The following is a 57,671-nucleotide window of genomic DNA, read 5'->3' on the forward strand; positions in this document are numbered from 1 at the left end:
CAGGGCTGGAACTGTCGATCTTTCTTTGGAAACCCGATACGACGCCGTATGATTTAGAGAATAACATCACGCCTGGAGATGATCTGCAGGAACCGGGTATCCTGGATTTTGGCGAGCCCGAACTGTTTGCTTTACTTGATGCTGCCCGGAAAAATCACCCGGAGCTGGTGATCTATAATTTTAAACTGGATGTGCTGGGTGTTGAGAAAAAACTGAAATTCCAGGAGTTGCTACCAACAGTGAACTTCCGTTACAACCAACTGGGTAAGGGGTATGATGTTTTAAAAACTGTAACCGGGCCCATGTTTGAAAATAATTTTCAGTATGGATTATCAATCGGTATCCCTTTGCGGTTATCCCAGGGCCGGGGGGAATATAAAAAAGCGAAACTTAAGATAACCGAGACCAAATTGCAGCAAAGTCAAAAAATGTTGCAGGTGGAAAATAAAATAAAAAGTTATTTCAATGAACTGGTTGCCTTAAAAATCCAGCTGCAATTACAGGAAAGGGCCTGGAAAAATTACCTGCTACTCCAGCGGGGAGAGGAGACCAGGTTTCAGGCTGGAGAGAGTTCTTTATTCCTTATTAATACAAGGGAGAATAAAACATTGGAAGCACTGCAGAAACTGATGGAATTGAAGGCAAAGTACTACAAAACCGCAATTTTCCTGCAATGGGCTGCCGGTGTATTGACTTAATAAATATTAATAACAATTAAAATTTTAGAAAATGAAATGCCCCAATTGTGAAGAATTTTTAGTCATGACCGAAAGACAGGGAATTGAAATTGACTATTGTCCTAAATGCCGTGGTGTATGGTTAGACAGAGGTGAGCTTGATAAGATAATTGAGAAGTCAGTTTCAGCTGAATCATCATCTAATAGTAATTATCCAATTTCCGGGAAAGGTAAACAGGATGACTATTATAACCGTGATGACTGGTCATCTGACCGAAATAAAGAGTATAAGAAAAATTACAATAAAAGTAAAGGTAGTTTTTTGAGCGATCTTTTTGATTGAGGAGGATATACGGTAGTGTCCTATTTTGAATGAAAGTCATCCTGAGCCTGCCTGCCGGCAGGCAGGCTCAGGATGACAGATCACAAAATATTCAAAATAGGGCACTACCGGATATACAATATGACCAGCTTTATTTGGCTTACCAGTTTTATCATTACTCAAAAAAGTTATGTTGTCTGATAATTATTTAATTGACGAGTCTAATTTTGTAATCATGCCAGCGATAAGAGTCCGGATTTGTTTTTTTCTTATTTTGACTTGTGGAGGATATTCTGGTTTTGGTCAGTATACTGGCCTTGGCAGCTGGAATATAGTCAACCTCAAATACGGTATTGACAAAAGCTGGAGTGTATTTGGCGAAGCGCAGTTAAGGTCTTTAACATTTTATAATACTTTCCATTATTATGAATATAAAGCCGGTGTTAATTACAAGGTCCTTCCGAATGTCAAGCTGTCTTTAGGCTTCGGAAAGTATATTACTTATAAGGAGGGAGGAAACTTTAAACTGCCAAAAAATAACGATGAATTCAGATTATGGCCCCAGCTTGTTTTAAGTCAATCTATTGGCAAATTTAAAATTGAACAACGTTACCGGGCTGAACTGAGATTTACCAGTAATGGATACCGAAATCGGTACAGGTACAGGCTTGGAGCCAGTCTTCCGTTTGGAAATGAAAAAAATGGATATTCCCCTTTTCTGTTAAGTGCCAGTAATGAACTGTTCATTACCAATAAAGATCCTTATTTCGAAAGGAACAGGTTGATGCTATCGCTTAATTACAAACTTTCACCGCAGGTTTCATTTCAACTGGGATACATACATCAATTCGACAATAGAATAAATGATGAAACCGGCAGGGATTTTTTACTGACAGGAATATTCATCGAATTGACCCGAAAAACAAAGCATAAGGAAACCAGCGATTTTGAACTAAAAGACAATTAGAGAAAGCGAAGAATGCAATTATGAAAACATGGAGGATACTGAAGCACATGGCGGTTAGGATAATTGCAGCACTTATTTGTACATGTCCCCGTCATTTAACAATTTAAAATTTATGATTCATGAACAACATATGGTCCTGGATATTATTTAACGCCTTTGTATTGCTGATGCTTGCCATAGACCTGGGCCTTTTTCACCGGCAGTCGAAAAAAGTAACTTTTAAAGAAGCCATCACATGGTCGGTAATTTGGATCACACTTGCCATGATTTTTAATGTGTGGATCTATTTCAGCATGGGAGAAAGACCGGCGCTGGAATTCCTTACCGGTTACCTGGTGGAAAAATCACTCAGTGTAGATAATATTTTTGTGTTCGTGCTGCTTTTCTCCTTCTTCAAAGTACCGGACATATATCGTCACCGGGTTCTGTTCTGGGGTGTTATTGGCGCATTGATCATGCGGGCTATTTTCATTGCTGTGGGTGCTTTACTTATTGCCAAATTTCATTGGATCGTTTATTTATTCGGTATTTTCCTGGTTTATACAGGTTATATGATGTTTAAAAAATCGGCTGCAGATATGCACCCGGAGGATAACCTCCTGGTACGCTGGTTCATTAAAAGAGGTAAAGTAACGAGTGAATATCATGGCAAAAAATTCTTTGTTACCCTTGAAGGAAAGCAACTGGCTACTCCTTTATTCCTTTGTTTATTGTCTATTGAGTTTACCGACCTGATATTTGCAGTTGATTCCATTCCTGCCATCTTTGCCATCACCAACGATCCATTCATTGTATATACTTCCAATGTATTTGCCATTCTCGGATTGCGGTCATTATATTTTGCCTTAGAAGGAATTATTAGCCGATACCCATATCTCCGGTACGGGTTAGCCATCATCTTGATTTTTATCGGTTTTAAAATGCTGTTGGTGGATATTTATAAGATACCGGTAATTGCCTCGCTTGGATTTATAGCGCTTGTACTTATCATATCGGTGCTTTGGAAAAAGAAGTGATGAGCCGGTACAGAAACCAACGGCCTGCTGAACAAACAGCGGGTAATTATTAAATAAGATCACAATCCCATCGCCTTATAGATGGCTTCCTGGATATTGGTGCGTACATTCATCGTGAGCAGTTTCCTGTTTTCACCACCTGCCGGGTTTACCCGGTTGCTTAAAAAAACAAAGACAAGGTTATAGGTCGGGTCGGCCCAAACACAGGTGCCGGTGAAACCTGTATGGCCAAATGTAAGCGGCGATGCGGTGTAACAGGGATAAGGGTCGGGACGGATGTGGTTATCTTTTTCGGGTTTATCAAAACCATAACCCCGCCTGCTGATGCTGCTTTGATATGCCGTGAAGCGTTCAACAGTTTCTTTCTGTAAATATCTTTTGCCATTCAGGGTTCCGCCATTCAGCAGCATCTGCATGATGGCAGCCATGTCGTATGCATTACTGAAGAGCCCGGCATGGCCGGCCACACCTCCAAACATGGCGGCACCGGGGTCGTGCACCGTACCACGGAGTAACTGCAAACGGAAATATTTTTCCTGCTCGGTGGGAGCGATCCTGTTTAAACTGAATTGTTCTCCTGCCCTGAAACCGGAAGTGGTTAAACCCATCGGTCTGTAAAAGGTCCTCCTTACATATTCATCAAGCGGCAGGCCGCTGATGGCTTCCACTACCTTGCCTAAAAAAATAAAATCATTATCGCTGTATATGTACCTGTTGGCTTTGCCCAGCGGGCTTTGCAGTATGCGTTTGTAAATGGTATCCCGCCAGTCGGTACGCATAAAAAAATCTTTTGCCACCGGTATGCTGAACGAATCGCTTTGTTTGGCAGAATAGTATTTGGGGAGCGGAATGCCGGTTGAATTGATCGTTTCTTTGTAAAAAGGGATATAGGCAACCAGCCCTGCCTGGTGAAGTAAAATATTTTCTATGGTTAAATGTTCTTTATTGGTCCCTTTTACCCAGGACAGGTAATCACCGAGTTTTTTTTTCAGCTCAAGTTTGCCTTCGTCATATAATTTCATGACTGAAATGGTAGTAGCGCAGATCTTTGTAACCGAAGCCATGTCGTAAATGGATTCCCGGGTAACCGGTTCAGCATTGTCGTAGGAAAAACTGCCGTAGCTTTTATAATAAGCGATCTTACCGTCTTTTGCCACCAGTACTACCGCTCCGGGTGCCGCTCCTTTTGCTATGGCCTCTTCGGCAATGGCATCAATGAAACCCAGCTTATTGGCATCCAGCGATAGTTTGGCCGGATCAACAGGAGATAAGGCCGCGTAGGTGATACCGGTTCCGAATTTGAATTTATCACAAACAGTGACCGGGAGTTTCCCTTTGGCAGCGATCTTTCCCTGCAGCAGGTCGATGGCTGCATTGTGAATGATGCTGTCGTCTTCATAACAGGCAACCAGGCTCTTTGCATCGCACCAGTTCCTGATGGCATAGGGGTTCCCGAATACAAACGTGATGGATTTTGTCTTTTTCTGTAACAGGGTTACGAGGTCAACTGCATTTTTGCTGATGCCGAAATTGTTAGCCGGAGTGCGGTTGTATGCATGGATGCCGATGATCACTTTCTTGTAATCCTTCCTGACCTGTGCCACGGTCTCATTGATGGTGGATCCATCCTGTTTATAATCGAAATAAATAACATCGGCGTTATAATCGGAACGCATGCGGCCGGCAAATGCATTGTCGCTGTTCATGCCCACACTTACATATACTACTTCTTTGGCAACGGTCTTTTCTTTTGCAGGCATTGGGAAAAAAGCTGCGTCTGTTTTCCCGAGAACGGTCAATGCATTCTCCGCGATCAGTTTGCGCATGAAAGGCACATGGCTGTTCAGGTCATTGGTTAAATTCTCCGTGTTGATGGGCTGCAGTTTAGAAAGTCCGTACTGGTACTTTGCCATCAATACTTTTTTGCAGTGCATTTCAATATCGGCCCAGCTCAGTTTGCCGCTGTCTATCGCTGCTTTGATCTTTGTGATGGACATCGGTACATCACCCGGTAAACAAAGCATGTCATTCCCGGCGATCAGTGATTCAACAGAAGCCTCGCCATTGGGGAAGAATTTCTTCACCCCCTGCATCTCCAGTGCATCTGTGAATGTAAGGCCCTGGTAACCCAGTTCATTCCGCATCAGGCCGGTAATATTATTTTTTGAAAGGGAGGTGGCCCTGTTTGCCGTAGTGTCAATAGAAGGAATGTATAAATGGGCGATCATCACACTACCGATGCCTGCCTTAAATACCTGCCGGAAGGGATACAGTTCCAGCGATTCCAGTTGTGCCATAGATTTATTGATCACCGGCAGGTCGTAATGCGAATCCACGGCCACATCCCCATGGCCCGGAAAATGTTTGGCGCATGCCATCACACCGTTGTCCTGCATGCCCTTCATGTACTGGATGGCAAAGCTTGCCACTTTATATTTATCTTCTCCAAAGCTGCGGTCGTTTATCACCGGGTTATCCGGGTTGTTGTTCACATCCACTACGGGTGCGTAGTTAACCTGTATGCCAACCCTTTTGCACTGTGCCGCAACGATCCTGCCGTACTGGTAAGCGATGTTCGAATCCTGTACAGCACCCAGCATCATTTGCCTGGGCAGGGGGAGTACACTGTCTATCATACGCATGCCAACCCCCCATTCGGCATCAATGCACATGAGTATGGGGGTTTTTGCCATGGCCTGCAGGCTGTTGATTATATTGGCCTGTTTTACCGGGCTTCCCTGGAAAAGGCAGATGCCGCCGATATTGTACTTCTTTATCAGTTCGGCCACGGCGCTGTCGAAAAATGTGACCGTCTTTGTCCGCATATCGATCGTCGATAGCCGGACCACCATCAGCTGGGCGATCTGTTCATCGGGACTGAGGGTCTTGAAAACACTGTCTGCCCACCGGGAAGCGGAATTTTGCTGTGCAAATGACTGAAGGGCTACAGGCAACGATAAAATCAGCAGGATCTTCCGCATGTTGGTTAAAAATTTTATACTGGAAAGGATGTGTTATTTTTGACGTCCTAAATTACCGAATTTGCCTGATATCATTCAATTATTGCCCGATAACATTGCCAACCAGATCGCTGCCGGAGAAGTGATCCAGCGGCCGGCCAGTGCGGTGAAGGAATTGCTGGAAAATGCGGTGGATGCCGGGGCGGATGAAATAAAGCTCATCGTGAATGATGCCGGCAAATCCCTGATACAGGTCATTGACAATGGACGGGGCATGAGTGAGACAGATGCACGGATGGCTTTTGAGCGGCATGCCACTTCCAAGATAAAGAATATTGAAGACCTGTTCCGGATCCGGACCATGGGCTTCCGCGGTGAGGCGCTGGCAAGTATTGCGGCGGTAGGGCAGGTGGAATTAAAAACGAAAAGAGCAGGGGATGAAACGGGTGTTTATATTGAAATAGAGAACAGCCATGTGGTCAAACAGGAACCCATTGCAGCACCCACCGGAACCAGCATTGCCATGAAGAACCTTTTCTTCAATGTACCCGCAAGGCGGAATTTTTTAAAAAGCAATGCAGCCGAGCTCCGGCACATCCTGGATGAGTTCATACGGGTGGCCATGTCCTTCCCGGAGATATTCTTCTCTCTATCCAGCAATGGCCAGCAGGTATTTCACCTGGAAAAGGGCAGCATGAAGCAGCGCATTGTGCAGATCCTGGGAAACAGTTATGCTGCCAAACTGGTACCGGTACAGGAACAAACGGATTACATGAACATTTATGGTTTTGTGGGAAAACCGGAAACAGCAAAGAAGACAAGGGGAGACCAGTATTTTTTTGTGAATAACCGGTTCATCAAAAGCGCTTACCTGAATCATGCAGTGATGAATGCGTTTGACGGGATGATCGCAAAGGACAGCTTCCCCATGTACACGTTGTTCATCGACCTGGATCCTTCCCAGGTGGATATCAATGTGCATCCCACCAAGCAGGAGATAAAATTCGAGGATGAAAAGATCGTATATGCTTTTGTGCAGAGTGCGGTAAAACATGCGCTGGCACAGTTCAGCATAACACCCACGCTGGATTTTGAACTGGATCCTTCCATTCAAAGCCTGGATGCGGTAACGAAGCCGTTCACAGAAGAAAAAAAATCATCCGCTTCTGCCTCCTCGCTCTATAAAACATTTACCCAGAAACATCAATCTCATTTTATAGAGAGTAAGAGTGAACTCAAGCACTGGAAGGAGATCCAGAGCGGAGCCGAAGGATATGAGCCGGGAAAAAAGCTGACCGATGATCGTTGGCCGTTGACCGGGGGAGAGACTGCTGGAACGCAGCAGCTACACCCGGTCAATGATCAACGCCCAACGACTGACAACCTTCTTCAACTGCATAACAGTTTTATTGTTGTTCAAACCGGCAGGGGTTATTATCTCGTTCACCAGCAAAATGCCCATGAGCGGATATTGTATGAACGCTTTGGTGCTGCCATCGGCGGAAAGCCCATTGCCACCCAGCAAAGTTTATTCCCTGCAACCATGGAACTAGCTGCCGCTGATGCGGTTTTGCTGAATGAACTGCTGCCTGACCTCAGCCATTTGGGTTATTTACTGGAACCCTTTGGCAACAATACTTTTGTGATACAGGGAACCCCTGCCGATGTGGACCAGGGAAATGAAAAAACGGCCATTGAAAGGATGCTGGAGCAATACAAGCACTTCAGCAGCGATCTTAAATTCAGCAAAAGGGAAAAATTACTGCGCTCACTCGCTTTGCAGCAATCCATTAAACCAGGTACTGCGTTAACCGAAAAAGAAATGAAGGCATTGGTGGAAGACCTGTTCAGCTGCAGCATACCCAACAGTACAGCCAATGGCAAACCAACGTACCTGGAGTTTAAGAAAGATGAACTGGAGAAGATATTTGGGAGGTAGAATGAAGATCAAACAGGCTTACCGGAGCTCTTCTTTAATCCGTATCAATAACAACCATGCTGGCTAAGGATCTTTTCTCTTCGTCCAGGATATACATCAGTTTTTTCAACATTTCCCTGTATTGTATTGTTTTTCCGTGCTGCGTCTCAATATTGATATACCGCCTGTTTTTTTCGCCATAATGCACACTGAGCGAACCATCTTTAAAAACGTTCACATTATCCTGTAAAATGCTGTTATAACCCAGGGCAGCCATTTTATTATAGATGATCTGGTCTGTTGTCAGTGCAATGTCATCTATGTCCTGCCATTCGTCTGCATATACCAGGCTGGCATCAGTTTGTCTCTTGCCTCCCGGGAGGTAGGTCTTAACAGAAAAATCACCATCGGTATTATTGTGGAGTGCGATCAGGCAGGAGATACTGTCTGGTATCAGTTGCAGGAGTTGTGCGGCAAATTTTTCCACTTCGGTCACTGCAAGCGGATTTATCTTTCCCTTCGCTTTCAGGGTAAGCATAATGCCGGAACGGGAAAATATCCGGTTGGGGTCGAAGGTATATACCACCCCTTTGAACGGGAAACTGATGTTTCGCTGGGCATTGTTCTCGATCTTTATCAGTAACCCGCCCCTTTCTTCCAAAACGGCCCGTGCCGCTTTCACGGCAGTCATTTCATCGTCATGTAAATTGATGCAGCAGGTATTTATGAATTCACCATACTGTGCCACTTTAATTGAAATGATCCTGTCCCCGAGTTTATGCGTAATTGTTTTTTCAGATGGAGTAAAGGCCTTCGGGTCTGCTCCAACGGGAGCTTTTTCCAGGTTGCTTACTCCGAGTGCTGTGGTTGTCAGAGAAAAAAACAAGTACAGGCCGTGCATCAGCGGTTACATTTACAACAAATATATCCTTATCTTTTTTACTGTTTTCAGGATACTAACAGGTGTTGATAAAATGGATATGATCAGCCGGGATCATATTCCGCAGCGATACCGGCGGGTTGCCGGCTGATCTCCTGATCAAAAAAAGCCTGCAACATCTCTGTTACAGGCTTTTGCTTTTAATAACCCCAGGTATTACAATTTTTGAAACCTTGCATAACAGACATGGTTTCCATAAATCAGTTTGATGGTGTATAAGCCGGCTGGCAGGTTGTTAACAGTAAAAGTCACCAGGTTAAGTCCCGAAACCCCCTGCTGATGTTTTTCCCTCACCAGCACGTTCTGGCTGTTGTACATGTACGCATGGATCATTTCCGGTTGCGATAAGGTCACATTCACATTCACTACGGAGGATGCCGGGTTCGGGAATGCCTGTAGCAGGCAGGCGTTGGACACCTGGGTAATATGGATTATCCTGCAGAACTCTTTCACACAACCGCCCAGTGTAACCGCCCGTAAGCATACATTATAATAACCGGTATCCTGGAACAGGTAAGTGGGGTTATTCTGGTGCAGTACCACATTTGGTGTGCCGGCAGGGCTGTTCAACCGCCTGATGGTCCAGGTTTGATCAAGGATCGGGTAGTTTGAATTGGCGTAGAAATGTATCTTGTTCGGTATCTGCGGATCGGGCTGGTAATTATAAGTCACATGCACACTGTCGCAGTTGATCTGCTGTGTTACCTGGATCGTTTTACAGGTGGTGGATGCACAGTTTGGTCCACGCCATACAGTCAGGCAGGCAGTGTATGTGCCGGGCTGCGCATACTGGTGGGTAGCGATCATGCTTTGACTGCCGGTTCCGTCACCAAATGTCCAGGTGTATTGCGCAGAACTGTTTTGATAAGCGGGTATGAATGTGAAGGTCTGGCTGTTGGCAGTTGACCGTACAAAATTAAAATTGCTCTGGTTGTTGCATGGCGGCGGTGGATTGGGAATAAGTATGCTGTCGCATTTTTCCTTTACACAGTTTGGTCCGAATGTTATCTTGAGGCAAACACGGTAGCGGCCCGGTTGTGCATATTCATGAACTGCATTCCATGTGGTGGCCGATGTGCCATCACCGAATGTCCACACAGCAGTGGCTGCAGCCGTAGGTGAAACGGTAAGATTAGTGAAATAAACCTTCCGCGGATTGGTTTGATCCGGTTGCCAGCTGAAATTAACGGGTACATTGCATGGCGGGGGATTTACCACTACCTGTTTACAGAACTCAGCCACACAGGAAGCAGGAGTTGTGTTGACATTTCTTTTTACCCGTATGCAAACGGTATAGTTACCGGCCTGTGCATAGTTATGAGTCGGGTTGGCTACATTGGGGTCGCTCTGCAATCCGCTAACGGAAGTGCCGTCACCAAATGTCCACCTTACTGAATCGGATGGCAGAATGGGATTGGTCAGGTTGGTGAACTTGATGCGTAACGGATGATTGGGATCGGGTTGTGAACTGAAATAAGCCTGCAGGTTACAAAGCGGGGGATGTACCACTACCTGTTTGCAGAATTCAGCTACACAGGGGTTTGGTGTTGTGTTCAGGTTTTTCTTCACCCGGATACAAACCGTATATGTTCCTGCCTGTGCATAAATATGTGTTGGATTTGCCACATTCGGGTCGCTTTGCAATCCGCTTATGGAAGTGCCATCGCCAAATGTCCACCTTACCGAATCGGATGGATGGATGGGTACGCTCATGTTGGTGAACTTGATGCGCAACGGATGTAACGGATCGGGTTGTGAAACGAAATAAGCCTGCAGGTTACAACCGGTGGTTACCACAATGGTCTTGCAGATCTCGCTTACACAAGGAGTAGTTCCTGTGGTATTATTTCTTTTCACCCGCAGGCAAACGGTGTAAACGCCGGGTTGATTATACGTATGAACCGGGTTGGCTACTGTTGGATCGCCCTGGATACCATTCACGGAAGATCCGTCGCCAAATGTCCAGCGTACAGAATCAGTGGGTGATACCGGGGTGGTTGTGTTATGGAACTCGAATCGTAACGGATTGGTTGGTGTAACATTCCAGTTGAAATTGGCCTGCAGGTTACAGGGCGATGTTACCACAATGGTCTTGCAGATCTCACTCACACATGGATTGGGGGTGGAGTTCACGATCCGCTTTACCCGCAGGCAAACGGTATAGGTGCCCGGCTGTGCGTAAATATGAACGGGGTTGGCTGCTGCGGGATTGCCCATGATCCCATTTACGGAACTGCCGTCCCCAAATGTCCAGCGTACCGAATCAGAAGGTAATACCGGGGCGCTTGTGTTATGGAACTCTATCCGTAAAGGATTGGTTGCCGTTGCGGTCCAGGTATAATTTGCCTGCAGGTTGCAGGGAGGCGCTATGATCACATTCTTTGTAAAGGATTGTGTACACTGCGGAACGCCATTGGGGTTATATAAAACAACGGTATGAACAACTGCATAGGTACCCGGGTTTGCATAACTGTGCGTGGGAGATATCGTATTATCAACCGGACTACCATCACCAAAATTCCAGTGATGGGCCACGGTTGGGGCGCCTACCGCCATTGCCGGGTTGAACTTAACGGTATTTGCATTAAGGTATTGAACGGCAAATTCGGCATTGCATGCAGTGCCTTGTGCCTGGGTCTTTAAACTGAATGCTGAAATGACCAGCAGCAGGAGGGTAAAAATTCTTTTCATAACAATCATTTTAGTTGAAGGGTAAAGAGTTTTTCGGTCGTAAAAGGTAGATACGATGGGGTGGGGATCTGTTGCCTGAACCGTAAAAATATTAATATTTTTCCCGGATTCCTACTAAAAACTGCTCTACGGCTTTCCGTACCGGGGTGGCGCCGGTACTGTAATTATTGGCTAAAACAGAGAAGATGAGGAGCTTTCCTTTTTTGGTGATCATATAACCGCTTAAGGCGCAGTTGTTACTGAGTGTACCGGTCTTTGCGTAGATGAAACCGCTTTCTTTTTTGTAATATGAAGACAAGGTTCCGGTGCCGCCGGTGGGTAAAATATTTTTCACCCTGTCCCAGCCAAATTCATTCCTCATTTTGTGGAGGATATAAACAAAGGATTGCGGGGTAAATAAATTGTAACGGCTCAGCCCGCTGCCATCCACCCACCTGGGCTTTTGCGGAACGTCTTTTAAGTCCAGCTTTAATAAGGTATCAATGATGGCTTCATCACTCATGTAACCAAGCCGTTCGTTGCTTGCCATCAACAAGGTTTGTTCCGCAAAAAAATTATCACTGCGGTACATCATGGGTTTAAAGAGTGAGTCGGAGGGTTGGGAGTGGATTATTAATTTTCCAGGCTTATCATATATCCACCAATCTAAGCCAAGTTTGATTTTTAATGTATCTTCCAGCAATGACTGAATATCTGCAGAAGTTGGTCTTATTGGCACATCTTTGTTTTTCTGATTGCCTTTAACAAAAACAAAATGGTTATCCTCGAATCCTTTAATTAGTTCAAAGCCTGTTTTCAATTTTTCCATCACTGTAATTTGTTTCTGATAGAATGTAGGATAAACATGTATACTGTCCTGGTTAATCCATTTTACAGTAACGATATTTCCGTAAACAGGAAAACTGCTTCTTTGAGCCATGTAACTTTCTTTATAATCATTCCATGCCCATCCATTCCCTAAAAAATCTTTGTATAAAAAAGCTTCCGATAGATAAATATTTTTTTGCGTTTTTAAAAAATCTAATACTGGCTGATTTCTAAATTCGCTGAGTAAAAAAGTAGGATCCCCCGAAGGCTCAACTATAGTTGAATCTCCTTTCATCTGATACTTCAATCCCGCCAAACTATCTCCCAGGTACTTCATCCCTGCGTACAGCGTAAACAATTTGGTATTACTGGCCGGGATGAAATTCTTTGTCGCATTGTGATTATACCAATATTTACCAGTTTCCGGTTCGAAAATGCTGATGCCGATATGGCCGGTGCGGATGGCAGTATCTTTTAATAAAAGGGTATTGGCCTGCCTGGAGACCTGTTTGGATACGGAGCAGGATGCCAGTATGAATATCGAACAAGGAACAAGGAATAACGAATGTTGAAGTTTCATTCTTAATTCTTCATTTTTGATTTTTAATTCCGTTCCTGGGCCCGGAGCCAGCGTTCCGGTATCTCGTTATGACTGGCATGTAAATAATCGTTGTAGCTGCAGGCAATGAATTTTTTATCGGGCAGCTGCATCCACCAGCGGCCGGTCTTCTTGCTTTGTAAGAAAACAGACTCCACTTCGGTGAACCGGGTATGGAATTCGTTGAAACTGTGGCGGTCATCCATGGCGGCTTCGTGCTTGTTCCTGCTTTTGCCATCAATAAAGTACCAGAGCATCTGGGCGATCTGCTTGGCGCTCAGGTCATGCATATCCAACTGGGGCAGGTAACCGTAAATACCAAAACTGCTCAGGCTGTTACTCATGCCGGCATACCGGGCCAATGTGCAGGCCTCTTCGCCGGAGAACCCGTTCGGGCTCTGGCGACTGGCAGGCGAATCGCTGTATTTTATGGCGCTGATGTCGAAACTAAGCAGGTGGGTGTTCCGGAGAACCGGCTCCATCTCTTCCATATTATCTTTTGCAACGCCTACCCGGTGGCAGTCGAACCGCAGCTTGTCCATGGTTTCCAGCATGCGTGGGTGAACATAGTAACTCTGAAAGCCGATATGATTATAATGTTTTACCAGGTTGGGTTCGCTGGTAAGCAGTTCCAGTAAAAAGTTCTCACTCCGCAGGGGGCTTTCGCCTTTGAGGTCGATGGTTGCATCAATGCAGGTGGCTTCAATCACCTGCTGCAGTTCTTTGTAGGCAAAGTACTGGGCCAGGGTAATGTCGTGGGAGCCGCCCAGCAGCAATACCGTTTTCTTCATGCGTAATAATTCGGCCAATACCGTTTTAATGGCGGCATAGCTGTCGTTGAGGGTAGCGCCGGTCTTGATATTCCCGATGTCGGCGATCTGGATATCGGTATGCCAGTAATGCAGGTGGTATAACTGCCTGCGTATCCGGTTGGCCGCATTGCTGTCGCCCTCATTGATCCCGCTGCCCCTTGTTTCGCCCACGCCCACCAGCACAATATCGGCTTTGCTGATATCCGGGATACCTGTTTCATACGCATCGATGTGTTTTGCCAGTTGTCCGTCGTTGTAACCGCCGTCCCCGTTCAGCTGGTGAAGGTCTATGGGCATTAAAAAGTCATGCAGGTCGTACATTCAAAAAATTTGGACAAACCTAATTTAATAATTTCAGATTGTGTATTTATCAGCATAAAATATGATAAAAGTCGTGAATTTTCAAAAGGGTAAAATGTTAACTTCGCCCTACAATAAAAGAAAACAATGAAACAGGAAGTTTTAAGCGATGTAGTGATAAAATTTGCAGGCGACAGCGGCGATGGTATGCAGCTTACCGGAAGCCAGTTCACCAATAATACAGCCATGTTGGGCATTGACCTGGCCACCTTCCCGGATTTTCCGGCAGAGATACGGGCCCCGATAGGGACACTGCCCGGTGTGAGCGGTTACCAGCTTCGTTTTTCATCCGACCGTGTGTTTACCCCCGGTGATGCATGTGATGTGCTGGTGGCTATGAATGCAGCGGCTTTAAAGACGAACCTGAAAGGATTGAAGCCCGGCGGAAAGATCATTGCCAATGTAGATGGTTTTGATGCAAAGAACCTGAGGCTGGCCAGTTATCCCGAAGGAGTGAATCCCCTGGAAGACGATAGCCTCGGAAATTATGAAGTGATACGGATGGACGTTACCAAGATGACCCGGGAGGCATTGAAAGATATCACCATGGGGGTTAAGGAAAAAGACCGGGCCAAGAATATGTTTGTACTGGGCTTTTTGTACTGGATGTATAACCGGGACATGGACAGCACCATCAGTTTCATAAAAGAAAAATTCGGAAAAAAACCGGAGATATTTGAAAGTAATGTAAAGGCTTTGCAGGCCGGGTATAATTACGGCGATACCACCGAAACATTTACCACCCGGTATAAAGTAGAGAAGGCAAAGATGGACCCCGGTACCTACCGTTCCATCATGGGTAACCAGGCTGTGGCTTATGGATTGATCGCGGCTTCGCAAAAAAGCGGGCTGCAGTTATTCCTGGGAAGCTACCCGATCACGCCGGCAAGCGATATCCTTCATGAGCTCAGCCGGTATAAGAATTTTGCTGTAAAAACATTCCAGGCAGAAGACGAGATCGCGGCCATCACATCGGCCATTGGTGCCAGTTATGGCGGAAGCCTTGGGGTGACAACCAGCAGCGGTCCCGGTATAGCATTGAAAGGGGAGGCATTGGGTTTGGCGGTGATGCTGGAGATCCCGTTGGTTGTAGTCAACATCCAGCGTGGAGGCCCGTCAACCGGTTTGCCGACCAAAACAGAACAGAGCGACCTGATGCAGGCATATTATGGCAGGAATGGGGAATGCCCCATGCCGGTGATCTCTGCATCAACACCCAGTGATTGCTTCAACGCCGTGTATGAAGCCGTACGGATCTCTGTGCAGCACATGACGCCGGTTATGTTCTTAAGCGATGGATATATTGCCAATGGTGCAGAGCCCTGGAAATTTCCTTCTGCGGCAGACCTGCCGGAAATAAAAGTAGAATATGCTTCGCAAAACGGGAATATGGATGCGGATGGGAAATTCCAGCCTTATAAAAGAGATGAAAAATTGGTCCGCCCATGGGCAATACCCGGAACAGCAGGACTGGAGCACCGGGTAGGCGGACTGGAAAAGCAGGATGTGACCGGTAATATCAGCTATGATCCGGATAATCACCAACACATGGTGAAGACCAGGCAGGCAAAGGTTGATATGATCGCTGATCATATCCCTGAACAAAAATTAGACAGCGGCCCTGAAAAAGGAAAAGTGCTGGTGCTTGGATGGGGCAGTACCTACGGCGCCATCAAAAGCGCCTGTGCCGAATTGCAAAAAGCCGGGCATGCAGTATCACATGTACACCTCCGTTATATCAGGCCTTTCCCGAAAAACCTCGGCGATATCCTGAAAAATTTTGATACCGTTCTTGTTCCGGAAATCAATAACGGCCAGTTGGTTAAGATCATCCGGGATGTATATTTTGTAGATGCAAAGCCGTATAATAAAATCATGGGCATTCCCATCACAAAAGGAGAGTTGGTGGATGAAATAAAACGGTTGTTGTAAATACACCCGTTGAACTTCTTTCGATCCCGGTCATTGACCGGGATTTTTTATTGGAGAAAATGGCATTGATATTGCAGTAAAGGATCTGCTTACCTATTTGTATTGCCTATGAAAAAATATCTTGTGCCGGTCAGTCTGTTTGCACTTGCTGCTTTCATTTCTTCCTGTGAAAAACAGGATTCCCTCACGCCGGTAATGCCCGATGATCCCATGTCGTACTTCGTGAACTTTACTGAAGATACGGTACCAGTAAAGCTTTCTGTAACATCTGCAAGGGAGGAACGTATAGGGAATATTTTTGCCACAGCCATAGAAGGAAAGTTGCCCGACAGTGTTTTGCAAAGGAACAGTTTGATAATACGGGTTACCGGGGACAGTGCAGGAACGTATACTAAAACAGCGATTCTTGCCAGCTATACAGATTCTGCAGGCATTGCTTATTCAAATAATACTGCCGATACGATCAATAAAGTAACCATCACCAGGATCGAAAAGAAAAAGAACGGAAGCGTTGAAGGTAGTTTTACGATACGGGTAAGTAATTCTACCAGGATAAAAACGCTGGTGCTCAGAGATGGAAAATTTTCTACCCTCTTTACTGAATAAAAAACCAATTGGCAGATAATTTGCTGGATCACCCGTACCCGATTACTCTTGATGCCGGCAGATCATTATAGAAAGCAATAAACCGGCTTCTGTATTTTTTACAGTTACTTAAACCGTACTCTTATATGAATGAAACACCAACGCTGCGTAAAGGCTTCAGCAAAAAAAGTATATCAGCCGTTTCAAATGATTTACAGGCTCCCCCGGTAGATGGATTGCAGGAATATGCAGGCGTATGGGGTGCCCCGCAGGTCATTCATCTTCTGAAAAGAACTTTATTTGGTGCTAAGCTGCAGGATGTGCAGTATTTTAAAGGAAGAACCATGCAGCAGGCGGTTAATGAATTGCTGCAGCCCACCGCCGCTCCTTCCACCTATCCATTGAATAATTACAGCGTTAACGGGTATACGGATCCCAGCGGGGTACCGCCCTGGCAAACCTGGATCAACAGTGGGATCACCCTGGCAGATAAAGAGCTCAATGAAAAAAGGATCGATTCCCTGAAGACCTGGTGGCTTGGCCAGGCATTGAACCCATCCCGTTCCATTCATGAAAAGATGGCGATATTCTGGCACAATCATTTTGCCATAGATACTTCGGTAGGTACTGATGTGATCAAAGCAAGATTCTGGTACGACCATTACCGAACGCTTCGCCAACATGCATTGGGGAATTTCAAAAACCTGGTAAAAGCAATTACCCTTGACCCGGCGATGCTTTTTTTTCTAAACGGGGCATCCAATGTCAAAGGATCGCCCAATGAAAATTATGGAAGGGAGTTGCAGGAACTTTATACAGCCGGCAAAGGCCCTGGTTCTGCATATTCAGAAGATGATGTGAAAGCAGCAGCGCTGGTGCTTACAGGACATACGGTTCACCCGGTCACCTTCACTTATTTTTTTGATGCAGGAAAACATGATGCAACCAATAAGGAATTCTCTTCTTTTTACGGCAACCGGGTGATCACCGGGTATAATGGGCCTGCCGGCGCTTCGGAAGTGGATGCATTGCTGGATATGATCTTTTCGCAGGAAGAAATATCCAAACACATCTGCCGGAAGATCTACAGGCATTTTATCTACTATAAAATTGATAATGATATTGAACAAACGATCATCACTCCCCTGGCCCAGGTATTCCGGAATAACAACTTTGATATTCAACCGGTGCTGGCAACGCTTTTCAAAAGCAAACACTTTTATGATATGGGGTATTCATCCGCCTGTATCATTAAGAGCCCGCTGGATTTTGTGATCGGCCTGTGCAACGAGTTTAAGGTCGTGATGCCAGCCGGTAGCGATAGTGCAGCCACGTATGCGGTTTGGGAAAGCATCCGTTATGAGGCGGGAGAAATGCAACAGGAATTAGGTGCTATACCCGAAGTGGCCGGCTGGTATGCCTATTACCAGGAGCCGGCTTTTCACGAACTGTGGGTGAATACAGCTACCTATACGAGGCGTGCCGTTTTTACCGACCGGATGATCGCAGATGGGATCACCCATACCAATCAGACCATCCAGGTCGATCCGATCGCATTTGCAGACCAGTTTGCCAACCCGGGTAATCCCAACCTGCTGATAAATGACTCCCTGGAAATACTGTTGCGTTATCCTTTATCCGAAAGTGCAAAAGAATTTATCAAGCGTTCCATTTTACTGAGTGGCCAGGTGCAGGATTATTACTGGACAAATGCCTGGGATGCCTATAAAGCAAATCCTTCGGATATGATCACAAAGGCCATTGTATCCGCCAGGTTGCAGGCGCTCTACAAATACATTATGAACCTCCCGGAATATCATTTGTGTTAAACCATTAATACCATCCTATGCAAAGGCGATCATTTTTTAAACAAACCATACAGGGAGCGGTGCTGCCTTCTATCATGGGCGGGTTATCTGTAAAAGCCTTCGGTAACTCAGCCTTTTTACAATCGCTTTCCGGTGCAGATAATGACCATGTGCTGGTGCTTATTCAACTGGCCGGCGGCAATGACGGGTTGAATACCATTATTCCATTGGAATTTTACAGTGATTACAACCGCATACGGTCAAACATTGCCATTCCGGAAAACAGGGTATTGCCCCTGAACAATAATCTTAAATCCGGGTTGCATCCGTCTTTGGCTGGTATGCAGCAGATGTATAATGAAGAAAAACTCTGTGCCATCCAGGCAGTAGGTTATCCATCCCCCAATGGTTCTCACTTCCGGTCAATGGATATCTGGTTAACCGGTTCAGACGCTGAACAGTATTTGTCAACCGGTTGGGCAGGCAGGTATTTAAATCATCAGTATCCCAACTATCCTGTTGGTTTTCCCAATGATACCATGCCCGATCCGCTGGCACTGCAAATTGGTTCTGTTTTATCACCGGTGTTTTTAAGTCCTACCGGTTTTGATGCATTGGCCATTGATGAGAGCCTTAACTTTTACAACCTGATCGATGCCATCCAGGACCCGGCGCCCAACACACCAAGCGGGGTGGAGCTGACGTATTTACGAACCATCGCAAAACAAACCAATAAATATGCAGAGGTGATAAAAGCGGCTGCAGCAAAAGTTACACAGCAATCGCCTTATCCTGCAGACAATTACCTGGCTGCACAATTAAAAGGGGTGGCGAAACTGGTAGCGGGCGGATTGAAAACAAAGATATACATGGTGGGCATGGGTGGTTTTGATACACATGCAGGACAGGTGAATGGCGGCAACCCCCTTACCGGCAATCACAGTGGTTTATTAAAGCAGGTCTCAGAAGCCATTACTGCTTTTACACAGGACCTTAAATTTTTAGGTGTTTCCCAAAGGGTTTTAGGAATGACCTTCTCGGAATTCGGAAGGCGCATGCAGTCGAACGGAAGCCTGGGTACCGACCACGGGGCGGCCCAACCGGTTTTTTTATTTGGCGATGCGGTGAAGCAGGGGATACTCGGTAAAAACCCGGCCATCCCGGCCAGCAGTGAAGCCATTGACAATGTTCCCATGCAATATGATTTCCGTTCGGTTTATTCAACCATATTAAGAGACTGGTTTTGCCTGCCGGCACAGGATGTTGACAGTGTATTGCTGAAAAATTATCAATACCTGCCGGTGATAAAATCCACTGCATGTAATATGGATATGCAGGAACTGAATAACCTCGGTGATAACCTGATCATTAATTATCCGAACCCCTTTGTTTCTTCTACCACCATTACATTCAAAACAAAAGGGGGGCACAACCTTTTACAGGTTTTTGATGCTACGGGAAGAAGGATCGCCACCCTGACGGATAAGGTTTATGCAGAAGGTACTTATTCGGTTACGTTCAACAGCGGTGCACTGGCAAGCGGGGTTTATTATGCAAGATTGCAAAATGGTTCCCTGCAGCAGGTGAGGCCCATGCTTAAAGTAAGGGGGTAAGTAAATTTTTAGATTGACGGAAGTTCTCAAAGATCAAACCCAAGAACCAGATGAAATGTTTTATTCAAATACTGAGTTTTATTTTACTTTCTGTAACTGCTGAAAGGGCGGCTGCACAAACAGCCTATACTGTTTCTCACAGTTCCACCTGTGTGGGTTCGCCGGTGATCTTTAATTCAAATGTTTTTGAAACAGCCCAGTTCCCGGACCAGGTACGCTGGAATTTCGGGGACCCTGCCAGCGGACCTTTGAATACGGCCAATGGAATTCAGCAACCAACACATATTTACACAACACCCGGTTCTTATATCATTACCTTGTTTGTAGATGACCCCGGTGCAGGGATCATTAATTTGAGCGATACGATTGTTTTTGTTTTGCCCGTTACCCATAATTTTGGACCCGATGTCTATTTATGTGGAGATACAGGTACCTATATACTGAATGCGCCTGTTGTACCCGGAGCCTTGTATGAATGGAATGATGATACGACAACCCTTGGCCCCCTCCTTGCAGTAAAAGAAACAGGAACATATACCGTGAAAATAAACGGTTGTGCTGTTACGGATACCATTGGCATTTATTTTACACGAGAGCCCGATCTTGACCTGGGCCGGGATCATCTGATGTGCCAGGGGGAGGTACTTACACTGGATGCGTCCAGCGAAAATGCAACCTACCAATGGTTCCTTAACGGTACCTTGATAGGTTCCGCTCAATCGCAGTTACCGGTAACAGCACCCGGTGGTCAGTATATCGCCCGGATCGATGTGGCTGGCTGTGGAATTTACAGCGATACAGTGAATATTTCTTTCAGCAATTTTGCTGCACCCGCCTTTGACCTGGGGCCTGATACGTTACTGTGCCCTAAAGAAATTTTTATGCTGACGGCACATGTACAGGGAGCCACTTCTTACATATGGAGCAGCAAGGGACTGGATGTAAATGATGCGGTGAATTATAATATTGACCTTGATTCAACCATCAGAATAACCGGCCAGGGAAGGTATTGGGCATTTGTAACAGTTGCAAAAACATGCGAAGTGGTTGATACAATGATCGTCCGGTACCGGGGCAATAAACAATTGAATTTTAATGATACAGCCCTGTGCCAGGGAAATTCCCTTGTGCTTGATGCTGATTTTGGAACCGGCATATACAAATGGGAAGCATTTCCACCACAGCGGGGAGACCAGAATAATACCAACCAATCCACGTATTACATTTATAATCCCGGCTTTTATACGGTAACGGCCCGGGTGGGGCATTGTATTTTTAAAGACAGTTTAACGGTGGTATACAATGATTCATTGAAGCTTTCATTACCGGCAGATACAGTTCTATGCCGGGGGGAGACCTTTATTATTACACCGGCTGTAAATACCACCGATTATACCTGGCAGGATGGAAGCAAGTCAAGGTATTTTACTGCAACCAGGACCGGCTTATACAGGATCGTGGCAGAAAATGGCTGTGGAAGGGATACGGCAGAAATGAACATTGTTTTTGACCCCTGTCCCTGTGCTTTATTATTGCCCAATGCCTTTACGCCCAATGGCGACGGGCTGAATGATAACTTCAGGCCATTGCATGCGTGTGACATGGAGAATTACAGCATGACGGTCTATAACAGCTATGGAGAAATAATATTCTTCAGCAGGGACCCATTGAAAGGCTGGGATGGAAAAAGAAAAAACGATCTGCAGAATATGGGAAATTATGTGTGGTCTGTTTCGTACATAAAGTCCAGTACACAAAAACCTGTTCAAAAGCAGGGTAGTATATTATTGCTCCGGTAATTTTCCGAAAAGTCCGCCTGCCGGGGAATTCTCAATACTTTACTTTTTGCCTGCCAAAGCTGTAGGAAACCTTCACACTGAAGCTGAAGTAAGAGTCATTATTACCCGGGTTGCCACGCTGGTCACCGGGATTGGTGATATGTGTGGGATCCAGTTCATACTGACGGTCGTTCAGCAAAAATGCATTGGTAAGTTTAGCGCCGGTAAAATAGTTTGGATACAAGGTCGGGTCAATATACGTGGTACTTGCATCATCCAGGTAATCGGTAGATAAAATGCGGTAAACAAATTCAGCTCTCAGGTTGAGGGTGGAATTAAGCTCGTATCTAACACCCAGTCCAAGCGGGAAGTTCATTTGCTGCAATTTATAGACCTTCCTGTTCGGATATTCTGCAAAACCCTGTCCTTCTGTGCTCAGGGGCTGAAGGTCGACCCATCTTCCATTTGACTGTGCCTGGGGTTTGAAGGAAAAGAATCCCACCCCGCCAAGCAAATAAGGAGAGGTCCTGGGTGGCGCCTTGTCTTCATCATATTTGTAGATCAGGAATAAAGGGTGGATTTCGGCTGCCAGCATAAATTCGGTGATGTTGCTGCGGAAACTCAGGTTCCTTTCATAGCGGCCGAAGGTGGTGGCTTTTACTTTCTTTAAAACGGCATCATCTGCCTTTACCTGTCCGAAAGTGGCTTCAAGCCTCACAGCAATGGCATCTTTATAGGTAGCGCTCAGGAAAATGCTTCCGGAGAAATTGGTTTTACCCAGGTTCAGATCTTTTACAAATTTCTTACCTATTCCTTTACGGCCACCGAGATCAGTGAGGCAGTTCATGGCCCCGATCGAACCACCCAGTTCATACATGACCGGGCTGTCGTAATACTTGTCATCGTAGAAATAGTACTGTGCCGAAGCTTTCTGTACGGGGGCTGTAAGCAATATAAGGGTGCTTACAAAAGCTGTAATTTTTTTCATGTGTAAGTTATCCTTTATTTTATTTCTTGGCTGGGGGTTTCAAAAGGATAAGTATATGTTGCAAATAAAACGATTATTCCTCAAATATGGTTCAACTTTTATTTTTTTTGTTCACATATTTACAGATACCCGCCAGGCCGCATTTGCTGCACGAGGGGTTCCTTGCCGTGCAAACATATCTTCCATGCAAAATAAGCCAGTGATGTGCAAGGTGTACATATGCTGAAGGGATATTTTCCACAAGTTGTTTTTCGGCTGCCAGCGGGGTTTTGGCATTGGTAGTAAGGCCTAACCTGGCGCTCACCCGGAATACATGTGTGTCTACTGCCATATTCGGCTGTTTGTCCGCCACCGAAGTGATGACATTGGCTGTTTTGCGCCCAACCCCGGGTAGTTGTACCAGTTCCTCAACGGTCATGGGTACCTTCCCATTGAATTTTTCCATCAGCATTTTAGCCATGCCGATCAGGTGTTTTGTTTTGTTGTTGGGGTAAGAAATACTTTTGATGAGGGGAAAAACATCTTCAAAGTCTGCCTTGCTCAAGGAGGCGGCATCCGGGTATTTTTCAAAAATATACGGTGTGGTGAGGTTAACCCTTTTATCGGTACACTGTGCAGAAAGGATAACGGCTACCAGCAACTGGAATGGGTCATCATAGATCAGTTCTGTTTCTGCATCGGGGGCATGTTGCAGGAAATAGTCAATTAAAAAACGGTAACGCTCTTTTTTGGTCATAAAAAAATCCGCCGGCTGGCGGATAAAATTACATTAAAAGCGTTAGCGGATCATACCTGTGGTGAAAGTTCGGCCACTGCTTTTTCAGCATAATTCATTATTGAATCAAGGGTTTGCTGGCTTGGTGACATTTTTAGTGTTTCCAGCTTTTGTTGGGCTGAACTTATCACTTCAAATTTTTCACGCAGACTCCAATCCGTGTTTAAAGCAGCCTTTATTTCGGCTGATTTTGCTGGGGAAGTTTCATTATACAAATAGAGTAACAAATCTTCCGGGGTAAAGTTGTGCATAGACAAGTTAAGTTGCTTGTGTTAAAAATTAAATATCCATATCCGCTTACATAAACGGCTGATTTGGAACATTATTGCCTTGGGGACAGAATTATTTGACTTTCGAAGGGGTGTTTACGATAAAAAGGTCTTCATTATCTTTTTTCATCATATATTTCTCCCGGGCGTATTTTTCAATACTTTGGGCATTATTCTTTAACTGGTCAAGTTCTTTTTGGGCATCTGTTATCAATTCGTCAAGGTGTTGCTCGCTATTTTGAAGTTCATTCAATTTTTGTTTTCGCTCAAAACCGGATGGAATGTCCTTTGGATCAAAGAACAGCATCCAGATCACAAAAAAAACCCCGGCAAGCAGGTACTTGTTCTTTAACCAGGAGGGGAGCCTCCCCAGACCCCTCCGAAGGAGGGGCTTAGCAGCGTATGTATTTTCTGAAAGCTCTTGCATTGTCAAACTGTTTCAAAGTCCTTTCCTTTGGGAAGGATTTAGGATGGGCTTCCAAATTTAATCTTTCCTTTTGGATAAATACCGCTTTCGCCCAGTATTTCTTCCACACGAATAAGCTGGTTGTATTTAGCCATGCGGTCGGTTCTTGACGCTGAACCTGTTTTTATCTGTCCGCAGTTGAGGGCAACAGCCAGGTCGGCAATGGTGGTATCTTCTGTTTCACCGCTGCGGTGACTCATGATGGTATTATACCCATTGTTCTGCGCCATACTAACCGCATTGATCGTTTCGGTGATGGTTCCTATCTGGTTTACCTTAACCAATAACCCGTTCCCGATGGATTCTTTGATACCTCTTTCAAGGCGGTCAACATTGGTCACGAACAGATCATCCCCTACGAGCTGGCATTTGCTTCCAACTGCCTCCGTAAGCATTTTCCATCCCTTCCAGTCGTCTTCGGCCATGCCATCTTCAATGGAGCAGATGGGATATTGCTTTACCCAGTTCTCCCAGTATTTTACCAGTTGCTCACTGGTCATTTTCTTTCCGTCGCTTTTATGGAAAATATATTTCTTCTCTTTGGCATTCCACAATTCACTATTGGCTGCATCCATGGCAATTTTTATCTGCGAACCGGTTTTATATCCTGCGGCCTGGATGGCAGTCAGCACCGTTTCAATGGCTTCTTCATTGCTTTGGATGTTGGGGGCAAACCCTCCTTCATCCCCTACATTGGTGCTGTATCCTTTTTTCTTTAATACCGACTTCAGGGTATGAAAGATCTCCACACCCCATTGAAGCCCTTCACTGAACGTGGAAGCACCCACCGGCATGATCATGAATTCCTGGAAGTCTATTTTATTATCTGCATGCGCACCACCATTTAAAATGTTCATCATCGGGATAGGCATGATCCTGGCATTGGTTCCGCCTATGTAACGGTACAACGGAAGATTAGCTTCCAATGCTGCAGCTTTGGCAACCGCCATGCTTACAGCCAGTATCGCATTGGCTCCCAGCTTTCCTTTATTAGGCGTTCCATCCAGGGCAAGCATCAGGGCATCAATACCGGTCTGATCGGCCACATCCCAGCCCAGTAAATTATCTGCAAGAATGGTATTGACGTTTTTTACCGCTTTCAACACCCCCTTGCCTCCATACAGTTTTTTATTGCCATCTCTTAACTCAACAGCTTCATGAATGCCGGTGCTGGCGCCACTGGGTACGGCGGCACGGCCCAGGTGCTCGTTCTCAGTTAAAATATCCACTTCTACGGTTGGATTACCACGGCTGTCTAAGATCTGGCGGGCATGGATGGAGGCGATGTAGCTCATGATTCGTTAATTGGTTAATTGGTTAATTGGTTAATTGGTTAATTGGTGGTCAAAGTTCTGAAAATATCTTCTAAACTTCCAACAGATTCGCTTTGTAAAGAAACAATATTGAGATTTTTATTCAGGGTGATCTCTATCAGCCTTCTTTTTAAGGCGTCGGCATCCTCTGTGTTAAATAACCATGTATTGGCATTCAGCTGGCTGATGTTCTGTATTCCTTCAAAGACCTCTTCCTTCACAACTTCTTTTATTTCCAACCTTAATTTATTGAAATGTTTTCTGCCCATCAGGTTGCTCAGTGTATCATCCGCTACAATGGTCCCTTTATTGATGATGATAACCCGGTCGCAGATGGCCTGTACCTCCTGGAGAATATGTGAAGAGAACAGAACGGTTTTTTCTTTGCCCAGGGTTTTTATCACTTCCCTTATTTCCACGATCTGGTTTGGGTCAAGACCGGTGGTCGGCTCATCCAGTATCAGCACTTCGGGATCATGTATCAATGCTGCGGCCAGTCCAACCCGTTGTTTATAGCCTTTGCTCAACTGCCCGATCTTTTTACCCGACTCAGCAGTCAGCCCCACCTGGCCGATCACTTCTTCGATCTTTTGTTTTTTATTTGCTATCGCATGTACGTTGCTGATAAAATCAAGGTACTCCCTTACGTACATGTCGTAATAAAGCGGGTTGGCTTCCGGTAAATAACCGATCTTCTTTTTTGTTCCGTTGCTGTTATCATGTACGTTGAGGCCACAAACTTCTGCTGTGCCCTCATCAGCCTGCAGGTAACCGGTTAATATCTTCATGGTGGTGGATTTGCCGGCACCATTGGGTCCCAGGAAACCAACGATCTCTCCTTTCTCTACGTTAAAAGAAATGCCATCCACCGCTTTTTGAGCGCCGTAAATTTTAGTAAGATTATTTACTGATATTGACATGTATACGATTGTTCAGCAAAAATAAAAAACGCCGGATGTAAAACCCGACGTTTGTTTTAAAGCTTCGTTATTTTTTATCTCCGGGTTTATTGCCGGGGTTTTGATTCTGTCTTGGCTGGTTACGGTTTTGTCCCTGTGGCCTGTTTGGGTTATTGCGGTTCCGGTTTTGCTGACCACCACCCGGCTGTTGAGGTCTGTTGCCGCCGGGGCGTCCTTGCTGACCGCCGGATTTTTGTTGCTGGCCCTGGCCTCCACGATCCTGCCTCGGGCCACGGGGCTGGGTTTGTTTTTTCTCCTGGTCTCTTCTCTTACGACTTGTCTTTTCCAGGCTTTTTAAACTTATCTGGCCCACCACATCGGCATATACCGGCTCAATTTCTTTTGGTTTGTTGCTCACCACTTCCACCGGTTCCAGGCTTTCGGGCCTTATTCCCTGCCGGTTCAGTTCTTTTATCTTCTTAACCCGTTCAATGGTCAATGGGTATTGTTTGTTGCTGTCGGGCATGCTGTACCACATCAGGTTTCGGAAGATATCTTTCTTTACCAGGTAGGCACGGCTGGTGGCAATCTCAATATTGTCGGCATCTTCCGGAAAGAACCGGAGTGCATCCATATAGGTATCCAGCTCATAATTCAGACAGCATTTCAGTCTCCCGCACTGGCCACTTAACTTGCTTTGATTGATACTGAGGTTTTGGTACCGGGCTGCATTGGTGTTCACACTCTTAAAATCGGTAAGCCAGCTGCTGCAGCAAAGCTCCCGGCCGCAACTGCCGATACCACCTACTTTTCCTGCTTCCTGCCGGGCCCCGATCTGGCGCATCTCCACTTTTACTTTAAACTCGGCTGCATATAATTTGATGAGTTCCCTGAAGTCCACCCGGTCATCGGCAATATAGAAGAAAGTGGCTTTGCGGCCATCGGCTTGTATCTCCACTTCGGCCATTTTCAATTCCAGTTTCAGCTGGCGGGCAATGGCACGGCTCCGGATGAGCACCTGTGCTTCCCGGGCCTTTGATTCTATCATTTTGGAAATGTCGGTATCGTTTGCCCTGCGTAAGACCTTTTTTATTTCGGGACTTTTTTCGTCAACCTTGTTCTTCTTCAGTTGCAGGCGGACCAGTTCTCCGGTAATGTTTATCATGCCCACATCAAAGCCATTCACACCTTCCACGGCAACCATATCTCCTTTGTGAAATTGCTGCAACGTGGTATTCCTGAAAAAATCCTTGCGGCTGCCATTATTAAAACTCACTTCCACAATACGGCATCCGCTTTCCGGGTCGCTGAAAGGTAAATTGGCCAGCCAGTCATGCACATTCATGCGGTTGCACCCGCCTGTGGCACAATTGCCATGACTTTGGCAACCCGAGGGTGCTCCGTTCTTTGACGTTCCGCAACTTCCACATCCCATATTGAGATCAATTAAGAATTAAAAATTAAGAATTAAAAATCGGGGAAAACGGGGGAGAATTACTGATGTACTCCGGTGGCGTCGCTTCCGATAGCAATCGGAACCTGTGTTGTACCTCTCCTGATCAGCGGTTGATTTGCCGGGGAAGAGATGCGACGCAATCCCGGTACTTAGCGGGACTGAATATTGTTGAAAGTGCTGGTATCAAAATATATAATACACTAATATCAACTCAAATCAGTAATTCCTGGCCTCCTGTTCTGCTCCTCAATTCACCAAAATTAACGATTTGTTGTTAATAATATGGTACAACCTTATAGAAAGGGCGTGAAAAAGCATTTTGGCGTTGGCATTCCGCTCAATATAATAGCTGGCCTTGTCTAATTCGGTAATGATGGCTTCCTGCTGCTCAATGGAACAGATCTTGTTCAGCCGGAGGGCAAAATCGTGATCGGTTGACCGTTGTTCGGGGTCCGTTGAGCCCATTGCCCGTATCCGGATGGCCTGCTCCAGCAGGTGAATAAAGTATTTGAGGAACTGTTTTTGTTTTTCCCGGCCCAGTTTGGCGGTATCGTCGATCCATTTTACCTGGGCAACCGGCCCGGTCTTTATCACGGCATTCAGCCATTCCCGGAGCATGGCTTCCCAGTCATCGTCGGCATGTTGTAATAACTGCAGTGCCTCCCGGAAATTACCTTCCGTAACGGCGGCCACCTGCCGGGCTTTTTCCACGTTCACGCCTTCCTTCAGTTCCAGCGCCGCTTCCACTTCCAGTTTATTCAGCGATGGCACTTTCACCAGTTGCGTACGGGATAAGATGGTAGGTAATATCAGGTCCTCATTTTCGGCAACCAGGATGAACAGGGTATTTGGTGGCGGCTCTTCAATGAGTTTTAATAATTTATTCCCTTCCTTGCCTAAGAATTCGGGCATCCACATGACGAGGATCTTGTATTCGCTCTCAAAACTTTTCAGGTTGAGTTTTCGGATGATGTCGTTGCATTCGTGGGCCGTGATATTACCCTGCTTGTTCTCGGCACCGATGAACTGCAGCCAGTCGTACACATTGCCGTAGGGGCTGCTGGCCATAAATTCCCGCCACTCTTTAATAAAATCGGTGCTGATGGGTTTGTCTCCTGGTCTTTTTGGAATGACGGGGTAAGAAAAATGTATATCAGGATGGATAATTTCGTTGGCTTTTTTGCAGGCGGGGCAGATGCCACACGAGTCGGAGTTGGATCCAGGATCCGGGATCCGGGATCCGGGATCAGGTTCACCAAATAAAGAAGGCTCTGCTGCAGGTTGCCTGCCGTTCACTTTTTCACATACGATGTATTGTGCAAATGCCAATGCCAGTTGCAGGGTGCCGCTTCCTTCTTTACCGAGGAATAAGAGGGCATGGCTCAGCCGGTTGTGCTGCACCATCTGCACCAATTGTTCCTTGGTTGCTTTTTGGCCGGTGATGGATCGGAATTGCATGGGTGCAAATATAGTTGAAGTGGCTGAGTTGGAAACCCAGGACCAAGGCATCCCTGTTCGCCTTCGCAAAGCTTCATCGGAGCAAGGTCGGGGACAGGAACGGGAATGAGTTAAAAACTCAGGACCAGGGCATCCCGGTCGGAGACCGGGACGAGGTAATTATAGTTTAGATAAGATATCCTCACTCATCGGCTTCACTTTGCTTGTAAAATGTGCGATCAGTTTCCCGTTCTCATCCAGTAAAAATTTGTTGAAGTTCCAGGTGACCCGGGCATCCAACACCCCGTTCTCATCTTTATTGCAAAGCCAACGGTAAATGGGGGCGATGTTCTTTCCCTTTACCGATATTTTGGCCGCCATGGGAAAGGTTACGCCGTAATTCTTTTTACAGAATGCAGCAATGGCTTCATTGCTGCCGGGTTCCTGGGAGAAGAAATTGTTGGCAGGGAAACCAACGATGACCAGCCTGTCTTTATATTTTTCATATAATTTCTCCAGGTCATCGTATTGCGGGGTAAAGCCACATTTGCTGGCGGTATTTACGATCAGTATCTTCTTTCCCTTGAAGGCAGTGAAGTCAATGCTGTCTCCATTCAATCCTTCTACCTTAAAATCGTAGATGGACCTTTTTTGCGCCTGAACAGTTGTACAGGGAACAGCATTCCCTAAAAAAAGGAAGCTTGAAAAAGCCAGCCATTTGATCATGTTCTTAAAGTTTGCTGGTGATCTCCTCACTCATTGGTGTAACCTTGGTTCCGAAGTAGTTTAATAAATTCCCTTTTTCGTCCAGCAGGAATTTACCGAAATTCCATTTTATCTCAGCATCCAGCACACCATTCTCCGACTTGTTACAAAGCCATTTATAGATGGGAGCAATGTCGTCTCCTTTTACTGATATCTTGGCTGCCATCGGAAAGGTTACGCCGTAATTCTTTTTGCAGAATTCTTTGATCTCGGTATTGGTACCGGGTTCCTGCCCGCCAAAGTTGTTGGCCGGAAAACCAACGATCACCAGCTTGTCTTTGTATTTCTCATACAATTGTTCCAGGCCTTCGTATTGAGGAGTGTAGCCACATTTGCTGGCCGTATTAACGATCAGTATCTTTTTGCCTTTGAATCCGGCGAAATCAATGGTTCCACCGTCAAGCGCTTCCACCTTAAAGTCGTAGATGGATTTTGCCGGCGCAATGGTTCCGGCTTCGGGACCAGGGGCAGTGGTATCATTGTTTGCATGCAAGGTGCAGGACATAAGCACAGCGCCGATGGCTAATAATTTGATCATGATGGATCTTGTTTAATAATGATAGTAACAGATTTTTTGTGATTTTGTTTACCGGTATGGTCCCGGGCTACTGTTTTTCATAGCAACCCAGGTCTGGTAAACCAACATTCCTGTTCCTGTCATCCAGGTCTTTCAGATAGCCGGTTGCAACGCCGGCATTAATGCCCGGGGCTGCCGTATTATTCGCAGTCCGGAAATCGAATATCCTTTTGTTCACATCAATACTGTCAAATAACGGGTTTTGGTTCTTAAGGTTGCCTGTTAAGGTACTGTTTGCCGGATCAGCAGTTGCCCGGTAAATATTCTTCTCAAACAAGACATTGAATGGAGTTGTGCCCTGTTTATTTACCAGCACTTCGCTGGTAACAATTCCTTCGTCGCCCCAGAAAATATTGTTACGGAAAACGGCATTCAGGTCGGCTGTTAAAATTGTGCCGGTAAGGGTTGAAAAATTATTTACCGTAAGTACCGGGTTTTTATGATTCAGGTAGTCGTTTGAAAAAGCTGCCACCGTGCAATGCGTGAAGTTGTAGATACCACCATAACTTAAAACAATGTTGCTGCCGCAGTTGCTGATCAGGCTATTGTCTGCCTGCAGGCTGCTGTTTACACAAAACACACCCACATCATAAGCATTATCAACGACACACTGGTGCAGGATGAGTTTTGGATTTGCATTGATGGATGGTTTTTCAGCAACAATGGCCTGGTAGGCATTTTTAACCACAGCAAAGGTCATCACGTTATTCCGGCTGTTACCTCGGAAATAAATGCCGGGCCAGCTTGCCGGCAGATCTTTATAAGGATCATCCAGCCGGTCGCCGGTGAATACCACATTATTTGTCTTAGTTCCATTGACCAGTAATGAACCGTCCACAATAAAGGGGGCATCTGCATGGGAATATATCCTGCATCCGGGTTGAATGGTAAGTGAGGCGGTCGTATCGATCCGTATGCTTCCGAGAATTACATAGGGCAGGTTGTTCGTCCAGACCACATTGCCGGTAATCACCCGGTTGCTTAAAAAATTGGCATTTTGGCCATAGGCCTGCAATTGAACAAAGCGGTCATTTCCGTTATAATTGACCAGTATGCTGTCGCTTACAATAAAGGGAAGGTTTGTTGCATTGGGGTTGATGGTGACCGATACAAAAACATAGATGCTGTCGTTGGCATCAATGACCAGGTTGTTTGCCTCGGTAGTCGCCGCCCCGTCAACATTCATTTTAAAAGAAGAACCTGTGCCACCCATCAGTTTTACTTTATCCAGGCGTAGTTTTTGATTGTTCCCGTTTATGATCTTGAAGGATTTAGTGATGGATCCGGTTGTGGTAAAAACGGTATCGTATTTTAAGGTATCGGTGGTAATGCGGAGCAATGCGTCGGCGCTGCTGATGAAGGAATCTTTTTTGCAGGAGGCTAAAAAAAAGCAAAAAGCAAAAGGCAAGAAGCAAAAAAGGAAATTCAGTTTCTTCATTGGACAAATTTATACTTATTTGAGTACAGTTTTGCTTCGTTCACCCTTCGGCTTCGCTCCCTGTTATTTGGCTGCATATGCCAATGTGGCGATACTCAGTTTAACTTTTTCATGTTGCAACATTACCGTGCCACAGGCTTCCAGCGTTGCCCCGGTTGTAATTACATCATCCACCAGCAGCAGGTGTTTATTTTTCAGTAACCCTGGGTTTACAACATTAAAACTGCCGCTCACATTTTCCCATCGTTCGGTACGGTGCTTGCTGGTTTGTGTTTCGGTGGCGTAAGGCCGTACCACGATGCCGTTCATGACCGGTATGTTCATTGTGGAAGACATGCCGTTGCAGATGATCGCTGCCTGGTTGTAACCCCGTTTGTGCTCTTTGTCGGCATAAAGGGGCAGGGGGATCAATGCATCGATATTGTTAAAGCGGTTGCTTTTCAGCAGACTTCTGCCCATCAGCTCTCCCAGGTAAAACCCGATCTGTGTATCGCCCTTGTATTTAAGCTGGTGGATCAGGTGCTGTACCAGGAATTCCTTTGAAAAATAGAACTCGCTGTGCCCGGCTTCCAGGGGAAGCCTTCCCCAGAAATGTTTTTCAATGGGGTTATTGGCAATGCCTGCAAAATTGGTATGCGGTAAAGAATGAAGGCAGCGAAGGCAGAGCAGGCTGTCTTCCCTTACCAGGTCGGAACCACATCCGGTACATACATGCGGGTAAAAGAGATGCAGGGTACTGCTGACAATATTTTTAATGGCTGCGATCATCGCCCATAATTGCATTAACAAGTTAAAATAAATACTGGTATAATTCCTCCACCTTACCAAGGGGCACTACTTCAATGTTGAATTTGGATTTACCGGTTTGTTTATGAGAAAGATTGTATTTGCTGACAATGATCTTTTCAAAACCTAATTTCTCTGCTTCTGCGATCCGTTGCTCGATCCGGTTCACGGCCCTGATCTCTCCGCTGAGACCTACTTCGCCGGCAAAACAATATTTCTGACTGATGGGGACGTCTTCATAACTGCTCAGTAAAGCACTTACTATAGCAAGATCAATGGATGGATCCTCTGCTTTCAATCCCCCGGCGATATTGATGAATACATCCTTCACTCCAAAATGAAAACCACCTCTTTTCTCAAGCACCGCCAGTAATAATTGCAGCCTCCGCAAGTCGAAACCACTTACGGTTCGCTGGGGAGTTCCGTAAACACTCTGGGTAACCAATGCCTGCCCTTCAATTAACAAGGGCCTTAGTCCTTCCATGGTTGCCGCGATGGCGATACCACTGAGTTGTTCTTCTTTTTGGGTTATTAAAATTTCGGAGGGATTGCTCACTGCCCGCATTCCGGTATCGGTCATTTCATAAATACCCAGTTCGGCGGTAGAGCCAAAGCGGTTCTTGAGTGTACGCAGTATGCGGTACGTATAATGCCGGTCGCCTTCGAACTGAAGCACGGTATCCACCATGTGTTCCAGGATCTTTGGACCAGCAATGGTCCCATCTTTGGTAATATGGCCGATCAGGAAGACCGGCGTATTTGTTTCCTTGGCAAAGCGCTGCAGTTCTGCAGCACATTCCCTGATCTGGCTTATACTGCCCGGGCTGCTTTCCACAAAGGGAGATTGAAGCGTCTGGATGGAATCCACGATCACGAGCTGCGGTTTCAGTTTTTTGATCTCCTGGAAAATGGTTTGTGTACTGGTTTCAGTAAGCAGGTAAAAATTCTCACTTTTAAACCCGATCCGGTCGGCCCGCATTTTTATCTGCTGTTCGCTTTCTTCACCGCTTATATATAGTGTAACTATATCGGTCAACTGCAAACCATTCTGCAGGAATAAGGTTGATTTGCCAATGCCGGGTTCACCGGCAACCAGGACGATGCTGCCTAAAACAATTCCCCCGCCAAGAACCCGGTTCAATTCCGCATCGGTGGTAACGATCCTTTTTTCTTCGGCGCTGCTTACGTCATTGATGGAAATGGTCTTTAATTTACCGGCGCCCGTATAATCCTGCCAGGGATCTTTTTCTTTTTTATCGGTGCCCTTAACAATGACCTCTTCAACAAATGTGTTCCAGGAATTGCAGGACGGACACTTGCCCAGCCATTTGGCGCTTTCATAACCACAGTTCTGGCAAAAAAAGGCGGATTTGGTCTTGCTCATGCCCTAAATGTAAACTGGAAAAAGAAGAATGAAAAATCAATTAAAACGAAAAACAGTTTTGTAGAACCGGTCATCCATATTCTGCGAAACAGGAAATAGTGTTGATTCGGATCGAACTTTCAGCAGTAGGAAACTGATAGTTGTTTCAAAGTAAAAGGGTCAACATTTCTGCTGACCCTTTGTACTTACTAACCCATTAAATTCTGTTGCTAAATTACAAATTGCGGCCACATAAAAAAATAAATTTTGGCCGATGTTGATAAGTTATTGGGCTTACTAACTGCGTAGTATAAACTATTAATGCCCTTGTAAATATTTGTAAATCAATTATATAGCAAAGCCAGGTCATTTGCTTTCCAGGCGACATTATAGTATGGGAAAAAATATTTTTTTTAAAATATTTGGTTTATAATATAAACTACTTTACGTTTGTGTCAAATTTTGAAGGATGAAAAGGGCAGTTGTATTCATTATATTATTAAGCAGTTTAGGTTCAAAAGCCCAGACCAGGATTTCGGGCAGGATCTCAGATACCAAGGGAAAGCCACTGGGTGGGGTAAGCATAACTTTGCGAAACAGCTACGACGGTTCTACAACCGATTCGTTGGGAAATTTCTCCTTTACAACTACCGAAAAGGGAAAACAAACTTTAGAGGCATCCATAATCGGGTACCGGCCATTTGAGCAGGAAATTACCCTGGCTCCGGGTCCATTAACATTAAATATTCTTCTAAAGGAGTTGGTGACCGAACTAAAGGCCGTGGTCATATCGGCCGGGGCATTTGTTGCCAGCGATAAAAATAAAGGGGCCGTTCTGAATGCCATTGACATTGTAACCACTCCAAGCGCCAATGCGGATGTTACCAGTGCATTTAAAACCCTGCCCGGCACCCAGCAGGTTGGAGAGAGTGAGGGTTTGTTTGTGAGAGGGGGCTCCGCAACGGAAAGCAAGATATATATGGATGGCAACCTGGTGAACAATTTTTTTTACAGCAGCACACCGGGTATTGCAACAAGGGGAAGGTTCAATCCATTTCTTTTTAAAGGAACGATTTTCAGCTCAGGCGGCTATTCGGCATTATATGGCCAGGCACTTTCCTCGGCATTGATCCTGGAAAGTAAAGACCTGCCGGAAAGAACAGAAGCCGATCTGGCCATTTCAGTAATTGGTCTGGGCGGCGGTATCCAGCATCTTGCAAAAGATAAGAAATCATCCTGGGGTGTATCGTATAATTATACAAACCTGTTGCTTGGTTTTGCGATCAATAAACAAAAGCAGGATTTTTTCCAGATACCTGTTTACCACCAGGGGGATGCCAACTTCCGTATAAAGACCCGAACAGGCGGGATGATCAAATATTATGGGTACATCAGTGCCAACAAAACCGGGTTCCGTAACCCGGATATTGACTCGATGGTTTTAAAAGATGCGTTTGCTATAGACAACCTGAATACGTACCAGAACATCAACTGGAAAGATAACCTGGGCAACAACGGGTGGCGGATCAATACCGGCATCAGTTTCAGTACCAACAGGGATGATATGTTGAATGAACTGCAGGATGCCAAAAACCAGAAGCAGGTCATCAGCAACCCGTCTTTTTATGCGTTTAAGAATTTTACCTTAAAAAACCGGGCGCAGTATGCACAGGCAAGGCTTGTGCTGGAGAAAAAGCTGAACGGGTTGAATACCATTCGCTTTGGCAGTGATTATTTCTACAGCGACGAAAAATCGACCTACACGTTATATGATGGGAACAAATTTTCTGAAACGGTAAAAGATAATCTGGTATCTGTTTTTGGAGAAACGGACATCTTTCTTACCAACAGCCTGGCCGCCAAGATCGGGAGCAGGCTGGAATATTCAGCGTTGATCAGAAAATGGAATGTGGCCCCCCGGGTTTCCGTGGCATATAAGTTTGCAGATAACAGCCAGGCCTCATTTGCTTATGGCCTCTTTTATCAGAACCCCGAACGGAAATATCTGCCAACAACTGCAGGCCTTCATTATTCAAGGGCGGCCCATTACATACTTCAATATCAAAAACTGGGTACCAGCCGCACGTTCCGGGTAGAGGCTTCTTATAAGAAATACAGCGACCTGTATAAAACCTCCTTTACTATGACCGGAAGGGAGATAGCCGCCAACAACAATGGTTTTGGTGATGCAAAGGGAGTAGAGTTATTCTGGAGAGATAAAAAGACCTTTAAGAACGTGGACTACTGGATCTCCTGGTCTTACCTGGATACTAAAAGGGACTTCCTGAATTATCCAAAGGCGATCACGCCGTCATTTGCAGCCAGCCATACAGCCGCTTTGGTGGTAAAGAAATTTGTGCTGCCCTGGAAAACAGGCTTTAACCTCAGTTACAATTTTGCAACAGGCCGTCCGTATTACCGCATTGCATATGATAATATACAAAGCAGGTATGTGATCACAGATGCCGGCAAAACCATCAGCTACAACAGCATGAGCTTTAGCGTAAACTACCTGCCGAACCTTGGTAAGACAAATCCAAAGGTTTTTGCTGTATGGGTCTTAGGCATCAACAATGTACTGGGACAGAACCAGGTGTTCAACTACAACTACAGCAATGATGGAAGCCGGAAAGTGGCCGTAACTCCACCATCGAGGCGGTTCATCTTCCTGGGTTGTTTTCTCAGTTTTGGAGTAGACCGGACGCAGGATGCGATCAATAACAACCTGTAAAATGCCATTAAAACATTTATAACCAATAAACCATTTTATCATGTCAAATCAGCAACCGGCTCCCGAAGGCAAAGACCCCGTTTTATGGGAGATCGCACAAAAAAGAGCAAGTTTCAAAGGTCATGCGGTCAGTTACGTTATTGTAAATGCATTTTTATGGGGCATCTGGTTCTTATCTGCAGAGCGCCGCCATATGAATTTTAGTGATTACGGATGGGATCATTTCCCCTGGCCTTTGTGGCCAACACTCGGCTGGGGTGTAGGGCTGGCCTTTCATTTTGCCGGCGCCTATATTTTTCCCCGGGCCAATTCGGTGGAAAGGGAGTATGAAAAATTAAAAAACAAAAAATAAACAACAAAAACATTCAACAATGAAAAAGGTCTTGCTACTCGCTGCTGTTATTATTATGTCGGTAAATTCTTTTGCACAAAGCGAAAAATATATGGCTGCCATGAAAAGCAATATTGCCGCAATCGATACCAGTTACCGTAACCCGGCTAACCTGTTAACCCTGGCAAACAATTTTGAGCGTATTGCCACGGCAGAAAAAAACCAATGGCTGGCTTATTATTATGCTGCTTTATGCCAGGTCAATTATACCTACATGGAACAGGACAAATCGAAGATCGATGCCATAGCTGATAAAGCAACCGCACTCATCAATAAAGCCGATTCCCTGCAGCCGGATAATTCAGAGATCAGTTGCCTGAAAAGTATGATTGCCAGCAGCCACATGATGGTGAACCCCATGCAGCGTTATATGGAATATGGTGCGGAGATATCCTCGTACATTGACGCTGCCATGCAGCAGGACCCCACGAATCCCCGTCCGGAATACCTGAAGGGCCAGGGACTTAAATACACGCCGGAGCAGTTTGGTGGTGGCTGTGTTACTGCAAAGCCGGTATTGCAGTCTTCTTTAGATAAGTTCAACAATTTTAAACCCGCCAGCGATATTCATCCTAACTGGGGCAGGCAACGGGTGGAAATGTTATTAAAAGAATGCAAATAAATTATTAGTGTACATCTGAATCATAAAAGACATGTTGATCCCGGTAATTAAATTAAGTAAATGAATTACACTTATCTTAAACTGCTACACCTTTTTCCTGTAATGTTATTTTTGGGGAATATTGTTACAGGACTTTTCTGGATGCGTTTTGCAGTAAAAACAAGGGATGTAAAGATCATTAACTTTACTATGAAATGTATTATTAATTTAGACCGATACTTTACTATACCCGGAGTTATAATTATTACTACTGCCGGCATATTAACCGCTATATACGGACACTTCCCTTTATTAAGAACGGGCTGGATATTCTGGTCGATCATCATGTTTTCCATTTCAGGGCTTATTTTTTCGATCAAATTAGTTCCATTACAAAAGCAGATTTACTCACTTACTTTAAATAAGGAAGAATCTGCCGGCATCGACTGGAAAAATTTCAATAATATATATTTTATGTGGGATATCTGGGGCCTTATTGCATTACTAACCCCTCTGGCAGCTTTTGTGATGATGATACTTAAAATTCCGCAATGAATTTCTGATATTAATGTAGTTAATGAGCGCATTTTAAAGGCTCAATTAAATAAAATCTAAGAACATGCAACCAGAAAAATTTTCACCAAAAGACAGTCTGCAGCTTATTGACAGCATGATCAATCAGGCAAAAAACCGTGTTACCGAAAATGGTTTTTTATACCTGTTGTGGGGCTGGGTAATATTTATATGTGCCATTTTTCACTTTGCAGCATTAAAGCTGAGTTTGTTTAAAAAACCTGAACTGGTTTGGATGATTACATGGGGGATAGTGATTTTTCAAATTATTTACCTGGCCAAATTAAAAAAGAATGAAAAAGTAAAAACGTACAGTGATGGAATCATCGATGCAATCTGGATTTGTTTTGGAATTTGCATGTTTGTACTCGTTATTGTTTTAGGTCGTTTTAATTTGTGGATCTATATAAACTCCCTGGTATTATTGTTATATGGCATACCAACCTTCTTATCGGGATTTGTTATGAGGTTTACACCATTAAAACTGGGCGGCATTTGCTGCTGGCTACTAGCCATTGCATCTACATTTACATCACCGGTCTATTATTTACTGATGATTGCATTGGCTGTTATGATTGCCTGGATAATTCCCGGATACCTTTTAAGAAAAAAATTTAAAAATCAAAACTGATATGCCAAACGATCAGCAACTTTCGAATGAAAAAAGCCTGGCCATCATCCAGCAGATGATAAGCCAGGCAAAGACAAACTTAACTGATAATGGCATCAGCTGGCTGCTCTGGGGCAGCATGTTGATCCTGGCATCCGTATCCACCTTTGTTTTTATTAATATCGGCTCAGGAAATCTTTTCCTGGGCTGGGATATTTTTGGAGCAGTAACGATTGTCCTGCTTGGCTATGATGCATTTAAACCCAAACGCAAAAAAGTAAAGACCTATGTGGATGACCTGATGCGGATGGTGGATATCGGATTCTTTATCTGCCTTTTTGTTATTATCCTCTCTATAAACATTTCAGTAAGTCCCAATGAAGGATTTGGATTTATGCTGATGGCATTTGCGTTCTTAATGCTCATTAAGGGAGGCGCTGTCAGATCAAAAGCGCTGATGGTGGGCGCCGTTGTTAACTGGGCAGGAGCCATCGCCATTTTCATAAACAAGGACTTCAAGTACGATATGCTCATCATGGCAGCCGCTGTTCTGATCGGTTACATCATACCCGGGTTGATCCTTTGGGCAGAGTATAAAAGGTTAAATACAATTTCTAAAAAGTAACCGGTTCACGAAAATGGAATTTAAAGAACTCGATCCCATATTGCATTCACAGCTCAGGCTTGCCGTGGTAAGCCTGCTCATCAGCGTGCGGGAGGCCGAGTTCACGTTCTTAAAAGAGAAGACAAACTCCACGGCCGGTAACCTGAGTGTGCAGATCAATAAATTAAAGGATGCCGGGTATATTGAAGTGACCAAACAATTCAGCAATAATTATCCGCAAACGATCTGCAAGGTCACCAAAAAAGGGATTGAGGCATTTGAAGCTTATGTAAATGCCCTGCAGAGTTATATGAATCCCGGGGGTCAGTGATCATATATGTCCTGTTTGTATCCGGTATTACATTATTCCGTCTAAAAATATTTTCCCAACCTTTTGCCTGCTTATCTGTTTTATCTTTGTTAAGATAGAAACAGATGCCAGCAATTATAAGCGTAAACCATCTTACGAAGCAGTTTAAAGAAATCACAGCTGTAAACGATCTCTCGTTTACCGTTAATGAAGGCGATGTATATGGTTTCCTGGGGCAGAATGGCGCCGGTAAATCCACTACCATACGCATGCTGCTTACCCTTATTAAACCCACCACCGGCTCGATCCGTATTTTTGGAAAAGACCTGTTAACCCACCGCACCGGGATATTGAAGCAGGTGGGCGCCGTCATAGAAAAACCCGACCTCTACAAATACCTTTCAGCATACGATAACCTGGCGCTGTTTGCAAAAATGAGCGGTATCCACCCTTCCAGAAGCTTACTGTTAAACCAGTTGAAAGCAGTAGGACTGGAGGAGCGGGCTTTCAGTAAAGTAAAAACATTCAGCCAGGGGATGAAACAAAGACTGGGTATTGCTGTTGCCCTGGTGCATGATCCAAAACTCATTCTGCTGGATGAACCCACCAACGGACTTGATCCACAGGGAATAGCCGATATGCGTAATCTTATCCTTTCCCTTAGCCGGGAGATGGGCAAGACCATCCTTGTATCTTCTCACCTGCTGGGCGAAATTGAACTGATCGCTACCCGTATGCTCATCATTCACAAAGGGAAAAAAATGGTGGAAGGGAATGTAGCGGAGTTGTTAGATCCTTCCCGGACGCTGGTGCAGGTTGAAACCACCAATAATGAAACAGCGAGGGAAAAACTGCGGCATTCAAAATGGGAAATTTATTTACAACCGGGTACGGGTGAGGTACAGCTAAAGATGGATAAGGATGAAGTGCCCGGTCTTGTTGCCGGTCTTGTTGGCATGGGAATACAGGTGCTTTCAGTAAATCCAACCCATTCCCTGGAAGATTATTTTTTATCACTTACAACCCGACCCGGCCATGTGGAAGCTTTTGCAGATTGAACTGTTTAAGATATTTAAAAAACCAAGGACCTATATTGCCTTCGGCGCCATCGCCGCATTCATTTTATTGATACAGCTTGCATTGCTTGTAAATGGCAAACAGTACCTGCAGTTTGTGCTTGGTTTCCTGGATGATTCTTTTGAGATACCGTATGATAAGATCAACAACGGTTACTGGATATGTTTTGCCATACTAAACCTGCTGCTTATTCATGTTCCTATACTGGTGGCATTGGTGGCCGGGGATATTGTTTCCGGCGAAGCCAATATGGGAACGCTTCGCTTACTGGTATCCAAGCCCATCAGCCGTACAGAGCTTATACTGGCAAAATTTTTTGCAGCCATGGCCTATGTTATTGTACTGCTTGCCTGGATGGCCTTGTTTGCACTGGGGCTTAGTATTATTTTATTTGGCACCGGCGATGTGGTGGTGGCCAAATCCTTTGAACTGCACCAGGTTGAAAAGGCCGATGTGTTGTGGCGTTATTTTTCCGCTTTTGGATTTGCTGCGCTGGCGCTGGTACTGGTGGCTGCTTTATCACTGCTGCTGTCTGTCTTGTCGGATAACTCCATCGGCCCCATTGTTGCTACGGTTTGCATCATAATCGTATGCACGCTTATCAGTGAAATGCAGATACCCCTGTATGATAAATACTTTAAGCCGTATTTATTCACTACCTATATGCTGGGCTGGAAGGGATTCTTTTACATCGGGGTAGATGCTGACGGACAGACCATTCGCGGCTCACTGCAGAATTTTCCGGCTATCTTAAAAAGCATCGGGGTGCTGGTAACTTATATCATAGTATTTGTTACAGCATCCATACTTGTATTTCGAAAAAAAGATATACTGTCCTGATATGAAAAGACCGATCCTTACCTTATTAATATTGTGTGCGTTGACACCGGTTATCTCAACAGCGCAGGATGTTACCCAGCTGGTGGAAAAAGTAAAAGCCAGGATCGACGGGGTAAAAGATTATACGGCATGGGGTAAGATGAAGACCAATGTCAGTTTTTTAAAAGTGCCGGTGGCAAACGTGGTGATCTGGTTTAAAAAACCCAACCAGTTAAGAATCAAGAATGAAAAAGGCATTTCATTTGTGCCAAAGGGTGCCGTCAGCATCAACCTGAACAATGTGCTGAGTAACGGCTCATACACCGTACTGGATGCAGGGATTGATAAAATAGCCGGCATCCCGGTAAGGGTTGTGAAATTATTGCCCTCGGATGATAATGCAGATGTGGTGTTATCCACCTTGTATATTGATGAATCCAGGCAGGTTATCCTTAAGACAAAAACAACTAAAAGAGACAATGGCAGTTATGAACTGGAGATGAGTTACGGAAAATATATTTCGTTTGGCCTGCCGGATAAGATCGTTTTTTCCTTTAATACCAAGGATTACAAACTTCCCAAAGGAGTGACCTTTGATTTTGATGACGGAACTCCCGTAAAACAGGATACAGAAAAAAATAAAAACAGGAAGGGCCGGGCGGAAATAACCATCAGCACGTACACGATCAATAAAGGGTTGTCTGATGATGTTTTTAAATAACGTCGTTTACCGCATCATTCCGGTATATCGCTGATCTTTTCATCCACTGCATTGGCGATCACGACCGAGCTCATTTTCTTCAGCGGGTTTTTGTGCTGCTCGTCGTATTCATGCCGGCCCACAATAATGTCAATGCATTTATAGATGGCTTCCCGGAAAGATGATTCATCCGCCTTGCCCTGGCCGGCAATATCAAAGGCTACGCCGTGATCGGGAGATGTCCGCACACCCGGGAGGCCCGCTGTATAATTCACGCCTTCACCAATGGCCAGTGATTTAAAGGGGATCAGGCCCTGGTCGTGGTACATGGCCAGCACCGCATCAAATTTTTCATGTTGACCTCTTGCAAAAAAAGCATCTGCAGAATAAGGCCCAAAGCAGAAAACATCCCGGTACTTTGCTTCTTTAACGGCGGGTTTAATGATCTCTTCTTCTTCCTTACCGATGAGCCCCTCATCGCCGGCATGTGGATTTAAACCCAGTACGGCGATCCGGGGTTTGTTGATATTAAAATCCCTTTTCAGTGAATTGCTGATGACCTGCAACTTGCTGATGATGCTTTCTTTGGTAATGGTTTGCGCCACCTCTTTTACGGGGAGATGTTCGGTCAGTAAAGCCACCCGCATATTCTCGGCGATCATCATCATGGCAACATCGGCCGTACCGAATAGATTTTTCAGGTACGGGGTATGCCCCGTGAAATTAAACTGCTGCGACTGGGTATTGTTCTTATGGATGGGTGCAGTAACCAGCCCGTCGATCTTTTTTTCTTTCAAAGCCAGTGCAGCAGCCGTCAGACTTTTTATTGCATACTGCCCTCCAATATCATTTAAAATGCCGGGGTTGATATTCACTTCTTCTTCCCAGCAATTATACAGGTTCAGTTGTTTGTGATTGACACGCCCCAGGTCCTTTACACTCATGAAATTCAGATTATAACCCGGAAGGCTCTTCCGGTAAAAATTCAGCACTTTATTGTTTGCAAAGATCACGGGTGTGCAGATATCCAGTATGCGGCTATCGCCCAGGGTCTTTATCAACAGCTCAATACCAATACCATTTAGATCCCCGCAGGTGATCCCGATAACGGGCTTGTGTTCTGTAAATGCACTCATATGTTTATCTGTTAAAGGGTAAAAGTACAATTTATTGGATTAACCATTTACAGGACCTGCTGCGGGGTAGTGTCCTATTTTGAATGATTGTCATCCTGAGCCTGCCTGCCGGTAGGCAGGGTACGAAGGATCTCCTGATCAGGATCGTTTGTTTATCCTGAGATGCTTCGTTCCTCAGCATGACAGATCACAAAATATTCAAAATAGGACACTGCCTGCTGCGGAGTACCGGCTGGATATATCATAAAACAACAAGGCAGCCATTGGGCTGCCTGTATTGTGTTTATGATCGGGGTTAGTAAACTATTGTTTGACGAGGCGCACTGTTTTTGGAGATCCACCCGGGGCGTACACGGTAACATGATAAATACCCCTGGTCATGGCGAATGTATTTATAGTAACCTGGTTGGCGCCGGGTACCAGTTGTGCTGCCTGGTTCCGTAAGATCCTGCCGGTAAGATCCGTGATGATGATATTCGCCTGTGATCTTTCAAATGCATCCAGTCTCAGTACGGCATTCTCTTTTGTAACGGGGTTTGGTGAAATGCCCAGCAGGTCAACTCCTTTGGTTTTCAGAACCAACTGGATCGTGATGCTGTATGAGGCTTTTGCATCGGCATCGGTCATTTTAATGCGGTAATAGTTGATGCCGTTCTCTGGCTTAGCATCCGTATAGTCAAACGGCTGGCTGCACCTTGCCTGGCTGGCCGTAATGCTGCTAAGGCCGGTAAAGTGCTGTCCGTTGGTGCTCCGCTGTATCTCAAAAGTTACACTGGCTGAAGAACAGTTTGCTTTCCAGCTGAGTAAATGTTTCCCGTTCTGCTGCACTCCCTTAAAGTATTCCATGGTGATGGGCAGTACAGTTACCGGGGCGCTCGTGATGTAAAAACCAGAGAAACTTGTTACCGGTACGACCACTTCCCACCAGTTGCGGGTTGCATTCCAGGTTACCGTAAAACCGCTGGTGGCTGTTGTAAAATCCTGTGATGGCCCGGTATAGTTGGTTGGGTTGGTACCGGTACCATGAAATTGCCTCAGCAACAGATTGCTGATACCGGTGGCATCTGCCGGGCCGGTCGGTAATAATTTGAATCCGCTGTCGGTCGCTTTTGTATTGTAGTTGTTAAACTCCGTTTGGGTATAATATAATGTAATATTAGCGGTTGAAGTGGCAGGATAAGGATTGAGCAGGGGCTCAATATCATATTTCCTTGCCAGGTACAGGGAAGAAGTTCCCATTTTGTTGGCGCCGGTATCCAGTTTTACACAGGTGAATATTGAATTGCTTACCGGGGAAACGCCGGCAGGGGTAATGGTAGCAATAAGATTGCAGTTGCCATCGCGGTACTGGGTGCCCGAAGGCGACACACTTATGTTCTGGCATACCGGGGCACCACCGGCTGCTGCGGCCAATATATACGAAGCCGGGTCAACGGTAACTGTAACGGTGGTATTACCATTGTTTCCGTTTGCTGGATTTACAGCACTGACCGTATAGGTAGTGGTAATGGATGGAGAAGCCACCACCGTTGCGCCGGTTGTTGTATTTAAACCCGTTGCAGGTGACCAGCTAAAGTTTATGTTATCCGGGGTAAAACGGTAAGCATCCGGCATACCGGTCCAGGTAGTTGTATTATTTCTCCCGGTTGCAACCGAAGCAACGGTGCCGGTACTGTTTTCAATGCCCTGGGCCTTGGTTACAGCTGTATTGGTACAGCTTGTTGTATGGATTTCTATGACATTGGTTGTTTCGTGTAAAACAACCTGTACGTCGGCCGTGGCCGAGCCACTGAAGAACCGGATATTGCTGTAATCAACTACAAATTTTCTGTTTGGTGCGGTACCTACCTGGAAATATTGCAATACGGCAGGATTGGATGCTCCGGCAAAAGTCAGGTCACAGGTAATTGCATGAATAACATCATTGGGTGCAAAGGAATTTGGCAGGTTAACCCCATACCCCGTGGCCGTGGAATTGCTGCTGCCCAACCCGATCCACCCATTGGTACTGATGTTTACTGCATTGAATGTATTGCCATAAAAACGGAAAGTAAAGGGGAGGGTTATATTATCCCAACGGCCATCATCGTATGTTCCAAAACTTAATGGCTCCAGGATGCTGTTTAATTGATCCACCAGTATGTTCGTTGCAAAAAGTGTCGGGTCGTATGGGTTATTTGCAATGGGGGAAACCGAATAGCCCAACGGGGTTGCAGAAGCAGTGATGCTCACCGAATTTCCGGAACAGATGCTGGCGCTGGATGGATTTGTTGTGACAGTAAGCTGGGCAAATGAAAACATTGCCAGGCAAACAATTGCCGCTGAAAAGCAGAATTTTTTCATATGAATCTGGATTACCCTTGATCATGGATAGAACGGGTAACGTGAAAAAATATTGCAGTATACACACGGCCCTCATGTATAACCCGGATAGAATAAATGGCTTGATCGCAACCGGCTGCCAAAATAAAATGTTCGTCACTGGAGGGGAAAAAATGGGTTTTCAAGCGGGGGTTCACGGTAAAATTACTGCAAAACTTACGTGGTAATACCCGGTCGTAATTTCTCAACGCATTTGTAGAAAATAAATTACAGAGATTTGACAAAAAAAGCAATTTACAACAGCGTAAATACGTTTTAAATAAGAAGCTAACCCCTTTAAAATCAGTAAATCCAAATTCGAGATGAAAAGCAAGTTCTACATTCTTACTGCTTTGTTCTTTTTAGGCCAGCATTCTTTTGCACAGCATTTTAATCCGCCGGTTGAACAAAATTCAACCGGGTACAGCGGAACCGGTGCAAACATTGATGTTGTTTTTAACCGGTGCAACTGGAACATGAATCCAACGGTATCAAAACTGGTTACCGGAACCATCACCACTTATTTTAAAACCATTGCTCCCAATGTTTCGGCATTAAGTTTTGACCTGAATAAAACTTCTTTCAATAACGGTTCGCTGGTGGTTACTTACCACGGCACCACTTGCACAAGGTCATTTCCAGTGAGCGGGAATGTGAATATCCTCAACATCACATTGCCATCAACCATTGTTACCACGGGTACACTGGATTCGGTCAGTATCACATATTCCGGAACACCGCCTGCCGTATCCGGACAGGCAGAAGGATTCCAGCGAAAGCAGGATGGCCTGGGCAACTGGTACCTGTACTCTTTATCTGAATCATACGAAGACAGGGACTGGTGGCCATGCAAGGCAGATATGCAGGACAAGATAGATTCGATGGATATCAATGTTACTGTTCCGTGGACCGGTACCGATACATTCTGGGTAGCCGCTCCGGGGGTGCTGGTTGATTCGGCCATAAACGGATCCAACCGTACATTCAGATACAAACACAGGTATCCCATTGCATCATACCTGGTTGCACTGGGCGTTGCGAAATACAAACGCTATTACCGCGGCACGGTAAACATCAGCGGTATCAATGTACCGGTTGTGTATTATATTTTCCCCGACATGGCTGCAGGAACTGTTACCACGGCACTGAGCCGTATGGATGTATCCAAGACCGAGTTGGTGGAATTCAGCAACAAATACGGGCCTTATCCATTTGCCAATGAAAAACATGGCTATTACCAGTTTGGATGGGGCGGGGGTATGGAGCACCAGACATTTTCTGCCATGAGTTCGGGCAGCATGACCAGCTGGTCGGTAATTGCACATGAGTTGGGCCACCAATGGTTTGGCGATAAAGTTACTTTTGGCACCTGGAACCACCTGTGGCTCGCAGAAGGGTTTGCAAAATATTCTGAAGCCCTGGCAGCCGAACTGGTTCCGGCGCTCGGAGTAAATCCTGCTACCCATTTATCGAGTGTTAAAACAACAGCAAGATCAACCAGTACTACTCCTGTATTGCTAAGCGCAGCAAGTATAGCCAGTTCAAATACGATCTGGACGGCCAGTAATGATAATGCGGTTTACATGCGTGGATGCATGATCGTTTCCATGCTGCGGGCCATGCTGGGCGATACACGGTTTTTCCAGGGATGCAGGGATTATCTTTCTGATCCGTTGCTTGCCTATAAATCCGCAACCACGGCCGACCTGCAGCGGAATATGGAGAACCAGTTATTTGGAGTGGACCTTACACCTTTCTTCAATGCATGGGTGAATGGTTCAGGAACCCCGAGCTATACCGGTAACTACTTCATCTCCGGGAAAAAGATCCAGTTCAGGTTAACACAAACAAGAAACCCGGTTGGTAATCCCTTTATGCCCATGCCGGTGGTGATAAAAATAGCAAATGCTGCAGGCACCTACGACACCAGCGTGGTCATCTACCATCATTCTGCTTCGCAACTGGCATACGCAGGAACCTGGGAGGGAATAGGAACGATCGGCCAGGATTATATCACGTATGATCTTTCCTTTATTCCGGCTACTATAACTGTTGACCCGGATAATAAAACGATGGCAACCGGGACACTAACAAATGTTGGATCACCCCTGAACAATAACAGCATCAGTTTTTCGGCAACCAAAACAATTACCGGCAACCAGCTGAATCTTCAAATGGCAGCCAGCGAACCGGTGAATAAAGTGATCTTATTAAAAAGTAAAAACGGGACCGATTTTACGGAAGCAGGGTTGATGAACCAGGTAAACAATCAGCCAAACAATTACCGGTTCACCGATGTGCTTCCATATCCGGGCTTTACATTCTACCGGGCTAAGATTTATTCCGGCGGAAATGTACAATACTCAACGATCATAAAAGTGCAGGAAAAAATAAATAATACCATTACAATATCACCAAACCCCGCGACCGATGTGGTAAATGTGAGTTTTACCAATAATGCAGCAATCGGAAAAGTAATTGTACGTGTGATTAACCCTGAGGGAAAACTGGTGATGGAATCGGCAACGAATAATAGTTTTATACATTTTGATATAAGCAATTTACCGGCAGGTATTTATTTGGCCCAGGCAGTACAAAACGGCCAGATTTTTGCTGCTAATAAGTTCTTAGTACATCATTGATGTATAGAGCTGGTTAATATCCTTTGTTAAAACATAATCCTATGAGAAAAATTTTATTCTCCATTTTGTGCGGCATAGGGTTTGCGCAAATTGCCCTGGCTCAGCCGGCTACATTTGGCTTACCCATCAGTATCGGTAGAAATAACTGTGGCCTTTCCGGCGGTACCGACTCGGTTTACTTTTTTAATTATGTATCTCCAAACCTCAGCCGGGCCTCTTTCCCAAACGGCTACAGGCCCCGGCTGAAAATAGGACCTACTTCCACCACCAACCGTTTTACGATCAACGTTTCCAGTGTGGCCTATAATCCCAAGGACCAGAAATTGTATTACCTCTGGACGAATTATTCTTTATCACCCGTACGGACCTATGTATGGCGCTGGAGGCCCGATACCACTTTTGCAACCGGAACGCCACCAACAACGGCTTACCTGGATACCCTCCACTCTTTCCCGTATGATATCGGGGGGGTGGCTTTTGACAACAACGGTATCGGATGGACATTGGAATTTCCTGCGGCACCTTGCAGCCGGGCTTTTTTAAGGCCTATTGACTTTGCAGCAGGTATTTATAATGTGGCAGATACCCTGGATTTTACAACCGGCCCGGGCGGGATCGGCGATACACTCTGGAATCCCGGCAATGGCGATATCACCATGATGCCTTCCGGCCAGCTTTACTACAACTTTGATAATAAATTATACACGCCCGACTATGGAAGTTATGGAGGACCAACCCGCCATATCAAATCCACATATATTGACTCAACCAAATTACCGACCGGCGCACCTGCTTTGGTTGGACTTGCCTTTTCCGACGGCGACATCATTTCTTCGTATACCGGCGGCTGTATTTACCGGCGCCTGAACCCGGTAACCGGGGATACCAACAATGTAAGTTATACCTATACTGCCGGTAAAGGGGTCCGTTCCGTGGATATGACACAATTGGTTTCCGGTGTGGGTGCTTCAAAAAAACTGGTTTCTATTACTCCTACAGGAACCCCGGGACAATACGATGTGGTATATGATGTGTATGTAAAAAACTATGGAACATATCCTGTAACAAATCTCCAGGTCACAGACAATCTATCCCTGATCAACGGGCTGGCGAATGTTTCAAACGTTACAGCAGTATTCACCAGCAACCCGGTAGGATTGATCTTAAATGCCGGGTATAACGGAACTTCAAACCTCAACCTGCTGAATGCAGGACAAACCCTGCCAAATTATCCTATATCGAATAATAATTTTACGATCCGCATCTCCTGCCGTTTATCTAATATAGTGGCGGGCATTGTATATAATAACCGGGCAATAACATCCGGGAACGGTTTCAATAATGTTGCATTAAGGGATTCATCTACCAATGGTAACAATCCCGACCTGAATCAGAATGACAAACCGGATGATGTAGGCGAAAGCCAGCCCACCCCGTTCGTGGTCGTTATCACACCAATAACACCGCCATGTACTGTTCTGAGTCAAACATTGTATAACCAGGATTTTGGTAACGGCGCAGGACTTAACGGCAGCATTCCTCCATCCGTTGCTGTGCCTTCTGCAAGCAGCGGCTATACAGGTACTGCTGTTGCCCCGGTGGCGATCAACCGGTTTACGGTAACCAATAATGCCTCACTTGGCAATGCTACAAACTGGGTCAGCATCACCGATCATACCGGTGGGGTCAACGGCAGGATGCTGGCGATCAATGCGGATGCTTCTTCAACTGTAATGTACAGGGATACGATGCCGGTATCGTGCCCGGGACAGCAATATTCGGTTTCTTTCTGGGCAGCTTTCTTAGGCAACACCAATTACCAGACGGTCTGTGATGGTTTGGGTGGATTTAAATATCCGCAGATATTGGTGAGGATCAGGGACCTTGTAACTGGTCTTGTTATTACACAATATACTTCCGATACGATCAAACTTAACACCTGGCTGCAGCATGGTATGAAATGGGTGATGCCCCCCGGGTACTCCAGCGTGATCCTGGAACTGCTGAATGCCGGTCCCGGTGGCTGTGGTAATGACGTGGCACTTGATGATATCGTTTATGGTTTGTGTACCCCCGACCCGTTTGTAAACCTGAATAACCCCGGTGGAACCTGCCTGGGTACATCAGTAACATTTACAGCCAACTTCTCCGACCCCGGAGTTATTCCCGGACCAAAAGACTACCAGTGGCAATGGTCACCGGCACCTGGGGCAGGGCCATGGACAAATATCATAGGCGCTACTGCCTCCACGTATATCATCAACCCGGTAACCGCTGCTGATACGGGCAGGTACTACCGGGTGATCGTGGCAGCCCAGGGTAATATAGGAGTACCCGGCTGTCAGTATATTTCTCCGGGAACCCGGCTGGCAGGGCTTGCACCTTCTTTAGCACCAACATCGGCAACAAGAAGTAAGAACAATATTTGCCCGGGTATATCTGTGAACTTAACGGTTGTAGGCGGAACATTAGGTACCAATGCAGGCTGGATGTGGTACACCGGAAGTTGCGGTACTTCGCTGGTAGGTACCGGCAGCAGTATTTCCGTAACGCCTTCTGTAACTACCACGTATTATGTAAGGGCTGAAGGCGATTGCAACGCAACAAGCTGTGCTTCTGTTACCGTAAATATTTCCTGTGATATTGATAAGGACAAGGACGGAATTCCCGACTGGGTTGAAAGCAATATGGCAGCGGCCTTCCAGGATGCCAACAGCAATGGCATCATCAATGCATACGACCCGACCTACCCGGGATTTGTAGATAATAACAATGATTACATCAATGATAATTTCCAGGCCGATGGTGATTCGGATAATGACGGGATCCTTAATTACCTGGATACAACCTTCCCCGGAAGAGTAGACAGCAATGGCGATGGCGTGGATGACCGGTTTGATACCGACCGGGATGGAAGGATAAATATGCTTGACCTCGACAGCGAGAACGACGGCGTACCCGATGTAGTGGAAGCCTATGGTGTGGATGTAAACGGGAATGGACAGATCGATAATTTCAGCGATGCAGATGGTGACGGGCTTACCGACCAGCTGGATGCCAATGCTGTTAATGCTTATAATTCCGGTACCGGTTTGGGCCGGCCCGATATTGATGGTGATGCTGTTCCAAATTATGTTGACCTGGATAGTGATAATGACGGTATTCCGGATGTTGTTGAATCTGCCGGCCCCGACGCCAACAATAATGGCATCATAGATGGTTTTGTGGATGTCAATAATGATGGCTTGCACGATGGTTATATCAATGGAACTGCGTTATTGATCACCGGCACCGATGGTAATGCCGACGGCCGGGCTGATACATGGCCCAATAAGAATCTTGACCGGGACCTGCGACCGAATGCATACGACCTGGATGCTGATGGCGATGGCATTGTGGATGTTATTGAAGCCGGATTACCCGATGCAAACCTGAATGGTATTGTGGATGGCGTGATCGGAACCAATGGATGGTCAACAACAGTATCTGCAATGGCCGCACTGAACCTGCGCAATACAGATACGAATGGAAATCCCGATTACCTGGATATTGATTCAGACGATGATGGTATTCCCGATAATATAGAAGGGATGTCTACAGCAGGATATTTATTGCCTACTACAACGGATGCCGACGGCGACGGTTTAATGGCTCCTTATGATAATTTGGCTGGATATGGCGGATCCGGAATATTTGTTTATGATCACGACGCCGATGGAACGCCGGATTACAGGGACCTGGATACGGATGCCGATGGCCAGCTGGATGTTGTGGAAGGCAATGACTTTAACCTGAATGGCCTGGCTGATGACCTGGTGACCTTAACGGGTCTTGATACCGACAACGATGGCCTCGATAACCGGTTCGACTCATTGAACTCGGTGACCAACGTGAAAGGAACATCTTATTTGATGGGAAATGGAGGAAGCTCTGTGGGTGACCCTGCCCCGGGAGCAAGATGCCCGGTTCAGTCAAAAACAGTTGGCCAGACAAACCGTGACTGGCGCTTTGTAGGTATCGTACTTCCAGTGCAGTTCCTGCAACTGAACGGTGTGCTGCAATCAGGCATTGTGAAACTGAAATGGGTGGTCATTGCATCCAAAGAAGTGGATCATTTTGAAGTGGAACGGAGTACGGATAATGCGAACTATACTAAAACAGGTACGGTATCCGGTGTGGTAAGGCTCAATGAGCAGCAGGACTTCACATTCAATGATGATGTTTCGAATGTGAACAGGGAGATCATTTACTACCGCATTAAAGTGATCGGCAAGGCCGGTGAGATACAGTACAGCAATATTCTTGTGATGCACAAGCAGGTTACACGGACATTGTTAAGTATCATGCCGAATCCAGCCCGGGAAAACGTTTCCCTGGTCTTCTTCTCAGAAAAGGAATCGGATGTTACCATCAGGCTGATCAATAATTTAGGCAAAACAGTATTGCTGCAGCATCAAAACGCAGCGAAGGGAAATAATACCCTGCAACTGGCCGGCTTAAGCAAATACGCCAGCGGGGTTTATTCCATACAGGTGTTTGTAAATGACGAAGTGATCACGCAAAAACTGGTATTGGTGAAATAATGAACTTTTAAAACTATCCCATTTACAAAAAGCCTCTTCCATCCGGAAGAGGCTTTTTGATTTCTCCCGGGTATAATCAATGACTTTATCGGATCCCAGTGATCTTACCAGGTCCAGGTTTGCTGTACTGCACACGGCTGTAACCTCAGCCCCATAATGCTTCGCTATCTGAACAGCAAACGTACCCACACTTCCGGATGCTCCGTTTATAAGCACCTTGTCCCCGGGTTTTATGCCGGCCTTTTTTAAAAAGTTTAATGCAGTAAGGCCACCAATCGGAACAGCAGCTGCTTCTTCGAATGTCATATTTGAAGGCTTTATGGCAACCAGGTCATTAACCGGCAGGCATTTGTACTCAGCATATGCTCCGAATTTTAACCCGCATGACGCAAAAACAGGATCCCCTTTTTTGAAGATACTGACTCCCTTGCCGACTTCTTCGATCACACCGGATAACTCAAATCCCAAAATCTTCACCCGGGTTGGTTTGAATAACCCGTTAAAAAGCCTTGCCAGGAATGGGTCTGCTTTCCGCATACGCCAATCCCCGGCCGTTACGGTTGTGGAATGGACTTTAACCAATACTTCATTGCGCCCGGGCACCGGCTTTTCAATATCCCTCAGTTCCAGCACATCCGGGGATCCGTATCTTTCATAAACAACGGCTTTCATTCTTTGTATTTTAGTGAAATATTGATTCATTCATGCTTTCAGAAAGTACGCCTGCACAAAACCTCTTTTAGCGGTAGTTTATTTTTTCGCCCGACAAACCGTATCACCGAGCCTAACCCGTTATGAAACAGGCCTTCGTTCAATTCAATTTCTTTTTCAACCAGTTCCAGGATCTCATAATTTGCAAAATCCGACCTTATTTCCTCCATGGAGAATAACATCCCAATATCTTTTGGCCCGCCAACCCGTTCGTCCCTCGCGATGTAGTCAATGTGTTTTTTACTGAACGCTTCAAAAATGACCAATCCACCGGTACGCAGGTATTTGTCAAGTGTTTGGTGGTATATTGATTTAATGTCTGCCGGAAAGTGTGCATAGATCAGCGCAATTGCATCAAATTGCCCGGGGGCATAATGCAGTGCCTGCAATTCACCAACCTGGTAGTCAATCGTCACGTTATTGGTTTCAGCCAGCCGGAGGGCCTTTTTTTTGCCTTCTGTGCTTATGTCAAATGCTGAAACGGTCCAGCCAAGCCTGGCTGCAAAGACTGCATTCCGTCCTTCGCCTTCCGCCGGGAAAAGTATGTTGCCGGCATGCAGATTCTCTAATTTTTCTTTTACATAGTTGTTCGGTTGTTCGCCATAGGCAAATTCCTCTTTACTATACCTGTCATTCCATCTTTCAGTCCAGCTGTCATTCATATTTTTACCTGGTTTGTTGTCATACTAATTTACCGCTGATGCCCGGGGCATGTTAAGGTGGGGGATGGTGGCGGAGTCCACCCGGCCCGGGAATCCAATAAAGTAACAAAGTTATTATTTAAAGGGGAAAGCCTGCCTGTAAACGATCGTTTCAGCGAATGTTCATTATTAAAGGGCCGGATCATTGCCAATGCTGAATGAAGGAGTGATACTTTGATTTTTTTCCGTATGCCCATCGAAGCAATAGAAGGGAAGGCTTCAAGAGTATTAGAGCTGAGTGGGCAGGGAAAAACAACAGCGTATATCAACCCAATTACCGTTCAGCAAAGCCGTAAAAAGATCAGATTTTGTTTGGTTTTTTACACAGTTCATGTTAGCGGTTCGTTGCTTGTATTTTAGGTACTACCGATTTTATTCGTATAAAATCTTCATTTTTAGTAAAGTACTCAAGTCCTAAAACCAATAGCATCGAACATATAATGTACACTTTCTGCATTATGGCTGTCAATTCCAAATAACCTAAACCATAAAAGGAAAAGAAAACGTAATAAGTCAATAAGCAAATAATACAGTAGACTTTAAGTAAATGAAGTTTTGACTTCAGTATAAGTACTGTAATAGTAAATAACCCAGCCAATGTTAAAATAATCGATATCGTTCCAAGATCATGTAAGGGCGTTGCGATTAAGAATATAAATATTATGTTGGCAAGTCCGATAATCTTTAAAATTTTAGCCCATTGTTTTGAAGATAACTTTTTTGACATATTGATAAAAAAAACTCCATAACCAACCGAGTGGAATGCCATTCCAATAACTGCCCAAATCCTACCTGGGTTTTCTGTACCATTTATAGCTTTTGCAGCAAACAAATTACTTATGAAATTTTTTGACCAATGAAATCCTAAAGAATTTTTGTCAAGTAATGAGCCTCCCGGATATCTAAAAGTTGCTACTGCTATTAATACCATTGAAGTAACCAAGCATATTAAAACCGAATATTTTTTAATCATTTGTTTACTATTTTTGTCAAAAGTCAGTTACATAGTTGCAGCGAATATTTGCAATGACCGCATAACGTTCGGGTAACTGCGAAGGCAGGGAATCCATTGATTGTTGAGCCCTGCTTTTGCAAATACTTTTGTTGGCAGCTGTTTTACTTCTTAATTATTTTTCATGAGTAGGAATTTCAATTCCACTTCATAGAATACACTTTTAAATTCCTGTTGAATTCATAGACCTGGTAGCTTCTCTTTACGGCATTTCCATTGCACCGGTTACATTTTTGTTCCGGCACATGTATCGTTTTTTGGGTATCGGGTTTATATCCTCCTCCGGATGTCACAACATTAGAGGTCTTAGTTGTCATGTACATAACATCCCTTCCCAGGGCGCCATTCCATTTCTTTTCATAAGTAGTACTGGTAAAAGTGCTCACCGCAGGTGGTATCCATTCTCCTTTTACTGTTATTGTTTCTGTATGGGCTTCAATAACCCCCTTTCCTTTGCAATAATTACAAGTGCTGGAAACTTTGCACTTAAACATTTCCAACGTTCCGGGTTTGGGTAATTCAAAGTCATATTTACCTATCTTGGAAAACAAAGTATCTTTCCCTTGTATCAATGTGAAACAAAAAAGGAACCTATTGCACATAAGTCTTCTCCCTCTTTTAGATCTGTCACTTTTGAAGGTGTATAGCTGACGTATATTTTATCAAAAACTGGTTCTGCTATGATCCTGCCTTCAAGAGTTTGGATTCCGAATTTGCCATTGTCCTCAGAAAGAAAACACCTATTGAGGTTCCTGTAATCTTTCATGTAAGGCTCACTTACGATCTCATAGTTAGGTATGTTGGCCATTTTCCTGATCTTAACATTCCAAACGGGAGTATAATGGATAGGCTCAACAACGTATTTCCATCCAAAATCGGTGAACCTGTGATCTTCCTGTAATGCAATGAATTTGTTGCCGGCGGTATGAAATTTTACAATTTTCTGGGAGGTAAGTTTCCTTTCGGGCTGGATCGCCATGAGTTCGAACTTATCTCCATTGATCCGGTATACAACAGCCTGTTCAAACCGAATGTCGGCCTTTAGGTAAATTTTTCCGGTAGTATCTGTGATCAACTGCCAGTCATGAACTTCTTTACTTATTGAATCCGGGATCTCCAGGTTTTTCCAACTTAGGCCATTCAATACTTTAATGAACATATTTTTCCCGTTACTATGTCCAGAGATAAACAGAGTGTTGTTTTCGTCAAATGCCCAAAAATTATTTGCTGGAATTTGAATATCCCCTGTTATTTTCCATTCTTTTCCATTCCAGATCTTAATGCCGGTTTCTTTTCCATCATACTCATAGATATTACCCGCCCTGTCAACATATAAATCACCTTTAAAGATCAAAGGCTTTCCATTGCCGGAAGATAATTCAGGCTTTGTATTTGTTACTTTAAAGAGTTTAATGCCGGCATACACTTTTTTCTCATATACCTGTTCGGAAAAATAGATGTTCCCGTCAAAACCGGTGAACACATTGTACTTTGTAAAGGTACCCTTCGCTATTTCTTCCCATAGATTCCCGGTTGCACGGTATAGTTTCGATGGGGTAACCGCATATACATTTCCTTTGCCATCATTCACCAGGTTAAGTACCTCTCCGGAAATATTTTGCTCAAACAACTGCCAGTCTTCATTAGTAAAACGATAAATGTGTTCCAGGTAGAGACCATCCTTCCGTGTACTACCCAGCGCATAAATAGTACCATTGGCATCAATGACAGATGTATTTAACTTGTATTCTTTTTTCCTGAGCTCTATGACTTTCCTTGTATTTTTCCAATCA

At 45.1% G+C, this 57,671-nt stretch carries 47 protein-coding genes (2 of these 47 only partly in view); 22 read left to right on the forward strand and 25 right to left on the reverse strand.

Annotated elements, in window-relative coordinates:
• From IPJ02_10640 to IPJ02_10655, 4 genes are all read left to right on the forward strand, one after another.
• A protein-coding gene (locus tag IPJ02_10640) for a TolC family protein (GenBank protein MBK7375990.1) crosses the window boundary here: on the forward strand, nt 1-698 show its 3' portion. 670 nt of this gene lie to the left of the window's left edge; the window shows 698 of its 1,368 coding nt (coding positions 671-1,368); the start codon falls outside the window, past its left edge; the stop codon is at nt 696-698.
• A 31-nt stretch (nt 699-729) separates the two neighbouring features.
• Nucleotides 730-1,020 carry a zf-TFIIB domain-containing protein gene (locus IPJ02_10645; GenBank protein MBK7375991.1) on the forward strand — a complete coding sequence of 97 codons (291 nt, stop codon included), beginning with the start codon at nt 730-732 and terminating at the stop codon, nt 1,018-1,020.
• A gap of 172 nt (nt 1,021-1,192) precedes the next feature.
• Nucleotides 1,193-1,966, forward strand: a complete 774-nt coding sequence (locus tag IPJ02_10650; GenBank protein MBK7375992.1) for a DUF2490 domain-containing protein — start codon at nt 1,193-1,195, stop codon at nt 1,964-1,966.
• A 119-nt stretch (nt 1,967-2,085) separates the two neighbouring features.
• The gene (locus tag IPJ02_10655) at nt 2,086-2,982 is read left to right on the forward strand and encodes a TerC family protein (protein MBK7375993.1); all 897 of its coding nucleotides are present in this window, start codon (nt 2,086-2,088) and stop codon (nt 2,980-2,982) included.
• Between the two features lie 59 nt (nt 2,983-3,041).
• Here the strand turns inward: IPJ02_10655 and IPJ02_10660 are convergent, their stop codons facing one another.
• The gene (locus tag IPJ02_10660; protein MBK7375994.1) at nt 3,042-5,963 is read right to left on the reverse strand and encodes a serine hydrolase; all 2,922 of its coding nucleotides are present in this window, start codon (nt 5,961-5,963) and stop codon (nt 3,042-3,044) included.
• A 61-nt stretch (nt 5,964-6,024) separates the two neighbouring features.
• On the opposite strand from IPJ02_10660, the gene mutL reads away from it, so the two are divergent.
• Entirely contained in the window at nt 6,025-7,881 is a 1,857-nt protein-coding gene (gene mutL / locus IPJ02_10665; protein ID MBK7375995.1) for a DNA mismatch repair endonuclease MutL, read from the forward strand.
• Nucleotides 7,882-7,915: 34 nt separating this feature from the next.
• On the opposite strand, the gene IPJ02_10670 is transcribed toward mutL, so the two are convergent.
• From IPJ02_10670 to IPJ02_10685, 4 genes are all read right to left on the reverse strand, one after another.
• Complete coding sequence (locus IPJ02_10670; GenBank protein ID MBK7375996.1) at nt 7,916-8,761, reverse strand: hypothetical protein; 846 nt, start codon at nt 8,759-8,761, stop codon at nt 7,916-7,918.
• Nucleotides 8,762-8,956: 195 nt separating this feature from the next.
• Nucleotides 8,957-11,491: a PKD domain-containing protein gene (locus IPJ02_10675; GenBank protein ID MBK7375997.1), complete on the reverse strand. Its 2,535-nt coding sequence runs from the start codon at nt 11,489-11,491 to the stop codon at nt 8,957-8,959.
• A gap of 91 nt (nt 11,492-11,582) precedes the next feature.
• A complete protein-coding gene (locus IPJ02_10680) occupies nt 11,583-12,878 on the reverse strand; it encodes a D-alanyl-D-alanine carboxypeptidase (protein ID MBK7375998.1) in 1,296 nt (431 codons plus the stop codon).
• A gap of 23 nt (nt 12,879-12,901) precedes the next feature.
• On the reverse strand, nt 12,902-14,029 hold the full coding sequence (locus IPJ02_10685; protein ID MBK7375999.1) for a formimidoylglutamase: 1,128 nt from the start codon (nt 14,027-14,029) through the stop codon (nt 12,902-12,904).
• 126 nt (nt 14,030-14,155) lie between these two features.
• Here IPJ02_10685 and IPJ02_10690 point away from each other — a divergent pair, with 126 nt between their 5' ends.
• The 5 genes from IPJ02_10690 (at nt 14,156) to IPJ02_10710 (ending at nt 21,805) form a co-directional block, all read left to right on the forward strand.
• Nucleotides 14,156-16,000 carry a 2-oxoacid:acceptor oxidoreductase subunit alpha gene (locus IPJ02_10690; protein ID MBK7376000.1) on the forward strand — a complete coding sequence of 615 codons (1,845 nt, stop codon included), beginning with the start codon at nt 14,156-14,158 and terminating at the stop codon, nt 15,998-16,000.
• 108 nt (nt 16,001-16,108) lie between these two features.
• Nucleotides 16,109-16,606: a hypothetical protein gene (locus tag IPJ02_10695; protein MBK7376001.1), complete on the forward strand. Its 498-nt coding sequence runs from the start codon at nt 16,109-16,111 to the stop codon at nt 16,604-16,606.
• Between the two features lie 125 nt (nt 16,607-16,731).
• The gene (locus tag IPJ02_10700) at nt 16,732-18,414 is read left to right on the forward strand and encodes a DUF1800 domain-containing protein (GenBank protein ID MBK7376002.1); all 1,683 of its coding nucleotides are present in this window, start codon (nt 16,732-16,734) and stop codon (nt 18,412-18,414) included.
• A 17-nt stretch (nt 18,415-18,431) separates the two neighbouring features.
• Nucleotides 18,432-20,006 carry a DUF1501 domain-containing protein gene (locus IPJ02_10705; protein ID MBK7376003.1) on the forward strand — a complete coding sequence of 525 codons (1,575 nt, stop codon included), beginning with the start codon at nt 18,432-18,434 and terminating at the stop codon, nt 20,004-20,006.
• Between the two features lie 50 nt (nt 20,007-20,056).
• A complete protein-coding gene (locus tag IPJ02_10710; GenBank protein ID MBK7376004.1) occupies nt 20,057-21,805 on the forward strand; it encodes a gliding motility-associated C-terminal domain-containing protein in 1,749 nt (582 codons plus the stop codon).
• A 31-nt stretch (nt 21,806-21,836) separates the two neighbouring features.
• On the opposite strand, the gene IPJ02_10715 is transcribed toward IPJ02_10710, so the two are convergent.
• From IPJ02_10715 to radA, 13 genes are all read right to left on the reverse strand, one after another.
• Nucleotides 21,837-22,772 (reverse strand): hypothetical protein, encoded by a 936-nt coding sequence (locus IPJ02_10715; GenBank protein MBK7376005.1) that lies wholly within the window; start codon nt 22,770-22,772, stop codon nt 21,837-21,839.
• A gap of 91 nt (nt 22,773-22,863) precedes the next feature.
• Nucleotides 22,864-23,508: an endonuclease III gene (nth, locus tag IPJ02_10720; protein MBK7376006.1), complete on the reverse strand. Its 645-nt coding sequence runs from the start codon at nt 23,506-23,508 to the stop codon at nt 22,864-22,866.
• 50 nt (nt 23,509-23,558) lie between these two features.
• A complete protein-coding gene (locus tag IPJ02_10725) occupies nt 23,559-23,798 on the reverse strand; it encodes a hypothetical protein (protein ID MBK7376007.1) in 240 nt (79 codons plus the stop codon).
• A 91-nt stretch (nt 23,799-23,889) separates the two neighbouring features.
• Nucleotides 23,890-24,243, reverse strand: coding sequence for a septum formation initiator family protein (locus IPJ02_10730; GenBank protein MBK7376008.1), 354 nt, complete (start codon nt 24,241-24,243; stop codon nt 23,890-23,892).
• Between the two features lie 38 nt (nt 24,244-24,281).
• Nucleotides 24,282-25,577, reverse strand: a complete 1,296-nt coding sequence (gene eno / locus IPJ02_10735) for a phosphopyruvate hydratase (GenBank protein ID MBK7376009.1) — start codon at nt 25,575-25,577, stop codon at nt 24,282-24,284.
• A 38-nt stretch (nt 25,578-25,615) separates the two neighbouring features.
• Nucleotides 25,616-26,515, reverse strand: a complete 900-nt coding sequence (gene gldA / locus IPJ02_10740; protein ID MBK7376010.1) for a gliding motility-associated ABC transporter ATP-binding subunit GldA — start codon at nt 26,513-26,515, stop codon at nt 25,616-25,618.
• A gap of 67 nt (nt 26,516-26,582) precedes the next feature.
• Nucleotides 26,583-27,929 carry a hypothetical protein gene (locus tag IPJ02_10745; GenBank protein MBK7376011.1) on the reverse strand — a complete coding sequence of 449 codons (1,347 nt, stop codon included), beginning with the start codon at nt 27,927-27,929 and terminating at the stop codon, nt 26,583-26,585.
• 267 nt (nt 27,930-28,196) lie between these two features.
• Entirely contained in the window at nt 28,197-29,408 is a 1,212-nt protein-coding gene (locus IPJ02_10750; GenBank protein MBK7376012.1) for a hypothetical protein, read from the reverse strand.
• 159 nt (nt 29,409-29,567) lie between these two features.
• Nucleotides 29,568-30,113 carry a glutathione peroxidase gene (locus tag IPJ02_10755; protein MBK7376013.1) on the reverse strand — a complete coding sequence of 182 codons (546 nt, stop codon included), beginning with the start codon at nt 30,111-30,113 and terminating at the stop codon, nt 29,568-29,570.
• Nucleotides 30,114-30,117: 4 nt separating this feature from the next.
• Nucleotides 30,118-30,690 carry a glutathione peroxidase gene (locus tag IPJ02_10760; GenBank protein ID MBK7376014.1) on the reverse strand — a complete coding sequence of 191 codons (573 nt, stop codon included), beginning with the start codon at nt 30,688-30,690 and terminating at the stop codon, nt 30,118-30,120.
• Between the two features lie 67 nt (nt 30,691-30,757).
• Nucleotides 30,758-32,167 carry a hypothetical protein gene (locus IPJ02_10765; protein MBK7376015.1) on the reverse strand — a complete coding sequence of 470 codons (1,410 nt, stop codon included), beginning with the start codon at nt 32,165-32,167 and terminating at the stop codon, nt 30,758-30,760.
• 63 nt (nt 32,168-32,230) lie between these two features.
• A complete protein-coding gene (locus IPJ02_10770) occupies nt 32,231-32,935 on the reverse strand; it encodes a ComF family protein (GenBank protein ID MBK7376016.1) in 705 nt (234 codons plus the stop codon).
• Between the two features lie 22 nt (nt 32,936-32,957).
• Nucleotides 32,958-34,337 (reverse strand): DNA repair protein RadA, encoded by a 1,380-nt coding sequence (radA, locus tag IPJ02_10775; GenBank protein MBK7376017.1) that lies wholly within the window; start codon nt 34,335-34,337, stop codon nt 32,958-32,960.
• Nucleotides 34,338-34,785: 448 nt separating this feature from the next.
• On the opposite strand from radA, the gene IPJ02_10780 reads away from it, so the two are divergent.
• The 10 genes from IPJ02_10780 (at nt 34,786) to IPJ02_10825 (ending at nt 42,753) form a co-directional block, all read left to right on the forward strand.
• Entirely contained in the window at nt 34,786-37,047 is a 2,262-nt protein-coding gene (locus IPJ02_10780; GenBank protein ID MBK7376018.1) for a TonB-dependent receptor, read from the forward strand.
• Between the two features lie 40 nt (nt 37,048-37,087).
• On the forward strand, nt 37,088-37,399 hold the full coding sequence (locus IPJ02_10785; protein MBK7376019.1) for a 2TM domain-containing protein: 312 nt from the start codon (nt 37,088-37,090) through the stop codon (nt 37,397-37,399).
• Between the two features lie 19 nt (nt 37,400-37,418).
• Nucleotides 37,419-38,060 (forward strand): hypothetical protein, encoded by a 642-nt coding sequence (locus IPJ02_10790; protein ID MBK7376020.1) that lies wholly within the window; start codon nt 37,419-37,421, stop codon nt 38,058-38,060.
• Nucleotides 38,061-38,120: 60 nt separating this feature from the next.
• The gene (locus tag IPJ02_10795) at nt 38,121-38,594 is read left to right on the forward strand and encodes a DUF2269 family protein (GenBank protein ID MBK7376021.1); all 474 of its coding nucleotides are present in this window, start codon (nt 38,121-38,123) and stop codon (nt 38,592-38,594) included.
• 64 nt (nt 38,595-38,658) lie between these two features.
• Nucleotides 38,659-39,243 (forward strand): hypothetical protein, encoded by a 585-nt coding sequence (locus IPJ02_10800; GenBank protein ID MBK7376022.1) that lies wholly within the window; start codon nt 38,659-38,661, stop codon nt 39,241-39,243.
• 1 nt (nt 39,244) lies between these two features.
• Complete coding sequence (locus IPJ02_10805) at nt 39,245-39,847, forward strand: hypothetical protein (GenBank protein MBK7376023.1); 603 nt, start codon at nt 39,245-39,247, stop codon at nt 39,845-39,847.
• A 13-nt stretch (nt 39,848-39,860) separates the two neighbouring features.
• Nucleotides 39,861-40,157, forward strand: coding sequence for a transcriptional regulator (locus IPJ02_10810; protein MBK7376024.1), 297 nt, complete (start codon nt 39,861-39,863; stop codon nt 40,155-40,157).
• Between the two features lie 104 nt (nt 40,158-40,261).
• Nucleotides 40,262-41,194, forward strand: coding sequence for an ABC transporter ATP-binding protein (locus tag IPJ02_10815; GenBank protein MBK7376025.1), 933 nt, complete (start codon nt 40,262-40,264; stop codon nt 41,192-41,194).
• Nucleotides 41,172-42,053, forward strand: coding sequence for an ABC transporter permease subunit (locus IPJ02_10820; protein MBK7376026.1), 882 nt, complete (start codon nt 41,172-41,174; stop codon nt 42,051-42,053). The genes IPJ02_10815 and IPJ02_10820 overlap by 23 nt, the downstream gene beginning before the upstream one ends.
• Nucleotide 42,054: 1 nt before the next feature.
• Nucleotides 42,055-42,753, forward strand: a complete 699-nt coding sequence (locus IPJ02_10825) for a hypothetical protein (GenBank protein ID MBK7376027.1) — start codon at nt 42,055-42,057, stop codon at nt 42,751-42,753.
• Between the two features lie 14 nt (nt 42,754-42,767).
• Here IPJ02_10825 and pdxA read toward each other — a convergent pair whose 3' ends face one another.
• Nucleotides 42,768-43,868, reverse strand: a complete 1,101-nt coding sequence (gene pdxA / locus IPJ02_10830; protein MBK7376028.1) for a 4-hydroxythreonine-4-phosphate dehydrogenase PdxA — start codon at nt 43,866-43,868, stop codon at nt 42,768-42,770.
• Nucleotides 43,869-44,171: 303 nt separating this feature from the next.
• Nucleotides 44,172-46,211 carry a T9SS type A sorting domain-containing protein gene (locus IPJ02_10835; protein MBK7376029.1) on the reverse strand — a complete coding sequence of 680 codons (2,040 nt, stop codon included), beginning with the start codon at nt 46,209-46,211 and terminating at the stop codon, nt 44,172-44,174.
• Nucleotides 46,212-46,552: 341 nt separating this feature from the next.
• Here IPJ02_10835 and IPJ02_10840 point away from each other — a divergent pair, with 341 nt between their 5' ends.
• A complete protein-coding gene (locus IPJ02_10840; GenBank protein MBK7376030.1) occupies nt 46,553-48,871 on the forward strand; it encodes a T9SS type A sorting domain-containing protein in 2,319 nt (772 codons plus the stop codon).
• Nucleotides 48,872-48,912: 41 nt separating this feature from the next.
• Nucleotides 48,913-53,454 carry a T9SS type A sorting domain-containing protein gene (locus IPJ02_10845; protein MBK7376031.1) on the forward strand — a complete coding sequence of 1,514 codons (4,542 nt, stop codon included), beginning with the start codon at nt 48,913-48,915 and terminating at the stop codon, nt 53,452-53,454.
• Here the strand turns inward: IPJ02_10845 and IPJ02_10850 are convergent.
• From IPJ02_10850 to IPJ02_10870, 5 genes are all read right to left on the reverse strand, one after another.
• Nucleotides 53,368-54,126 carry an NAD(P)-dependent alcohol dehydrogenase gene (locus IPJ02_10850; GenBank protein MBK7376032.1) on the reverse strand — a complete coding sequence of 253 codons (759 nt, stop codon included), beginning with the start codon at nt 54,124-54,126 and terminating at the stop codon, nt 53,368-53,370. The genes IPJ02_10845 and IPJ02_10850 overlap by 87 nt on opposite strands.
• 38 nt (nt 54,127-54,164) lie before the next feature.
• Nucleotides 54,165-54,827 carry a class I SAM-dependent methyltransferase gene (locus IPJ02_10855; GenBank protein MBK7376033.1) on the reverse strand — a complete coding sequence of 221 codons (663 nt, stop codon included), beginning with the start codon at nt 54,825-54,827 and terminating at the stop codon, nt 54,165-54,167.
• A 373-nt stretch (nt 54,828-55,200) separates the two neighbouring features.
• On the reverse strand, nt 55,201-55,836 hold the full coding sequence (locus IPJ02_10860; GenBank protein MBK7376034.1) for a hypothetical protein: 636 nt from the start codon (nt 55,834-55,836) through the stop codon (nt 55,201-55,203).
• A 179-nt stretch (nt 55,837-56,015) separates the two neighbouring features.
• Nucleotides 56,016-56,372 (reverse strand): hypothetical protein, encoded by a 357-nt coding sequence (locus IPJ02_10865; protein ID MBK7376035.1) that lies wholly within the window; start codon nt 56,370-56,372, stop codon nt 56,016-56,018.
• 74 nt (nt 56,373-56,446) lie between these two features.
• A protein-coding gene (locus IPJ02_10870; GenBank protein ID MBK7376036.1) for a PQQ-like beta-propeller repeat protein crosses the window boundary here: on the reverse strand, nt 56,447-57,671 show its 3' portion. The gene runs 188 nt beyond the window's last position; the window shows 1,225 of its 1,413 coding nt (coding positions 189-1,413); the start codon falls outside the window, past its right edge; its stop codon occupies nt 56,447-56,449.

It is taken from the genome of Chitinophagaceae bacterium (assembly GCA_016710165.1).
Classification (GTDB): domain Bacteria; phylum Bacteroidota; class Bacteroidia; order Chitinophagales; family Chitinophagaceae; genus Ferruginibacter.

Bases quoted from the DNA above. Each gene is read 5' to 3' on its own strand.
- IPJ02_10645 (MBK7375991.1), top strand. From the start codon at position 730: ATGAAATGCCCCAATTGTGAAGAATTTTTAGTCATGACCGAAAGACAG.
- IPJ02_10655 (MBK7375993.1), top strand. From the start codon at position 2,086: ATGAACAACATATGGTCCTGGATATTATTTAACGCCTTTGTATTGCTG.
- IPJ02_10660 (MBK7375994.1), bottom strand. From the start codon at position 5,963: ATGCGGAAGATCCTGCTGATTTTATCGTTGCCTGTAGCCCTTCAGTCA.
- IPJ02_10670 (MBK7375996.1), bottom strand. From the start codon at position 8,761: ATGCACGGCCTGTACTTGTTTTTTTCTCTGACAACCACAGCACTCGGA.
- IPJ02_10675 (MBK7375997.1), bottom strand. From the start codon at position 11,491: ATGAAAAGAATTTTTACCCTCCTGCTGCTGGTCATTTCAGCATTCAGT.
- IPJ02_10680 (MBK7375998.1), bottom strand. From the start codon at position 12,878: ATGAAACTTCAACATTCGTTATTCCTTGTTCCTTGTTCGATATTCATA.
- IPJ02_10685 (MBK7375999.1), bottom strand. From the start codon at position 14,029: ATGTACGACCTGCATGACTTTTTAATGCCCATAGACCTTCACCAGCTG.
- IPJ02_10690 (MBK7376000.1), top strand. From the start codon at position 14,156: ATGAAACAGGAAGTTTTAAGCGATGTAGTGATAAAATTTGCAGGCGAC.
- IPJ02_10695 (MBK7376001.1), top strand. From the start codon at position 16,109: ATGAAAAAATATCTTGTGCCGGTCAGTCTGTTTGCACTTGCTGCTTTC.
- IPJ02_10700 (MBK7376002.1), top strand. From the start codon at position 16,732: ATGAATGAAACACCAACGCTGCGTAAAGGCTTCAGCAAAAAAAGTATA.
- IPJ02_10705 (MBK7376003.1), top strand. From the start codon at position 18,432: ATGCAAAGGCGATCATTTTTTAAACAAACCATACAGGGAGCGGTGCTG.
- IPJ02_10710 (MBK7376004.1), top strand. From the start codon at position 20,057: ATGAAATGTTTTATTCAAATACTGAGTTTTATTTTACTTTCTGTAACT.
- IPJ02_10715 (MBK7376005.1), bottom strand. From the start codon at position 22,772: ATGAAAAAAATTACAGCTTTTGTAAGCACCCTTATATTGCTTACAGCC.
- nth (MBK7376006.1), bottom strand. From the start codon at position 23,508: ATGACCAAAAAAGAGCGTTACCGTTTTTTAATTGACTATTTCCTGCAA.
- IPJ02_10725 (MBK7376007.1), bottom strand. From the start codon at position 23,798: ATGCACAACTTTACCCCGGAAGATTTGTTACTCTATTTGTATAATGAA.
- IPJ02_10730 (MBK7376008.1), bottom strand. From the start codon at position 24,243: ATGCAAGAGCTTTCAGAAAATACATACGCTGCTAAGCCCCTCCTTCGG.
- eno (MBK7376009.1), bottom strand. From the start codon at position 25,577: ATGAGCTACATCGCCTCCATCCATGCCCGCCAGATCTTAGACAGCCGT.
- gldA (MBK7376010.1), bottom strand. From the start codon at position 26,515: ATGTCAATATCAGTAAATAATCTTACTAAAATTTACGGCGCTCAAAAA.
- IPJ02_10745 (MBK7376011.1), bottom strand. From the start codon at position 27,929: ATGGGATGTGGAAGTTGCGGAACGTCAAAGAACGGAGCACCCTCGGGT.
- IPJ02_10750 (MBK7376012.1), bottom strand. From the start codon at position 29,408: ATGCAATTCCGATCCATCACCGGCCAAAAAGCAACCAAGGAACAATTG.
- IPJ02_10755 (MBK7376013.1), bottom strand. From the start codon at position 30,113: ATGATCAAATGGCTGGCTTTTTCAAGCTTCCTTTTTTTAGGGAATGCT.
- IPJ02_10760 (MBK7376014.1), bottom strand. From the start codon at position 30,690: ATGATCAAATTATTAGCCATCGGCGCTGTGCTTATGTCCTGCACCTTG.
- IPJ02_10765 (MBK7376015.1), bottom strand. From the start codon at position 32,167: ATGAAGAAACTGAATTTCCTTTTTTGCTTCTTGCCTTTTGCTTTTTGC.
- IPJ02_10770 (MBK7376016.1), bottom strand. From the start codon at position 32,935: ATGATCGCAGCCATTAAAAATATTGTCAGCAGTACCCTGCATCTCTTT.
- radA (MBK7376017.1), bottom strand. From the start codon at position 34,337: ATGAGCAAGACCAAATCCGCCTTTTTTTGCCAGAACTGTGGTTATGAA.
- IPJ02_10780 (MBK7376018.1), top strand. From the start codon at position 34,786: ATGAAAAGGGCAGTTGTATTCATTATATTATTAAGCAGTTTAGGTTCA.
- IPJ02_10785 (MBK7376019.1), top strand. From the start codon at position 37,088: ATGTCAAATCAGCAACCGGCTCCCGAAGGCAAAGACCCCGTTTTATGG.
- IPJ02_10790 (MBK7376020.1), top strand. From the start codon at position 37,419: ATGAAAAAGGTCTTGCTACTCGCTGCTGTTATTATTATGTCGGTAAAT.
- IPJ02_10795 (MBK7376021.1), top strand. From the start codon at position 38,121: ATGAATTACACTTATCTTAAACTGCTACACCTTTTTCCTGTAATGTTA.
- IPJ02_10800 (MBK7376022.1), top strand. From the start codon at position 38,659: ATGCAACCAGAAAAATTTTCACCAAAAGACAGTCTGCAGCTTATTGAC.
- IPJ02_10805 (MBK7376023.1), top strand. From the start codon at position 39,245: ATGCCAAACGATCAGCAACTTTCGAATGAAAAAAGCCTGGCCATCATC.
- IPJ02_10810 (MBK7376024.1), top strand. From the start codon at position 39,861: ATGGAATTTAAAGAACTCGATCCCATATTGCATTCACAGCTCAGGCTT.
- IPJ02_10815 (MBK7376025.1), top strand. From the start codon at position 40,262: ATGCCAGCAATTATAAGCGTAAACCATCTTACGAAGCAGTTTAAAGAA.
- IPJ02_10820 (MBK7376026.1), top strand. From the start codon at position 41,172: ATGTGGAAGCTTTTGCAGATTGAACTGTTTAAGATATTTAAAAAACCA.
- IPJ02_10825 (MBK7376027.1), top strand. From the start codon at position 42,055: ATGAAAAGACCGATCCTTACCTTATTAATATTGTGTGCGTTGACACCG.
- pdxA (MBK7376028.1), bottom strand. From the start codon at position 43,868: ATGAGTGCATTTACAGAACACAAGCCCGTTATCGGGATCACCTGCGGG.
- IPJ02_10835 (MBK7376029.1), bottom strand. From the start codon at position 46,211: ATGAAAAAATTCTGCTTTTCAGCGGCAATTGTTTGCCTGGCAATGTTT.
- IPJ02_10840 (MBK7376030.1), top strand. From the start codon at position 46,553: ATGAAAAGCAAGTTCTACATTCTTACTGCTTTGTTCTTTTTAGGCCAG.
- IPJ02_10845 (MBK7376031.1), top strand. From the start codon at position 48,913: ATGAGAAAAATTTTATTCTCCATTTTGTGCGGCATAGGGTTTGCGCAA.
- IPJ02_10850 (MBK7376032.1), bottom strand. From the start codon at position 54,126: ATGAAAGCCGTTGTTTATGAAAGATACGGATCCCCGGATGTGCTGGAA.
- IPJ02_10855 (MBK7376033.1), bottom strand. From the start codon at position 54,827: ATGAATGACAGCTGGACTGAAAGATGGAATGACAGGTATAGTAAAGAG.
- IPJ02_10865 (MBK7376035.1), bottom strand. From the start codon at position 56,372: ATGTTTAAGTGCAAAGTTTCCAGCACTTGTAATTATTGCAAAGGAAAG.